General features: G+C 42.9%; 49 protein-coding genes and 2 riboswitches (1 of these 51 running past the window's edge). Of the genes, 18 read left to right on the top strand and 31 right to left on the bottom strand.

Going from position 1 to position 57,671, the window contains the following annotated elements; all coding sequences use genetic code 11:
• Window positions 1–949 carry the 5' portion of a serine protease gene (locus tag HCZ91_RS03795; RefSeq protein WP_179798294.1) on the bottom strand. The gene continues 278 nt to the left of window position 1, outside the view, so only the first 949 of its 1,227 coding nucleotides appear in the window; its start codon is at window positions 947–949; its stop codon lies beyond the left edge, outside the window.
• A 721-nt stretch (window positions 950–1,670) separates the two neighbouring features.
• On the opposite strand from HCZ91_RS03795, the gene HCZ91_RS03790 reads away from it, so the two are divergent.
• Window positions 1,671–2,378 (top strand): hypothetical protein, encoded by a 708-nt coding sequence (locus HCZ91_RS03790; protein WP_179798292.1) that lies wholly within the window; start codon window positions 1,671–1,673, stop codon window positions 2,376–2,378.
• A 122-nt stretch (window positions 2,379–2,500) separates the two neighbouring features.
• Window positions 2,501–3,241, top strand: coding sequence for an MHYT domain-containing protein (locus tag HCZ91_RS03785; protein ID WP_179798290.1), 741 nt, complete (start codon window positions 2,501–2,503; stop codon window positions 3,239–3,241).
• 127 nt (window positions 3,242–3,368) lie between these two features.
• Here HCZ91_RS03785 and HCZ91_RS03780 read toward each other — a convergent pair whose 3' ends face one another.
• The gene (locus HCZ91_RS03780; protein WP_179798288.1) at window positions 3,369–4,520 is read right to left on the bottom strand and encodes an ATP-grasp domain-containing protein; all 1,152 of its coding nucleotides are present in this window, start codon (window positions 4,518–4,520) and stop codon (window positions 3,369–3,371) included.
• A gap of 285 nt (window positions 4,521–4,805) precedes the next feature.
• On the opposite strand from HCZ91_RS03780, the gene HCZ91_RS03775 reads away from it, so the two are divergent.
• The gene (locus HCZ91_RS03775; protein WP_179798286.1) at window positions 4,806–6,080 is read left to right on the top strand and encodes a TerD family protein; all 1,275 of its coding nucleotides are present in this window, start codon (window positions 4,806–4,808) and stop codon (window positions 6,078–6,080) included.
• A gap of 121 nt (window positions 6,081–6,201) precedes the next feature.
• On the opposite strand, the gene HCZ91_RS03770 is transcribed toward HCZ91_RS03775, so the two are convergent.
• The 12 genes from HCZ91_RS03770 to queC form a co-directional block, all read right to left on the bottom strand.
• Complete coding sequence (locus HCZ91_RS03770; RefSeq protein ID WP_057760836.1) at window positions 6,202–6,810, bottom strand: TerD family protein; 609 nt, start codon at window positions 6,808–6,810, stop codon at window positions 6,202–6,204.
• Between the two features lie 76 nt (window positions 6,811–6,886).
• Window positions 6,887–7,639 carry a TIGR00266 family protein gene (locus tag HCZ91_RS03765; protein ID WP_179798284.1) on the bottom strand — a complete coding sequence of 251 codons (753 nt, stop codon included), beginning with the start codon at window positions 7,637–7,639 and terminating at the stop codon, window positions 6,887–6,889.
• Between the two features lie 203 nt (window positions 7,640–7,842).
• The gene (locus HCZ91_RS03760; RefSeq protein ID WP_057760832.1) at window positions 7,843–8,418 is read right to left on the bottom strand and encodes a TerD family protein; all 576 of its coding nucleotides are present in this window, start codon (window positions 8,416–8,418) and stop codon (window positions 7,843–7,845) included.
• A gap of 454 nt (window positions 8,419–8,872) precedes the next feature.
• On the bottom strand, window positions 8,873–9,793 hold the full coding sequence (locus tag HCZ91_RS03755; RefSeq protein ID WP_179798282.1) for a glutaminase: 921 nt from the start codon (window positions 9,791–9,793) through the stop codon (window positions 8,873–8,875).
• A 246-nt stretch (window positions 9,794–10,039) separates the two neighbouring features.
• Window positions 10,040–11,107 (bottom strand): DUF475 domain-containing protein, encoded by a 1,068-nt coding sequence (locus tag HCZ91_RS03750; protein WP_057760827.1) that lies wholly within the window; start codon window positions 11,105–11,107, stop codon window positions 10,040–10,042.
• 227 nt (window positions 11,108–11,334) lie between these two features.
• Window positions 11,335–11,910: a TerD family protein gene (locus HCZ91_RS03745; RefSeq protein WP_057760825.1), complete on the bottom strand. Its 576-nt coding sequence runs from the start codon at window positions 11,908–11,910 to the stop codon at window positions 11,335–11,337.
• Between the two features lie 288 nt (window positions 11,911–12,198).
• The gene (gene rlmKL, locus HCZ91_RS03740; protein ID WP_179798280.1) at window positions 12,199–14,505 is read right to left on the bottom strand and encodes a bifunctional 23S rRNA (guanine(2069)-N(7))-methyltransferase RlmK/23S rRNA (guanine(2445)-N(2))-methyltransferase RlmL; all 2,307 of its coding nucleotides are present in this window, start codon (window positions 14,503–14,505) and stop codon (window positions 12,199–12,201) included.
• 150 nt (window positions 14,506–14,655) lie between these two features.
• On the bottom strand, window positions 14,656–15,840 hold the full coding sequence (locus HCZ91_RS03735; RefSeq protein WP_257019960.1) for a mechanosensitive ion channel family protein: 1,185 nt from the start codon (window positions 15,838–15,840) through the stop codon (window positions 14,656–14,658).
• A gap of 160 nt (window positions 15,841–16,000) precedes the next feature.
• Window positions 16,001–17,491: a dihydrolipoyl dehydrogenase gene (locus HCZ91_RS03730; RefSeq protein WP_179798276.1), complete on the bottom strand. Its 1,491-nt coding sequence runs from the start codon at window positions 17,489–17,491 to the stop codon at window positions 16,001–16,003.
• 159 nt (window positions 17,492–17,650) lie between these two features.
• A complete protein-coding gene (locus HCZ91_RS03725) occupies window positions 17,651–18,148 on the bottom strand; it encodes a peroxiredoxin (protein ID WP_179798274.1) in 498 nt (165 codons plus the stop codon).
• A 175-nt stretch (window positions 18,149–18,323) separates the two neighbouring features.
• Window positions 18,324–18,653 (bottom strand): hypothetical protein, encoded by a 330-nt coding sequence (locus HCZ91_RS03720; protein ID WP_179798272.1) that lies wholly within the window; start codon window positions 18,651–18,653, stop codon window positions 18,324–18,326.
• 344 nt (window positions 18,654–18,997) lie between these two features.
• Window positions 18,998–19,774: a 7-cyano-7-deazaguanine synthase QueC gene (queC, locus tag HCZ91_RS03715; RefSeq protein WP_101205716.1), complete on the bottom strand. Its 777-nt coding sequence runs from the start codon at window positions 19,772–19,774 to the stop codon at window positions 18,998–19,000.
• Window positions 19,775–20,208: 434 nt separating this feature from the next.
• On the opposite strand from queC, the gene ttcA reads away from it, so the two are divergent.
• Window positions 20,209–21,231, top strand: coding sequence for a tRNA 2-thiocytidine(32) synthetase TtcA (gene ttcA / locus HCZ91_RS03710; RefSeq protein WP_257019970.1), 1,023 nt, complete (start codon window positions 20,209–20,211; stop codon window positions 21,229–21,231).
• A gap of 125 nt (window positions 21,232–21,356) precedes the next feature.
• Here ttcA and HCZ91_RS03705 read toward each other — a convergent pair whose 3' ends face one another.
• From HCZ91_RS03705 to ccoN, 6 genes are all read right to left on the bottom strand, one after another.
• Window positions 21,357–21,938: a FixH family protein gene (locus tag HCZ91_RS03705; protein ID WP_179798268.1), complete on the bottom strand. Its 582-nt coding sequence runs from the start codon at window positions 21,936–21,938 to the stop codon at window positions 21,357–21,359.
• Between the two features lie 218 nt (window positions 21,939–22,156).
• A complete protein-coding gene (gene ccoG / locus HCZ91_RS03700) occupies window positions 22,157–23,566 on the bottom strand; it encodes a cytochrome c oxidase accessory protein CcoG (protein ID WP_101205713.1) in 1,410 nt (469 codons plus the stop codon).
• Between the two features lie 517 nt (window positions 23,567–24,083).
• A complete protein-coding gene (locus HCZ91_RS03695) occupies window positions 24,084–25,232 on the bottom strand; it encodes a c-type cytochrome (RefSeq protein ID WP_179798266.1) in 1,149 nt (382 codons plus the stop codon).
• Complete coding sequence (locus HCZ91_RS03690; protein ID WP_057760804.1) at window positions 25,232–25,411, bottom strand: CcoQ/FixQ family Cbb3-type cytochrome c oxidase assembly chaperone; 180 nt, start codon at window positions 25,409–25,411, stop codon at window positions 25,232–25,234. Before HCZ91_RS03690 ends, HCZ91_RS03695 begins: the two co-directional genes overlap by 1 nt.
• Entirely contained in the window at window positions 25,411–26,049 is a 639-nt protein-coding gene (gene ccoO / locus HCZ91_RS03685; protein ID WP_179798264.1) for a cytochrome-c oxidase, cbb3-type subunit II, read from the bottom strand. The genes HCZ91_RS03690 and ccoO overlap by 1 nt, the downstream gene beginning before the upstream one ends.
• A 9-nt stretch (window positions 26,050–26,058) precedes the next feature.
• A complete protein-coding gene (gene ccoN, locus HCZ91_RS03680; protein ID WP_058024766.1) occupies window positions 26,059–27,540 on the bottom strand; it encodes a cytochrome-c oxidase, cbb3-type subunit I in 1,482 nt (493 codons plus the stop codon).
• 866 nt (window positions 27,541–28,406) lie between these two features.
• Between ccoN and HCZ91_RS03675 the strand changes: the two genes are divergently transcribed.
• A complete protein-coding gene (locus tag HCZ91_RS03675) occupies window positions 28,407–28,796 on the top strand; it encodes an SCP2 sterol-binding domain-containing protein (RefSeq protein WP_057760797.1) in 390 nt (129 codons plus the stop codon).
• A 146-nt stretch (window positions 28,797–28,942) separates the two neighbouring features.
• On the opposite strand, the gene HCZ91_RS03670 is transcribed toward HCZ91_RS03675, so the two are convergent.
• A complete protein-coding gene (locus HCZ91_RS03670; protein ID WP_101205710.1) occupies window positions 28,943–29,917 on the bottom strand; it encodes a hypothetical protein in 975 nt (324 codons plus the stop codon).
• Window positions 29,918–30,360: 443 nt separating this feature from the next.
• On the opposite strand from HCZ91_RS03670, the gene HCZ91_RS03665 reads away from it, so the two are divergent.
• The 3 genes from HCZ91_RS03665 to HCZ91_RS03655 all read left to right on the top strand — a co-directional run bounded on the left by HCZ91_RS03665 (window position 30,361) and on the right by HCZ91_RS03655 (window position 32,806).
• Entirely contained in the window at window positions 30,361–31,596 is a 1,236-nt protein-coding gene (locus HCZ91_RS03665; protein WP_102092330.1) for a lipoprotein-releasing ABC transporter permease subunit, read from the top strand.
• 45 nt (window positions 31,597–31,641) lie between these two features.
• The gene (gene lolD / locus HCZ91_RS03660; protein ID WP_057760792.1) at window positions 31,642–32,322 is read left to right on the top strand and encodes a lipoprotein-releasing ABC transporter ATP-binding protein LolD; all 681 of its coding nucleotides are present in this window, start codon (window positions 31,642–31,644) and stop codon (window positions 32,320–32,322) included.
• 178 nt (window positions 32,323–32,500) lie between these two features.
• Window positions 32,501–32,806, top strand: a complete 306-nt coding sequence (locus HCZ91_RS03655) for a hypothetical protein (protein WP_057760791.1) — start codon at window positions 32,501–32,503, stop codon at window positions 32,804–32,806.
• Window positions 32,807–32,864: 58 nt separating this feature from the next.
• On the opposite strand, the gene HCZ91_RS03650 is transcribed toward HCZ91_RS03655, so the two are convergent.
• Window positions 32,865–33,440 carry a DUF2062 domain-containing protein gene (locus HCZ91_RS03650; protein ID WP_346342178.1) on the bottom strand — a complete coding sequence of 192 codons (576 nt, stop codon included), beginning with the start codon at window positions 33,438–33,440 and terminating at the stop codon, window positions 32,865–32,867.
• Window positions 33,441–33,685: 245 nt separating this feature from the next.
• Here HCZ91_RS03650 and HCZ91_RS03645 point away from each other — a divergent pair, with 245 nt between their 5' ends.
• The 4 genes from HCZ91_RS03645 (at window position 33,686) to HCZ91_RS03630 (ending at window position 39,826) form a co-directional block, all read left to right on the top strand.
• A complete protein-coding gene (locus tag HCZ91_RS03645) occupies window positions 33,686–36,646 on the top strand; it encodes a ComEC/Rec2 family competence protein (RefSeq protein WP_346342177.1) in 2,961 nt (986 codons plus the stop codon).
• A gap of 253 nt (window positions 36,647–36,899) precedes the next feature.
• Window positions 36,900–37,892, top strand: a complete 993-nt coding sequence (sppA, locus tag HCZ91_RS03640) for a signal peptide peptidase SppA (RefSeq protein ID WP_218870044.1) — start codon at window positions 36,900–36,902, stop codon at window positions 37,890–37,892.
• Window positions 37,893–38,046: 154 nt separating this feature from the next.
• Window positions 38,047–38,937: an alpha/beta hydrolase gene (locus HCZ91_RS03635; RefSeq protein ID WP_179798257.1), complete on the top strand. Its 891-nt coding sequence runs from the start codon at window positions 38,047–38,049 to the stop codon at window positions 38,935–38,937.
• Between the two features lie 100 nt (window positions 38,938–39,037).
• Window positions 39,038–39,826 (top strand): type II CAAX endopeptidase family protein, encoded by a 789-nt coding sequence (locus tag HCZ91_RS03630; RefSeq protein ID WP_179798478.1) that lies wholly within the window; start codon window positions 39,038–39,040, stop codon window positions 39,824–39,826.
• Between the two features lie 85 nt (window positions 39,827–39,911).
• Here HCZ91_RS03630 and dusA read toward each other — a convergent pair whose 3' ends face one another.
• The 3 genes from dusA to HCZ91_RS03615 form a co-directional block, all read right to left on the bottom strand.
• A complete protein-coding gene (dusA, locus tag HCZ91_RS03625; protein ID WP_179798254.1) occupies window positions 39,912–40,895 on the bottom strand; it encodes a tRNA dihydrouridine(20/20a) synthase DusA in 984 nt (327 codons plus the stop codon).
• A 132-nt stretch (window positions 40,896–41,027) separates the two neighbouring features.
• Window positions 41,028–42,332: an MFS transporter gene (locus HCZ91_RS03620; RefSeq protein WP_179798252.1), complete on the bottom strand. Its 1,305-nt coding sequence runs from the start codon at window positions 42,330–42,332 to the stop codon at window positions 41,028–41,030.
• Window positions 42,333–42,554: 222 nt separating this feature from the next.
• A complete protein-coding gene (locus HCZ91_RS03615) occupies window positions 42,555–44,198 on the bottom strand; it encodes a phospholipase D family protein (RefSeq protein ID WP_075106542.1) in 1,644 nt (547 codons plus the stop codon).
• A 429-nt stretch (window positions 44,199–44,627) separates the two neighbouring features.
• Here HCZ91_RS03615 and HCZ91_RS03610 point away from each other — a divergent pair, with 429 nt between their 5' ends.
• The 4 genes from HCZ91_RS03610 (at window position 44,628) to HCZ91_RS03595 (ending at window position 48,569) form a co-directional block, all read left to right on the top strand.
• The gene (locus tag HCZ91_RS03610; protein WP_179798250.1) at window positions 44,628–45,920 is read left to right on the top strand and encodes an O-succinylhomoserine sulfhydrylase; all 1,293 of its coding nucleotides are present in this window, start codon (window positions 44,628–44,630) and stop codon (window positions 45,918–45,920) included.
• A 111-nt stretch (window positions 45,921–46,031) separates the two neighbouring features.
• Window positions 46,032–46,361 carry a YbaB/EbfC family nucleoid-associated protein gene (locus tag HCZ91_RS03605; RefSeq protein WP_179798248.1) on the top strand — a complete coding sequence of 110 codons (330 nt, stop codon included), beginning with the start codon at window positions 46,032–46,034 and terminating at the stop codon, window positions 46,359–46,361.
• 117 nt (window positions 46,362–46,478) lie between these two features.
• Entirely contained in the window at window positions 46,479–47,072 is a 594-nt protein-coding gene (gene recR, locus HCZ91_RS03600; RefSeq protein ID WP_057760773.1) for a recombination mediator RecR, read from the top strand.
• Between the two features lie 135 nt (window positions 47,073–47,207).
• Entirely contained in the window at window positions 47,208–48,569 is a 1,362-nt protein-coding gene (locus HCZ91_RS03595; protein WP_346342176.1) for an HRDC domain-containing protein, read from the top strand.
• Window positions 48,570–48,679: 110 nt separating this feature from the next.
• Here the strand turns inward: HCZ91_RS03595 and HCZ91_RS03590 are convergent, their stop codons facing one another.
• The 5 genes from HCZ91_RS03590 to gcvT all read right to left on the bottom strand — a co-directional run bounded on the left by HCZ91_RS03590 (window position 48,680) and on the right by gcvT (window position 55,330).
• Complete coding sequence (locus tag HCZ91_RS03590) at window positions 48,680–49,369, bottom strand: alpha/beta fold hydrolase (RefSeq protein WP_179798246.1); 690 nt, start codon at window positions 49,367–49,369, stop codon at window positions 48,680–48,682.
• Between the two features lie 207 nt (window positions 49,370–49,576).
• Window positions 49,577–52,474, bottom strand: a complete 2,898-nt coding sequence (gcvP, locus tag HCZ91_RS03585; RefSeq protein WP_179798244.1) for an aminomethyl-transferring glycine dehydrogenase — start codon at window positions 52,472–52,474, stop codon at window positions 49,577–49,579.
• A 64-nt stretch (window positions 52,475–52,538) separates the two neighbouring features.
• Window positions 52,539–53,297, bottom strand: coding sequence for a nitroreductase family protein (locus HCZ91_RS03580; protein ID WP_102092319.1), 759 nt, complete (start codon window positions 53,295–53,297; stop codon window positions 52,539–52,541).
• 350 nt (window positions 53,298–53,647) lie between these two features.
• Window positions 53,648–54,028 carry a glycine cleavage system protein GcvH gene (gene gcvH, locus HCZ91_RS03575; protein ID WP_057760766.1) on the bottom strand — a complete coding sequence of 127 codons (381 nt, stop codon included), beginning with the start codon at window positions 54,026–54,028 and terminating at the stop codon, window positions 53,648–53,650.
• A 117-nt stretch (window positions 54,029–54,145) separates the two neighbouring features.
• Window positions 54,146–55,330, bottom strand: coding sequence for a glycine cleavage system aminomethyltransferase GcvT (gene gcvT / locus HCZ91_RS03570; protein WP_179798242.1), 1,185 nt, complete (start codon window positions 55,328–55,330; stop codon window positions 54,146–54,148).
• Window positions 55,331–55,498: 168 nt separating this feature from the next.
• A riboswitch (glycine riboswitch) is annotated at window positions 55,499–55,657 on the bottom strand.
• A 69-nt stretch (window positions 55,658–55,726) separates the two neighbouring features.
• Window positions 55,727–55,866: riboswitch (glycine riboswitch) on the bottom strand.
• 249 nt (window positions 55,867–56,115) lie between these two features.
• On the opposite strand from gcvT, the gene HCZ91_RS03565 reads away from it, so the two are divergent.
• A complete protein-coding gene (locus HCZ91_RS03565) occupies window positions 56,116–56,436 on the top strand; it encodes a YcgL domain-containing protein (protein WP_057760762.1) in 321 nt (106 codons plus the stop codon).
• A 261-nt stretch (window positions 56,437–56,697) separates the two neighbouring features.
• Complete coding sequence (locus tag HCZ91_RS03560) at window positions 56,698–57,294, top strand: hypothetical protein (RefSeq protein ID WP_179798240.1); 597 nt, start codon at window positions 56,698–56,700, stop codon at window positions 57,292–57,294.
• A gap of 56 nt (window positions 57,295–57,350) precedes the next feature.
• Here the strand turns inward: HCZ91_RS03560 and HCZ91_RS03555 are convergent.
• A partial coding sequence (locus HCZ91_RS03555) for a transposase (protein WP_179798239.1) occupies window positions 57,351–57,671 on the bottom strand: 321 nt, incomplete at its 5' end.

Here is a 57,671-nt window from a genome sequence, read left to right as displayed (position 1 = left end):
GACGGATATCGTTATTTAAACCTGTCAGTCCTGATATACAGCCTTGAGTGACTTGCAGTTGGCTACTCAGTCCTGATAACGGAAACCCCAGTGTGGTAATAGTCTCACCCAATATATCAACACATTGCTGCGCCAGTGGGAGGTAGCTAGGCAAAGGATCGCTAACTCTAATAATAGCTGAGTCGCTTCCGATATCGCTGAGTACGACTTGTGCCTCGCGATCAGGCTGACCTTGCTGACGTACGCCAACCATCGCTGCTGACTCAATCACATGATAGCAGGTGAGCAAATGATAGGGATCAATAGCAAATGCTGTTCCTGTCCAAGTTTCGCCTGCTTGTACATGACGGGGAGGGCGAGCTTCGTTGTTTGGTTGAGTACGCTGCTGCTGTTGAGCTTCTTGAATAAGCGTATGTGTGCTAGGTGGACGAACATCCAGACTAACCTGTACATGATGTTCAAGGCTCGCTAAGCCATGCGTTGATGCCTCGCCAAGCGCTCGACATTTGAACTGTCCATTACGTTGATATATTTCTAATATAATCGCCGCTTTGATATGCCGCTCGTTTGTTGTGAAGTTATAGTGAATATCCCCGTTGTTGAGCGTGAGGCTTACGTCGTTTAACTCTACCGCTGGCAAGTTCAGGCTTGAATCATGATAAACATAAGCAATCAGTTGTAAGAAATTAACGCCAAGTGTATCAAATAACTGGGGTAAATCTAACTGCCATGTGCTTGGATTATCCTTGCTATCGAGCTGAGCCCAGTCTTTAGACTCATGTAAATAAGCAGGACTACAAACCGCTTTACGATGGGCATCTAATGGCAACCACAATAGTCCAAGCTGCTGTCCAAACTCTAATGGTTTAGTAGTAGAAAATGCGATCGAACATTTGGTGTTTTCGATAACAGTATTGGCTCCTAGCACTAATTCGACTTGCTTCGACATCACATTTCCTTAGTTTATTTGCGTGATTATAATTATTTTTATTGTTTAATGATTTTATCCTTGAGACTAAAGTCTGACCACATAAAGGGTTTTTATTTTGTTTTTAACCTATTATTCTACAAAGAGAAAACAGTAATAAGTGTTTTAATATACAATTAAGATTAATTGCATAATAGATATATCAAGATATATAGGTTTAAATAGTTTCGGAATTCCTTTTAATAATTAATTACTTTTAGAAAATAATAATGAGGTTTTATAGTCTAGCCATTTGTCGGTTAATGTAGCCACTTATCGGACAAAGCCATATAGTGTATTGCTACAAAACAAGATTCCGGTGATAATACAATCAAAATCTATTGCTATTTAGTAACTCTACTGTGACTAAGTGTTATCTGTAAATTCTAAATATAGTATTTGATTTAAACCTATTAATTCTAATCTTATTTTCAAGCTTATTACTGTTTCTCGATTAATGAATTTCTAGTAGTTAGAGCACTTGTATGCTTAATAACTACAAAAATCGAAATTTCATCTACTGAAGATATTTCATTTCTTATAATATAAAAGATATACAAAAACTATTGTGTGGTTGATGTCTGAATATTTTTTATATTGTGAGAAAGTCAGTTGGTGGACCTTTGAAACGTTATTCACATTAGTTTATCTAGATAGCTTGATATAAGAAAGCGTAGCAGTATTTTAAGAAAAGGAGTGCTCTGTGAAATTCTCTTGTGCATTAGAAACGTCTTCTGAACGTATTCGTCTGGTCAATGTTATTTCGCCGCTTATCAAAGCAGGTTATCAGCTAGTCTCCCAAAAGCAAGAACCTTCAGAGAATGGTGGTAATATCATTCATGTGATCGCAAGAAGCCTGGGCTCTAAAACGCAGGAAGATCTAATCGAGGATTTATCTTCAATTGAAGGTTGTACGCTTTTTAATCTAGAAATCGATGAAGAGGGTGGCTCGTCAGCTGCTCCTGCAAAAAAGACATTGGATGAGAAAAGCGTCTTATCAGCCATTGGTGCTTATTACCCTAAAATAGCAGATATTGTCAGTCAGTATGAAGATAGTTTACCTATTGAGCGACGTGTGACGGCATTGCAAGAGTTGGGTCGTAAGGTTGGCGGCGGTATTTACCAGCGTGATTATTCACTTGGCAGTCCACTGAAGATGCCTACTACGATCACTCGTGAGCTTGTGCCAGCACTGAAAGGTCTGTCTAAAGTTAAAGCAAAAAACAATGTGATCTATTTAATCAAATGTCCATTCTGTAAGTCGTCAGATCATACTCACTCAGGATGCCATTTTATTGTGGGCTATATAGAAGGCTTTTTGGCAAGCAACCCTGCTATAGATGTGGTTCAAGTTGAAGAGACTAACTGCGGCGCAGGCAGTACCAATATTTGTGAATTTACCATTGGGTAAGAAAAACTGCGTGTAGATAATTTCATGTCTATGCAAAAAAATCAACGAGCGAATGACGCACCATGTTGCAATAAAAGTAACGTTATTTGACTCAATTCTTATGATAGATAAAAGGCAAAAAAATGATGGAAGTTGAATATAACTTACTTTTGGTGTTGGTCTCATACGCCATTGCAGTATTTGGTTCTTATGTTGGCTTAAACCTTGCCATTCGAGTACCTTCTGCTAAGCCAGGAACGGATTTGTATTTTTGGGTAGCGCTATCATCGATTGCTATCGGTGGTGCGATTTGGTCTATGCATTATATCGGTATGATGGCTGTAGATATGAAGATGCCTGTGACTTATGACTTAGGGCTAACAATTGTCTCAATGCTACTCGCGATTTGTTTCGTTGCAGTTGGTATTGTTATCGTAGGTCGTGGTGAACCAAGCGTTGCTAAGTTAATTGGTGGCGGTGTGCTTACTGGGCTAGGTGTTGTAGCCATGCATTATACTGGTATGGCTTCTATGCAAATGGACGCTATCATGTCATACAATATACCGCTGCTTATCCTATCGATTGTGATTGCTATTGCAGCTGCTATCGCTGCGCTATGGTTGGCATTCAATCTACGTGGTACATTACAGCGTTTTGGTAGTGCCTTCATCATGGGTCTTGCAGTTTGTGGTATGCATTACACTGGTATAGCCGCGATGGAAATGACGATGACGGATCATTCGATGTCTATGGATTATACGCATGCAGGTGCTATTTCTTCATCAATTATGATCTTCATCGGTTCAGCAATTGTATTAAGCTTACTATGGGTCATCGCTTCTAAAAATGCACCTAAGCAAGCGACACTAGCATTTGGCGAGTAATTTTAAACGCTCATTTTTAATACCAATTGAAAGTGAAAATAAAAAAGGGTTTTTAGATATTAATCTAAAAACCTTTTTTATGCCTATTCAAATCATTTGCTAACCACGTGCATGCTTAGCAGACTATTTATTCATCACCCTTTTCAATTTTCACACTCATCATAATAGAGCGTACTTGGCATGGTTCAATATGCTGAATATTGGTCTCTAAGTTAGGTCTCTCTGATAACCCCAACCAATAAGAAAATCCGACTTGCGTCAAATCAATCCCACTATGAGATGTATAACCAATACCACCTGATGGACGACTATTGATCTCAAGAACACGGTGCTGACCGCTATCATCAGCTTTAGTTTGTACACTGACGATGCCATCACAGCCAAAAGCCCTAATTAGGGGGGTTACGACATCCATGACAGACTGCTCATAACCAACGTGTTGTATCTTCCCTGTTTTATGACGAGTGACAGCAGCTAGGACTTCACCATATTCACAAACTACATCGATAGAGTACTCTTGCCCTGACAGATAAGGCATAAGCAACATTGGAATAGGGCGATCGTGTACCATTTCGCTGTTAGCATAGGCATTTACAAATTGGGCTGTATTTATTTTTTTCTCTTCAGTGAAATATAAGTGCTCAAAGCTATCGTACTGCTCGTCATATTCTTTACCAGTGTCTAGTCGCCAAAACCCTTGGGCAAAAATACCGACAACAGGTTTGACGCATAGGGGTTGGTCGCCATGCTCGGCTAATAAAGCCTCAAGCTCCGCCGTATTGTCAAAACGCCATGCGTCTGCCACTGGAATATTATAAGTGTGACAATGCTGCATAAAAGCAAATTTATCATCGATTGATTCTAGTGCCGCTACGCTAGTTGCGCCTGTTAACAAACGAATACCCGCAGCGTCAAATTTTTCACGATGCGCTTCATAATCAATACCATTGCGCCCAGTCAGCAGTACTTTTACGTTATGCTTTTGAGCTTGTTCCAATACGAATTGCCAGCGTGGTATAGCAGTTTCATCAGTCATTTGGATATCAGTATCTACGATCGAGTCAGATGGCTCACGATAAATCATATCGGCGAATTCGAAAATCTCAGGTCTATCATGACGGTGTGAGGCAATAACTTGAAAAGGGTTTTTTGAAGGACTGATTGATTTGTTCTTTAGACTTTGTAAGCTCTCCAACATATCACGCTGGCTAGATTGACCTTCAGCTAACCATGCTGCTACTGGTATTGAAGGGTTACTATTATCAGCAAGGTTATTCATAATTATCTCAGCGTTATCATTAGGTGTAGGGGAGTAGGCAAGTCAATATTGCTACTGTAAATCTAGTAATAGTAGCAAAGGTATACGGTTTAATAGGACGTATTATATACAAATGATATGCGTTATAAACGCCTCTTATAAAATAGTCATAGGGATTTGTAAGGATAACTTTATCGCTTATATTGCGATTGTCTGGTTCAAAAAATTCATAATATCCATGCTACTATATGATGATAGTCAGCATGACAATGACAACAGCATAATAAATAATCTAAAGGACATATGATGAGTCAAAACCAACCTCAAAAACTAATTGCAGGTGCCAATGCGCCACTACCGACTGACAATATTAGCATTCGTATTTTAAGCCAAAATGCCATCGATTGTGCCGCTTATCGTCTGACTACTGACGGCAAAGTACGTGGTGATGGAGACATGATATTTTATGGTCAGACACGTAGCGATGATGGTAGTGTTAGCTTCCGTGGTCATGACAGTGATGGGTTTTTTGATGTCAATTTGTCTGCACAGCCTGCAACTATTGAGAAAATTGCCCTAGCGTTCTCTAGCGCGCAAACACTATCACAAGTTGGCGATGTGGACATTCAAGTCTTGCAGGGCAGTCAAGTGCTGATGACCTGTCAGCTGAGTAGCGCAGGCCGTAATGAAAAAGCCATTATATTGGCTGAATGCTATCGCAGACAAGGAAGCTGGAAATTTCGTTTTATTGCCCAAGGATTTGAGGGAGGGCTAAAGCCTTTATCTGAGCATTTTGGTGTGGAAATCGCTGATGAAGCGCCTGCCCAAAATCATAACCCTGCACAAAGCCAACCTCAACCTATCAACACGCAGCGACCAATCAATACGCAAAAAGCAGGCAACACGTCTCAAGCTAACAATCCGCCACCGATTCCTGCTAACCCTTCAATTAACTTAAGTAAAATAACCTTAACCAAAAATAAATCTAGCATTAATCTTAAAAAACGTGATGACTTTGGTAAAATTTCAGTCAATTTAGATTGGAACCAAGGCCCCCAAAGTGATAAATCAGCGCCTAAAAAAGGCATACTGGGAGATCTGTTTAAGCAGCATCAATCAAGCGGTATCGATTTAGATGTCGGCGCTATGATTCATCTAAAAAGTGGTGAAAAAACCCTTATTCAAGCGTTGGGAAATCGCTTTGGTAGCTTGCAATCAGCGCCTTACGTCTGCCTACGTGCGGATGATAGAACAGGGCAGGTAAGTGGCGGTGAATGGCTAGATATCAATGGTCAGCAATGGTCGCAGATTGAAGAAGTATTTATCTTTGCGTTTATTTACGAAGGCGCACCTAACTGGGAAAAAACCGATGGGGTTGTGACTATCCATGTGCCAGAGCAATCACCGATTGAGACACGTTTGACCGAAGGTGCTGGTAATCTACCAATGTGTGCCATTGCCCGTTTGGTCAATCAACAAGGCAGTATCAATGTTGAGCGTATCAACCAATACTTCAAAGGTCATCAAGAAATGGACAAAGCGTTTAACTGGGGCTTTAGTTGGAAACGTGGACGTAAATAGTATTCTTAATTATAAGTAATAAATATAAAAGAGCGGCCCAACTATTGATAGATGGGCCGCTCTTTTTTCAAATAAACTATTTAACTAGATTGGTAATAATCCAGTTAAAGTCTCAAGTCAATTATGCATGCGGTGTGATAGCAGGCATTAAGTCGTGGAAGGTGCGGCCAGAAGCTGTCTCGCCAATCGCATGCATTTTCCATTCATTATTGTGACGATAAACTTTTGCCATTACCATTGCTGTGTGTCCACCTTGGGCAGATAAGTTATAACGTGCTACTTCGCTATTGTTATTGGCATTAACGATACGGCAAAACGCATTTTCTACTGTCTCAAACGTTTGACCAGTAAAGCTATTGACCGTAAATACCAATGAAACCACATTAGCAGGTACTCTTGAGAGATCGACGTTGATGACTTCATCATCACCATCACCGTCGCCAGTACGGTTATCACCAGTATGCACGATACTGCCGTCTTTCGATTTTAGCTGACTAAACCAAATGGCATCGACCGCTTGCTTATTAGCATCAAACATAATGCATGAAGCATCTAAATCGATAGAATCGCCGCCAGAACCGCCGCCGAATAATTTTCCTAAGAAGCCACCTTTTTTATCTTGTGGCCCTTGCGCAACATCCCAGCCTAGACCTAGTTTAACTTGAGTCAGCTCGCCACCAGCCTCTTTGCTTAGGGAGATTTTTTGACCTTTTTGAAGACTAACTGCCATGTGAGTATCCTTATAATAATTGTGGGTAAAACCGTTGAAAAATAACGCTAAAAAGTATTATAAATTGCGAAAGGTGTTATAAGATATTGTCTAAAAAGCTACCACCGCCGCCACGTCCGCCTGAGCTACTACCTAGGACGCTTTGTATCCAACCTTGATAACTGTCACGATTGCGTGAACAAATAATGACTTTGCCACTTCCTGAGAAGTTTAGAACCATACCTTCGCCACTGGTAACGGAGTTGATGATATTGCTCATGATGCCTTTTTTCTTACTGGTCGAAACTGATAGTTTGTATTCAAGATTTGAATCCCAGCAGACTACATGACCGTTGTCAATAATGACGTCTTTGTCTGGTGTGACATCAATTTCAAACAACGAACCAAAACCAGATACCACGACTTGGCCTTGACCTTGGGTCTGCATCACCATAAAGCCGCCTGTATCACCAAACACTGCACCGCCTAAATTGCGCTGAATATTGGCTCTGATATCAACGCCAGTTTGGGCCGCGACAAACGCACCATCACTCAATGTATACTGCTGCTTGCCAACTTCTATGATTTGCATATCACCATCGAGCGTGGGCGCAAGCAAACAGTCGCCCTCACCATTAACCGCTTCAATCTGCTGTTGGAATAACGATTCATCGTTTGCAAAGCGGCGCATCAGTGACTGCATCAGGCCACCTTGTAGCTTACCTTTCAGCTCAAGATTGGACTCCATCATTACCATCGCATTGGCTTCACAATAAATTGAATCGCCTTTTTTGAGATTACAATGCAAAAAAGGTTCAATAGTACCGATTAAACTGAATGTTGCGGCCATGGCTTGCAAATCCTTATTCTAATATCTTTGTTAAATGCTCTTAATGTGTGCGTGTGCTTTTTTCTTTATAAATTTTAATGATAAGCCAATTAAACTTAAAGCCATCAAATGCGTTAGAGGGGCACACTTGATGGCTTATTAGATCATAACCAGACATCTGGTTATGATAATCGGCTTGCTAAACGTTTACGTTGGTTTTAACGTTACACATTTACGCCATAAGAGGCTGCTAATGGTCCAAGACCACCGCTGAAACCTTGACCGACAGCACGGAATTTCCAATCACCGCTGTGACGATATAATTCGCCAAAGATCATTGCTGTTTCAGTGCTGCCATCTTCTGATAAGTCGTAACGAGCGATTTCAGATTCGCCATTGTCGTTTACAACGCGGATGTAAGCATCACCAACTTGACCGAAGTTTTGGTTACGTGCTTGGCCTTCATAGATAATGGCACAGATAGCTACTTTGTTGACATCAGCTGGGATGCTCGCAAGGTTGATTTTGATTTTCTCATCATCGCCATCGCCTTCGCCAGTACGGTTATCACCAGTATGCTCAACAGCGCCGTTGTCTGATTTTAGGTTATTGAAAAAGATAAAATCTTGGTCGTTACGGACTTTGCCTGCTTCGTTAATCAAGAAACCGATTGCATCTAAATCAAACTCTTGGCCGTCAGTGGCACGTGGATCCCAGCCTAGACCGACTGTAATGTTAGTTAAACCTGGCGCTTCTTTTGATAAGTTTACGTTGCCGCCTTTTGTTAAGCTAATAGCCATACAAATATCCTTTGGATTAATAGTTAAGTGGATTGATTGATAAAAAATAAACTAAAAGTTGTGCAGTGACTGATACCTCAGAGCAAATAATAAAAACTTACCTGTACGCTATGCCCTGCATATCATTAGGTTTTACTATACTAAGCGTTTGCTCACTAAGCAAGGCGTATTTTGTGCGCTTACTATATGCTTACTAAGGGACATAATACTTCTGTATCTTTGATAATTTCTAATCAACTTAGCAATAGTCGTTAAGATATTGTTATGAAAAGTAATGTTTCATACAAAAGGGATTTAGCACAAAGGTAGCTTAGATAAAACAATCGCTTTAAAAAGCACCGACTGACTATATGGGCTTAGAACAAACTAATTCATGGCTTAGGTATGCTTCGCAGCTAGTATGAGAGCATGGCATTATATAAAAAACCTATTTAGATAAATATACATGTATCTCTTATTCTGCAAAAACCGACCAGCCAGTTTTTTGTACGAAGCGCTCTAGTGCTTTTAGTCCAAGCTTAGAGTTACCTACATGATCAAGCCCTGGTGACCAGACAGCGATAGAACCTTTACCAGGTGCTATCGTCAAAATACCGCCACCAACACCACTTTTGCCTGGTAAGCCCACACGGTAAGCAAATTCGCCAGAACCATCATAATGACCACACATCATCATCAATGAGTTAATACGGCGTGCTCGTTTTTCATTGATTACACTTACTCCTGAGTGCTTATCAACTCCGTTAGACACTAAATAAAGACCGGCACTGGCCAGCTGTTGACAGTTCATTGCAATTGAGCACTGATGAAAATACGTACCCAATACATTATCCACATCGTGTTTTAAACGACCAAAGGATTTCATAAAGTGCGCCAGAGAGGCATTTCGGTCCTTGTGCGCCATCTCAGAAGCCGCTACTTTATGATCAAAGCGAATTGACTCATCATCTGCAATGAGGTGAACAAACTGCAGGATTTCACCCAGTGTTTCTTTAGGTTTATGCCCCATCATAATAGCATCCACCACGGCAATGGCACCAGCATTGATAAATGGGTTGCGCGGTCGGCCAGACTCATGCTCGAGCATCACAATTGAATTAAAAGGATCGCCAGATGGTTCGCGTCCGACGTGTGTCCAAAGTGTATCGCCTAGTTTGCCAAGACCAATGGTTAAGGTAAATACCTTAGAGATACTTTGGATGGAAAACAGAGTGCTGGCATCACCTGCTGCATACATATGCCCATCAGGAGTCGCTACGGCTATACCGAACTGATTAGGATCAATATGAGCCAATTGCGGGATATAATCTGCGACTTTGCCGCGGTCAGTTTCTCTTGCCATCTCTGCGGCAATATCATCAAGAATTTTTTGCATATCGTTTATAGGGTCTTATTTCGACAAGTTATTTAAAGATGAGGATTTTAACTGAAGATAGGGTAATAGTAACAGGGCAAACGTAATTTTAACCATTGATTGTCTTAATTATGGGTTATTCCGATATTTTGGGGCTTCCACAAGACCTAACAGTATGGCGAAATAATGTGAAAAAAAACAGGCCATACCTGATGATATGACCTGCTTAGATGTATAACTAGATACAGACTACACTGAGAACACGCTTTAGTTTAGGCTTGCTTTTTCAGCTTTACGATGCTGAAGTGACGCTAGCAGCGCCCAACCAATAAAGGCAATACCAATCAGACCAGTGATAATCTCTGGCACATGGAACTTCACTGACAATAGCATAATCAGTGCCAATGCGCCGATTGCATAATGTGCGCCATGCTCAAGATAGATGAACTCGTCAAGCGTGCCTTTGTCTACCAAGAAGATAGTCATAGAACGTACGAACATCGCACCAATCGCAAGACCTAACATGATAACAATCACGTCATTAGTAATTGCAAATGCGCCAATCACACCATCGAAACTGAATGAGGCATCTAGGACTTCTAAGTATAAGAAACCAATGATACCACCTTTCATAATGGCACTGGTCGCCGCAGCGCCCGAACCATTTTCTTCGTTTTCTAGGTCTTCTTCCAGATCGCCCTCAAGCATACCTGATACAACCTGTACGCCCAGATAAACCAAGATACCCCAAACACCTGCGATTAGGACAGCGCTTGACTGCTCTGCATTAGCCCACGATACCGCAATCATCAAGACGATAAGCGCTACAAATACGCTCATGGCATCGACTTTACCTAGCTTGGCTAAACGGCTTTCAAGCCAGTCAAACCAATGTACTTCTTTGTCATCAAAAATAAAGTTCAAGAATACCAATAGCAAGAAGATACCACCAAATGCTGAGATTTCCGCATGGTGTGCCATCAGTCTTGCTGAATACTCTTCAGGGCTATATAAAGCCAAGTTGATGACTTCCATCATACCAAGGTCGGCAGTAACCGCGACGATGACAATAGGGAAGACCAATCGCATACCGAATACGGCGATTAGGATACCCACGGTTAAAAATATCTTTTTCCAAAATTCGTCCCAGCCCTTAAGGACTGAAGCATTGACCACCGCATTATCAAAAGATAATGAAATCTCCATGACGGCCAAAATAGCGGTAATAGAAAGAGTGGCTATCATGCCACCCATACCGCCATGTGAATATCCCCACCATGCTGCTATTGCCAAAGCAATTGCGGTGAAAATAAAGTCTAAATAAAAATGTCTCATGACACATCCTGTATGGTTGCGTAAAGCTAAGGTCTACCTAGTATAGGCATGAACCGCAAAAAAGCGGTTATTACTAACCACTTTTTATGCATAATTTTAAACGAAACGTAAAGCATTACTAGTCATTTGGCCATTAAAAATTGTGACTATTTGCAACGATGGCAGTTTACTGTTTTGGACGTGATGACGGTGACTAATAACAGACTAAATACCAGTAAATAATGGTTTTAGATATCAACACCGTATTGCTGACACATCGCTTGCAAGCCGCCTGAATAGCCTTGACCAACAGCACGGAATTTCCATTCGCCGTTGTGACGATATACTTCGCCAAACACCATCGCTGTCTCTACAGAGTAGTCTTCTGCTAGATCAAAACGTACGACTTCAGTACCTGTTTCTTCATTAACGACACGGATAAAGGCGTTTGCGACTTGACCAAAGTTCTGGCTACGCGCTGCAGCGTCATGAATAGTCACTGTCACGACTACTTTATCTACGTCTGCAGGTACTTGAGTGAGATTTACTTTGATAACTTCATCATCACCGTCGCCTTCGCCAGTACGATTGTCACCAGTATGCTCGACAGCTCCATTGTCAGACTTCAGCTGATTATAAAAGATAAAGTCATGATCGCCGCGTACTTTGCCTGCGCCATTTAGCAAAAACACGCTAGCATCAAGGTCGAACTCAGCACCAGAAGTGGCACGCTCATCCCAACCAAGACCAATAAGTAGTTTGGTTAAATTTGGGTCGGTTTTCGTTAGCGATAAATTACCGCCTTTATTAAGTGATAAAGCCATGGTGTTATCCTTTTTATTAGACGTTAGTGGTTTTATAAGGTCATCGAAAAAAGGCGATGCTTACGCAATAACTGCGCAAATCCATCGCCTAGTAACGCTCTATCATAGCAACAAAAAATGGCCCAATCAAAGCTGATTGGGCCATTGTTATATTTCATATACATTATATACATTCGGCAAAAAACAGAAGTTTTAGGTACTTATATTGCCCTTATAAATCTATAGTCTTATTTATCAAAATCCTGTTTACGGACTTTAGATTCTAAACTGTAAATTTAAAACTTCGAGTTATAGACTTTGACGATGACGAATCTCAAAGCTTTGATGAATCGGCTTTTTGATATTGAAATCAAAGCCAATGGTTTTTTGCGTGATATCAATGATCTCATAACGCTGAGTCAACTGCTCATCTAACTCAAAACGCGTAAAGTTGTTAGAAAAGTACAAGACACCATCAGAGGTGAGGCGGTTCATGGCACGATTAATTAATGCAGCATGGTCACGTTGCACATCAAAAGTACCTTGAAACTTCTTAGAGTTTGAAAAGGTCGGTGGATCAATAAAGATAACATCGAACTGTTCGGTATTGTCTTTTATCCACTCAAAGATATCGGCAGCAACGAACTGGTACTTATTGCGGCTAACGTCCAAACCGTTCAAGACAAAGTTTTGTTTGCCCCAATCTAGATAGTTCTGTGACAAATCAACGCTAGTGACCTTCTTCGCGCCAGCAAGCGCTGCATGTACACTTGCAGTACAAGTATACGCGAACAGGTTAAGTACTGCTTTACCGCGGCTATTGTCCTTGATACGAGCACGCATATTACGGTGATCGATAAACAGACCAGTATCTAAGTAATCTGTAAAATTGACGTAAAGGTAAGCACCATCTTCGCGTACAACATGAAACTTGCCACGTTTTTCTGTGGTGTTCTGCTTGCTGTACTGATCGTTACCAGACTGACGAGCACGCGTTTTGATAAAGATCTGTTCACGGTTAATATCAAAGACTTCACGGATACCCATCAATGCCAAGTTAAAACGTTTCTTCGCAGTCTCAGGTGGGATGGTCTTTGGCGGCGCATATTCTTGCACATGCGCGTAATCACCGTACAAGTCGATCGCGACTTTGAAATCAGGTAAATCAGCATCGTAAACACGAATGTTGCTTACATTGTCTTTTTTGGCCAGTTTCTTGAGCTTAGCAAGGTTTTTTTGCAGACGGTTAATGAAGTCTTGACCCTCTTCTACTTCAATCTCGCGTTTCTTAAAACGACTAACAAGATTGCCCGTTTGCCCAGCAATAAGTGTTCCGTAGCGGAAATAGACGGTGATAGCACCATTATGACAGCGTAACGTTTTTGGTTCTTTAATCGGTAGAATATCTACTTGTTCGACATGAGAGGCCAATATGCCAAGCATCGGGTCAATGCCACTACCGGCAAAGCTGTCTTGCAATATCAGCCCAATCGCTTGGTACAACGGCTTAATCATTTCTTCATCACCCAAACGCTCACCATACGGTGGGTTGGTAATGACCAAAGGATTGCTCAATCGACCATCATTGACCAATGGCTTAAGTACGTTGCTGAGTTGGTCAAGCGCGCGATGTTCAATATCGAGTAGCGGTAAAAGGTCCTGTAAACCTGCGGCAATTAAGTTTTTTTCTGTGGCAAGAATCGCACCACTATCAGCATCAAAGCCCAACATAAGTGGCAATGTATCAGGCTGCTCATTGGCAATCTCTAATGCTTCGCGGAAACGTGTTTGAGCATCATCGATCATTTCTTGCCATAGCGTCTCATCATGATGCTGCCACTGGTAAAAGCCAAATTGATTGGCAGCTTTGTCAATACCCACGGCATAGTCGCAATGCATCAATAGCGCTTCGATAAGGAACGTTCCAGAGCCACACATTGGGTCAATTAACGCATTATAGAAAGGTGCGTCGCCAGCTTCGTTTTTCTTGTGCCAACCAGCACTATAGAGTAGGGCAGCTGCCAAGTTTTCTTTTAATGGTGCTTCTGTCATGGCCACGCGATAACCACGGCGATGCAAACTGGTACCGGATAAATCTAAATACAACTCAGCTTGCTTGTCATTAATGGTGGCAAAAACAGAGAAGTCTGGGTTTTTGCTATCGACGTTAGGGCGGCTGTCGTAAACTTCGTTAAAGGTATCGGCAATAGCATCTTTGATACGTAGCATGGCAAACTGCTGACTGACAGCGACACGCTTATCGACAGACAGACGAATAGCAAAGGTTTGTTCTAGGCTAAACTGCTCAGTCCAATTGACCGATTTTGCCAAGCCATATAGCTGCTCTGCAACGTCGTATTCTGCATTGATGTTTTTACGTTTAATCAGCATCAATACCCGCGAGGCCACGCGTGACCATAGGCAGATGGTATATAGCTCACGCAAGCCACCAGTTACGGCTAGACGGCCGGTACTTTTGATTTCGCTGTCAATGCCAAAACTGGTTAGCTCAGTCTGCAGTGGTGCCTCAAGCCCATCGGCACAGGTAATAATAAGATCAAGCGACAACTCTGGTGAAGCTGCTGTTAGAGATGCGGGCGCGGTTTGTTCGGTCATACGGGTACCTGTGGGCTAAATTGACAAAAAAGCAAATAATAAGATAATCGGTGTAACCGGCAATTTTACCATAATTCACAGTAGGATGGTTCAAAGTAGCCGTGTTTAAGATTTTAAGATGTGATAGTTAAATACGTGACAATAAATTCTCTATTCACCCTTCGTCAGTGGTAACTCATCTGGGACGATTTGAGTGGTGGTCGCAAAGGGTTTGGTTGCAATAGGGTAGTCAACATCCTTTGGCATCAGCAATCGCATATGCGGATAGGGCGTAGAGATATTAGCCGCATCAAATGCAATTTTAATCTCTTCTTGCAGCACTTCTTTGATTTTGGGTATGCGGGCAACGGCTGCTGGTTTGACCCAAAAACGTACGATAAAAAATACCCCGTACTCGCCAATTTCTGCCACGGTCGCTGAGGTCTCAGGACGATTAAGCACCGCATCGGTATCGCTGAGTACTTGCAAGATTTCCTTGCGAGCTGTCTCAATATCATCTTCGAACGCGATACGTACACGAATATCAAAACGTATAAAGTTCTTGGAAGTCAGGTTAATGACTTCTGATGAGGCAACGTTAGAGTTTGGGATAATGACAGTGATGTTGTCTCGAGTGAGGATATGAGTGGTGCGCAACGCGATAAGTACTACGCGCCCTTCATTGTCATTGATATGTATCCAATCACCGACTTGAAAAGACTGCTCAAGCAGAATGGTGATACCAGCGATAAAATTGGCAAGCGTCGATTGAGCGGCGAAACCTACTGCCAAACCAACAATACCCAAACCCGCCACTAACGATACAATGTCGAAGCCAAATTGCGCCATGACGCTGGCAAGCCCGAGTACCAATAGTAGTACAGATAAAATATTTTTGAGGAGCTGCTCTATGGAAGCATTGAGACCATAGTGCTGTAGGACTCTGTGAATGATTTGTCCTGATGATGCCCAAAGTACATAATAGATACCGGCCCAAGTGCTTGCCTTTGCAGTGGCTTTGATGGTCTCTGGTTCAAAGTTTATCTGACTCATAATCGCTATCAGACTGGCGACAATCCAGACATAGCGTAAAACTGAACGGACAATCTTGGTGCGGCGCTCATTTAACCGAATTTTGGCACGGCTTTGTCTAAGGATATAATTGGCCAACCAATAAAAAAATCCCAATACCGCAAGCAGTATTAGGATTTTGATGCCAGTGCTCGCCAATTCTACTGCTTGAGAGGACCAATTAAGTGACTCTTCATCGATAGAGCCGCCAAGAGCAAGATATAGGCTAGTATGTAAGTCGCGAACGATCTCTTCAAAAAAGTCGGTAACACTAGCGATTGGCATTTTTTCGTCCATGCAGGATGTGTTTGTACAAAAAGTTGTAAACAAATATCTATTTATAAAGTACCTCAAGTCGTCGAAGCAATCAAATAAAGTAATGGTTAAGACTAGTTACTATTAATTTAAAGGCATTGCTGATTTGAGGAGTTAGCTAAATGGTCGATTAAGAATTATCCTTTTGGGTGTCTAAAGATTGGAAAGGTATCTCCATTTTGTACTGCACATCACGTAACGCTGTACGTAGCCCCTCTAGTATCGTTGGATGATAAAAAGGGGTGTCGAGCATGTCTTTGATGCTCAAATCATTGGTAATCGCTGTAGCAAGTATATGACCGATATATTCAGCATCAGGACCGACCATACTAGCACCTAAAATCCTGTCTGTTTTTTTGCAACCATAGATATGTAGCAATCCGCAATTGACGCCCATCACACGGCTGCGTCCTTGATTATCAAAGCTCACGCTACCGATAACAAATTCGAGTTCTGAATCTTTTTGAATCTCTGGTAGCGACATACCAACATTGACGATTTGCGGTGAGCAAAATACGATAGAAAACGGCGTCGCAGGTGGGCGAATATAGGCCGCTTCTGTGTTTTCGCAGACCATACTGCCCGCACTATAGCCTTCATCGCTAGCCACATGCAGTAACGGAATATTAGCATTGGCATCCCCAACGATATAAACGTTTAAGTCACCAATCTGGCCTGTTTTTTTACTTAAATCTTTTGGACGGTTTTTATCGTCTAGCTCGACACCTAAGTTTTCGACACCTAGCTGCTTAATATTGTTGCGACGACCAGTAGCAACTAAGACGTACTCGCCTTGCCATTGCTGAGACTCACCAGCGCTGTCTTCATATTTGATAAACGCACTTTTGTTACCTTCACCTGCTTTTGTGCCTACATCGGTAATTTCGCTGCCTAGATGCATAGTTAATTCATGACCTAAGCAATCGATCGCTTTATTATTGATATCATCATCTTTTAGACCAGCCACTTGTTTGACGCGATTCAATAGCGTGACTTCGACACCTAAGCGTGTGAACGCTTGCGCAAGTTCTAGACCTATGGCACCAGCACCGACGACAGCCATCGTTTTTGGCAAGTCTTCAAGCTCAAAGACAATGTCAGACGTGAGCATGGTATCGCCAAGCTTGTCCGCCCATCCATCAGGAATAAACGGCGAGCTACCTGTAGCGACAATGATTTGCTCAGCGGCAATCAGCTCATTATTGACCTCGATTAGTCCTTGCTCATTAATACGAGCACGACCGTCAATTTTTTTATGGTCAGGCCAGCTGTCTACTTGTTTTTTAATGTAGCTTGCAAAATGACTGCGTTCGTCACGTACACGCTCCATGACTCGTTTGCCATCTATTTGCGTGGTTGTATGAATACCAAATTCAGCAGAATGGTTGGCATCATGTGCGCGATCAGCAGCTGCAATTAGCAGCTTACTAGGCATACAACCAACTGCTATACAGGTCGTGGTCCAAAATCCTTCATTAATAATGATTACGTCATCTTTGATTTTACTCGCTTGGCGAAAAGCATTTTGACCTGCGGTACCCGCGCCAATAATAGCGACAGATACTTTGCGCGTGACTTCTTTCGGCGTATCGTCAGTGGTCGTGCCAGATTGTTTATTCATATTATTCTCTAATAGGGGCAAGGTTGTATTCAGTAATAGACTGAATGCTTGGCTTATATTTTTTATTCGGTTTTTATCGTTTTTATGATGAATATTGATTTAACTATAACGTCAATAATACTGACTTAATTACAGAACCAATAATTATGGCACCAATAATTACGGCGCCAATATAGTCAGTAAACGACTGGTATAGTCTTTGGCACGTAGGTTACGCTGTGCATGAGTCAGCTCACTGTTTTTATCGAATACAAATGCCGAACGTACAAGGCCTAGCGTAATTTTGCCGTACATATTTTTTTCTTTGATAACATCAAAATACTGGCATAGCTTTTCATCAGCGTCACTGATAAGTGGAATCTGTAAGTCATACTTATCGATAAATTTTTCATGAGATTCAACGCTATCACGAGAGACGCCAATAATGTCGTAGCCCAATTCATCGAAGTCATGAAGGTGCGAGGTAAACTCTGTTGCCTGTGTAGTGCAGCCTGGCGTATTGTCTTTGGGATAAAAATAGAGAATAAGGCCTTTATCGGTATTGGCGACCATTTCTTTTAAATTGATTTCATCATGAATAAAGTTACCAGCAAGTTTGCGTACTATGGTTACTGGAAAATCAGGTAGGTGAATGGTTTCTGTCGTTGGTTTGGCCATTGTAAAATCCTTATTAGTTTTAGTTATATGTATTGGCTTAATGATGGTTCTATTTATAGTGTTCTTATCATAGGCAGATTAGTAGAAATAAATAATCAGTTTTACACTTTGCCCATTCATTGGCAACAAAAAAGACTGGCAATAGCCAGTCTTTTGTATATCAAACGATTAGAAGTTAAGCAGGTTTTTGCGGCTTCTTCAAATCCAAACCAACGGTGCACTGCTGCAAATCTTTTTGCATCGCTTTCACATATGGCAGGTTAGAAGGGTCTTTCTTATCTTGTGCGTAGCTTTCGATTTCCCACATTTGACCGATAGTCATGTTGCTGCGCACACCAATAGTACAGTTACATAGTTTGGTTGCGTTGCTTTTGTCAGCGACTTTATATTTGACTGCGCCATTGACACATGAATTGATATTATCTTGCTTAATGTCAGCAGCGTTAGCTTGTGGCAAGGCAAACAGGGCCGCTAAGGCTAGGGGTAGTACTGGCAAAAACTTCATAAATTTCCTCTTACGGGTAGCGTCAATTTTTTATCTTTTTCTCAATGCAAAGTCAACTCATCAATATATGAGTGACCGATATCGTCATGTACATCTTTCGATAAATATAATCGTTCATACGATAGCAAGTATGTCGATTAGAATACAAGAACGACGTGCTGTGTTAATGCAAGCGAATGTTGCGCGAATGTTGATGGGTATCGTCATTCCACGCAGCGTTTATCGTTAATACATAGTCGGCTTTATATGGTTTGGGTACAAGATAGGCGAGTAGACGTAATACAAGTAGTAGACTAAGCGCGCCTGATACCGTACCCAACTTATATAGGACTGACTAAAATTAATTAAGACTGATAATGAGTAGGGTCGGTTACGCCAGCTTGGGCAAAGCCTTGACGACGCAATGCGCAGCTATCACAAACACCGCAAGCAAGACCATTGGCATCTGCACGATAACAAGAAATCGTCTGGCCGTAATCGACACCTAATGACAGACCAAGCTCAATAGTTTGGGCTTTTGATAATTGCTGCAATGGCGTTTGAATCGATAAGCGATGTCCAGTAACGCCTGCTTTTGTCGCAAGGTTGGCCATATGTTCAAAGGCAGCTATATACTCTGGGCGACAGTCAGGGTAGCCAGAATAGTCAACTGAGCTGACACCAATGACGATATGATTGGCATCAGCGACTTCGGCGACTGCTAACGCGTATGATAAGAAGATAGTGTTGCGCGCAGGCACATAGGTATTTGGGATAGCGTCGTTATCGATTTCGTCGCGCTTTTTGCTAGGGAATTTGTCCGAATCACCGTCTGGCACGATCATGCTGTGATCTGTTAGCGATGAACCACCCAGTTGTGCGATATCAATATCGATGATTCTATGATTGACGCCTGCTGTCTCAGCGATGGTCTTTGCGGCCACAAGTTCACTATTATGACGCTGACCATAGTTAAAGCTGACTGCTGTCACTGATGCATAGCGTGCTTTTGCCCAATATAAGCAAGTCACCGAATCGAGACCGCCAGATAAAAGGACAACCGCATTTTGGCTTTTGGTAAGAGCAGCTAAATCAGCATCTGATACTTGATTGGGGGTGTTTTGCAAAGTAACGTTAGTCATAGTGATATCTATTATTGGTTTACGAAAACGGCTATTTTAGCAAAAATACGTCTACTACAGAACCACGAAGCGACCAATCACCCGTCACTAAGCTGCCAAAGCAAATTTAAACAGCATCGTAATAAAATAAAGTCGGTATTACTGTCATCTTTTCAATCTGTTAGCAATATTTGTTATAATCGCAGCTTTTAAAGTATCAGTCACCTGACATTGGTGATAATGCTTTAAAAGCCTTATCGCAAATCGCTTTATAGTAAAATCACCCTTATAAAGATATTGAGTAACTTATGACCGCAGCAACCTTATTTACGCCAAATATTCCTTCTCAAGCTGATGATGTATCGGATGCAATGAGCTTTGATAGTCAGGCTTTAGACACCGATACTGATAGTAGAGAGTACGATGACGTCTCTGAAGATGGCAGTGATGAGGACATGATTGACGAGCAGTTTGCCGATGCGCAAGCACCTACCGAATCAGCGTACTTTCGTAAACTACAAAAGAAGCTGCGTCGCCAAGTTTCTTGGGCAATCCGCGATTTTAATATGATTGAAGATGGCGATGTGGTGATGGTCTGTGTTTCGGGTGGTAAAGACAGCTATACCTTACTTGATATTTTATTACTGCTAAAACGCATTGCACCGATTCATTTTGATATCGTTGCGGTCAATCTAGACCAGAAGCAGCCAGGCTATCCAGAAGACATTTTACCTGCGTATCTAAACGAGCAGGGCATCGCTCACTATATTTTAGAAAAAGACACCTATAGCATCGTCAAAAGCGTGGTGCCAGAAGGCAAGACTTATTGCTCTGCATGCTCACGTCTACGCCGCGGCTCACTATATGGCTTTGCCAAACAAATTGGTGCGACTAAAATTGCCCTTGGCCATCATCGTGATGATATGCTGGCGACCTTCTTTTTGAACTTATTCCATGGTGGTGCGCTCAAATCCATGCCGCCCAAGCTACTGAGTGATGACAAGCAAAATATGCTGATTCGCCCATTGGCCTATGTCGAAGAAAAAGACATTATTGAGTACGCCAAATTAAAGGAATTCCCAATCATTCCTTGTAATCTGTGTGGCAGCCAGACTAATCTACAGCGTGCTATTATCAACGATATGCTGCGTGAATGGGATGACGCTCATCCGCAGCGTTTGGCTTCTATCTTTAAGGCCATGCAAAACGTTGCGCCATCGCAATTAGCTGATCGTGAGCTTTTTGATTTTGAAACACTCAGTCTTGATCGTGATAATGATGAGCGTTTATTTGAAGGCGACAATATTCAAGCCGGGCAGACAGAGAGTTTGGCTGAGATTGGTTTGCCTGTATCACCAAGGACGCAAACGTTCAATCCTAAGTTCGCTAGTGATAAGCCTTATTCAACAGAGACGGATAAAGCCGTACAAAACGAGCGTAAAGCACAGAAAATCCCAACGATTAACCCAGTGATTTAGTAGTTTATAAATTAGTACGAGATTAAATAGTACCTATTAATTAGTAGAATACTAAATAGCTCAAAAAAACCAGCCGATCTCTGACGAGTGGCTGGTTTTTTTATGTCTGGATGCTAATAACAGCATTAACTTTTAGCAAAAACGGGTAGTGGGTCAAAGCTGATCTTTGAGCGAGGCAATTTTGCAACATCTTGCATACGCCAATCATCTTTACCGTCATTGCTAACCTGTAGGTAATACTTGGCTTTTACCGAATCAATATCGACTTGTGCGCTGTATTTATTGCCCTCAACATGCTTAAGGACAACATCGCGGTCTTTTTTGATATCCGTTGCATGAGAAATAGAAAGCTCTAACGTATTAGGATAGGTAAGTGGCGTACCATTTAACAGCTTGCCTGATTGAACGCTTTTTTCAGGGTAATTGAGATAAAACACAATATCGCCATTTTCTGCAAACTGCATTTGTCCATGCAAGTCTAAATCATACGTGAGCTTGTCACGAGAGACATCGTGATAGAGCGTTTTGCCATCCATATACCAGTCGTCACGTACCACGCTATCACGGATCTGGTAAGAGTAATAAACAAACCAAATACAAGCGATCACGACCGCAGCAGGCATGCCAATCACAAAGATAACGACCATGTAATTTTTATACCATGGCTGCTTATCTTGATGTTTAAAGTTCGGTGCTGGAGTAGACATAAAATACCTATGCATCAGATACACATTTAATAGATAGCTGCTCATTAGATATCTATAAATGGTATCAACGGATAATTTGGCGGCTAAGCGCTACCAGTTTAATGATAAAACATTTATCCGATAGTCTTTAGCTAGAACAATTGGCTATTTACCTTGTTGCACTAGCTAAAGACGACCGAATGATATATATGAAATTAAACAATAGGTCTGCTAATGATTTACTGACCTTGGGTCGTAAAGATATTTTGTTTGCTTACCTTATACTTGCCATTTTCGCTGCTCACATTTAGCGTGACAGGCGTTTGGCCAAACTCTATCACATCAGGATCACCATAAATACTGACAGGCATATCGAAGCTTTCGCCAGCTTCTAAAGGTACATCATTAAAGCGCAGCTCTAAACTCAACCCTTTTTGCGGTGCTAGTGTTATCGTGTAGGTATGAGCATCCTGCGTCTTATTGGTTAGCTTGACGATATAGCTGTTTTCGATCATGCCTTGATTATTGATAGACGACAACTGATTACGGTCACGGCGGATATCAATCTCTAAGGGCACGCGATCGGTTAACGCATATATAACACCGCCACATAGCACAGCTAATAACGTCAAATAAGCAAATAATCGTGGGCGCAGTACGCGGCTTGGCTCTTTTTCTGCTAGCTGACGTTCAGTTGTATAGCGAATCAGACCACGCGGATAACCGACCTTATCCATCACTTCATTACAAGCATCAATACAAGCCGCACACTGAATACAGCCAACTTGCAAACCATCACGAATATCGATACCAGTAGGGCAGACCTGCACACACATGGTACATTCAATGCAGTCGCCCAGGTGCTCTGGATTTGTGCCTTTTTTACGGGCACCGCGTGGCTCACCGCGTTCATAATCATAAGATACGATCAATGTGTCTTTATCAAACATCACACTCTGAAAGCGGCCATAAGGACAAATCTGTACACACATCTGCTCACGCATGTAGCCTGCATTGGCATAAGTAGCAAAGGTGAAAATAAACATTGAGACCCATACCCATGTTGGCCAATCAGGGAATGGAATCACTCCTATTGACTGCCAGCTATGATATAGAGAATCTGTACCTGCCACATAACTAACAAAGGTCGCTGCTGTAATCACAGAAAGCAAAAACCAAATTGAATAGACAACTGTGCGCTTGAACACTTTGCTCGCACTTAACGGTGCTTTATCAAACTTGATGCGTTTATTACGATCGCCAATCACCCATTTTTCAACATATTGGTATAGATGCGTCCATATCGTTTGAGGACAGGCGTAACCACACCAAACGCGTCCTGCATATACCGTCACCATAAACAGCGTAAACGCGGCAATAATGGCAAATGCAGCAATAAAATAAAAATCTTGCGTCAAAAATGTCATGCCAAAAATATAGTAATGCTGTGATGGCACATCAAACCATATCGCTTGTCTATCATTATAGCGCAGCCATGGCAAAAGTAAAAAAGCCGCCAAAAGAGCATACATCGTGATGACACGAATATTTTGATAAAAACCTGTGACAAACCTTGGGTGTACACGATGTTTGGTTGCATCAAGATCGACTTGTTGTACAGGAATTTTATTGGGTTGTTGTGCTGACATAAACGTGCCTCTTTAAAAAAAGAATCAGTCTGCTGGCATGATGAACAAACACCTCTAGCGTCGAGGTATATGAGTGTATGATGTTATCAATGTCAGTAAATAGCGGATAAAAAATTCGATAAAAAACTTTCTAATCTGCTTACCAAATGATCGATTGTAAATATAGTCGGTTCAACATAATCTTGATACAAGCAAAGGTACTACAAATAGTAGACTAAACAAGCCTGTATCTAATTTATATGAAGTTGACTATCGTGTTATATGATTGAGTCAGAGCGATATAAAGCCATGACCAATAGACTATTTAAAAAAATAGCTATTCTAACATTCTCCCTACTAATAATGGGGTGATAATCGTAAAAAGCAACGAATATATGAGAACGTTTTCTAGTGTTTATAGCCGCTCATCATTGTCATTTCTAAATGAAAATCAATACCACTATACGCAAAAGGGAGAACTGCAATAACAGTTCTCCCTTCATTAAATCTCGTCCATATTCAGTACAGTAACAACGTCTTAGTTAGCAGTTGCTTCTTCAGCTGCTACAGGCTGAGTAGCTGCAGCATTAACCGGTGCTGCTTCAGGTGATTTGCCTGTTTTATCTGATAGTGAGTAGATATAAGCAGCAAGTAGCATGATACGCTCGTTACCTAGCTTAGTTTCCCACTGAGGCATAACGCCAGCACGGCCATAACGTAATGTATTACGTACAGTCTCACGCTCACCGCCATATAACCAGATATTGTCAGTCAAGTTCGGTGCACCTGCTGAAATCATACCTTTACCGCTTTCAGAGTGACAAAGTGCACACTGCTGCTTAAAGATAGCTTCGCCTTGATTAACCAAAGTTTGATCAAGTTCACCGTTACTCTTACTACCGTTGTTTGGAGATAGTGACAATACATATTCAGAAGCTGCACGTACACCGTCTTCGCCGATCTGATCACGCCAAGCAGGCATACCGCCGATACGACCATTGTGTAGCGTGGTCAGAATGTTGCTAGCTTCGCCGCCATATAACCAATCATTGTCTGTTAGGTTAGGGTAGCCTGTCGCACCTTTAGCGTTAGAGCCATGACATACAGAACAGTTTTGTAAGAACAAGCGGCTACCAACTTTTAAAGCATTCGGGTTTTCAGACAGTTTTTCGACATAAGGAGCAAGTTCTGCAACCTTTTCGTCAATTTTAGTCTGTAGATCTGCTGGTGGGTTTTCGCTACGACGCATGGTCGCTTGTAACTCGTTTAGCGTACCAAGTGTCGCAGTCGCACCTGCAGCATCTGCTTTTACCAGAATGCTTTTTTCAAAGTTGTCGGTAAATACTTTGTTGTTGCTTTCAAGCTCACTGAACAACTCGTTTTTAGAGGTCCACGGTACAGTTTCACCGTCAACTTCTACGGTGGCTATACCGTTCCAATGTGCTGGGAACATAGCTGGAAAGAATACCCAGTATGCGACACCCCAAACGATTGAACCAAAAAATATCACCAACCACCATTTAGGAAGTGGTTTGTCGTATTCTCGGATACCATCGTATTCATGACCAGTAGTACCGTCTTCCTCAACGTCTGGTTTGTATTTTAGTACAAACAGCAGAACGCCAAGAATAAAAAGCCAGCAACCGAAACTGATTAGCGTGATCCAAGAACTCCAAAAAAATGTCATCATTTATCCTTATTGCGCTGCTCTTCAGACAGAGATTTTATATCCTCGTCATCAAGCGCAAGTTGTGCATCTTCTTCGAAGCGTTTTTTGTTTTTTGGCGAATACGCCCACCATGCAACGCCTACAAAGGCAATAAAGGCAGAAACGGTCGCAATTGTTTGTAATTCACCAATACCCATTAGCGCTGTCCTTCCATTGCGGTACCTAACTGCTGTAGATAGGCGACCAAAGCGTCAAGCTCAGTAGCGCCAAGCACTGCATCTGGAGCGCCTTCAATGTCTTCTTCAGTATAAGGAACACCGAAGCGATCGCGGAATAGACGCATTTTAGCTTGAATGTTTTCGCCATCTACTTCGTTAGTCGCCAACCAAGGGAAACCTGGCATAACTGATTCAGGCACTAGCGAACGTGGATTGATCAAATGTTGCTTTTGCCAATCTTCAGAATAACGGCCACCAACACGTGCTAAATCTGGTCCAGTACGTTTCGATCCCCATAAGAATGGATGATCCCACGTCGACTCGGCGGCACGTGAATATGGTCCATAACGTTCAACTTCTGCACGTAATGGGCGAACCATTTGAGTATGACAAACGTGACATCCTTCACGGATATAAATATCACGACCTTCAAATTCAAGCGCTGTCCAAGGCTCCATGGCAGGAAGGGGAGCGTTCACCCCACCTTCTTCAGGACCCTTGTTGTCATAGATCAATGGCACGATTTCAACTAGCGTTGCAAAACTAATAGCAATCACGATACCAATGACTAACAAGCCTGTATTTTTTTCAATAATTTCATGCGGTATACCAGCCATGATCGCTCCTTATACGTTAGCTGTCGAAGGTTTTTCGACACTAGGTTCATGATCCGTTGGATCAGCGACATCTACAGGCTTACCTTCTGGCATTTTGAGTGTTTTATAGCAGTTATAAGCCATTACAAACATACCCGATACATATAAGAAGCCACCAAATGCACGGCCAATATATGGGAAATGCGAGAATTCAACAGTATCAACGAAGCTATATACCAAAGTACCGTCTGGGTTAGTAGCAAGCCACATCATGCCTTGGCCAATACCTGAGATCCACATAGACACGATATAGAAGATCGTTCCTGCAGTCGCTAGCCAAAAATGCGTGGTGATTAAGCTGATAGAGTACATCTTCGGTTTGTTATAAATACGTGGTAACAGTACGTATAGCGAACCAATGGTAATCATACCAACCCAGCCAAGTGCGCCTGAGTGTACGTGACCAACTGTCCAGTCAGTGTTATGCGATAGCGCATTCACTGTTTTGATAGACATCATTGGGCCTTCAAACGTCGACATCGCGTAGAACGACAATGCAACAATCATAAAGCGAATGATCGGATCGGTACGCAGCTTATCCCAACTACCTGATAGCGTTAGTACACCGTTAATCATACCACCCCAAGATGGTGCGAATAGGATGATTGAGAAGACCATAGCAAGAGACTGCGTCCAATCAGGAAGCGCTGAATAATGCAAATGGTGACCACCAGCCCACATATATGAAGCAATCAATGCCCAAAAGTGAACGATAGACAAACGATAAGAATAGATAGGACGACCAATCTGTACAGGAACGAAATAATACATCATTCCAAGGAAGGCTGCCGTTAAGTAAAAACCTACCGCATTATGCCCGTACCACCACTGCACCATCGCATCAGTTGCACCGCCAAATAGCGAATAAGATTTGAACGCGCTAACTGGAATCGCCATGCTGTTTACGATGTGTAGTAGTGCAATCGTAATGATGAAAGCGGCAAAGAACCAGTTAGCCACATAGATATGTGAGGTTTTACGTTTGATGAGCGTACCAAAAAATACAATGGCATAAGAGATCCATACCAAGGCAATTAGAATATCGATCGGCCACTCAAGCTCAGCGTATTCTTTAGTTGAGGTCAAACCTAGAGGAAGGGTAATAACAGCGGATACGATAACCGCTTGCCAACCCCAAAAGGTAAACCAAGCCAAATATGGCGCAAATAAACGCGTCTTACAGGTACGCTGAACGATGTAGTAAGACGTTGCGAACAGGGCAGAGCCACCGAACGCAAAAATCACCGCATTGGTATGCAGTGGTCTTAAACGACTAAAGGTCAGCCATGGAATGTCAAAGTTGAGTGCTGGCCATGCTAACTGTGAAGCAATGAACACACCAAGACTCATGCCGACGATGCCCCAAACGACAGCCATGATCGTAAAAAATCTTACGACAGTAATTTCATACTCACGGTCAACTGGGGCGACTGCTGTGTTTTGTAAACTCATTGGATGATTCCTTTACAGCCCGAATTATCAACAGAATTAACCAACAATCTATGTTGTCTGCACTATAAATACTCTCAAATTTGTATTTATACTAGCGCCAACACATGTTGTTTTTTGGCTTATTTAGCGCAATGACGTCATTAACTATCGATTTAGGCCCTTACTGTCTATTAGTTAATACTAATAAATAGAAATAGGCATTTCGTACACCTTACTTAAGGTCAATCGATAGTAGGATTGTTAATAGATCATCAAGGTAAATAAGAAGACGCGCCGTTTTGAGCATCAAACATCTCATAAGGCTAAATATGTATCTTAATTATTACGAAAAAATCTGTACTAATGAAGATAGATACCCATATCTATAGGGCTATTAAAACGCATTGACCATAGATGTATGCTAGCGGCGGCTGACAAAAAACACGATTATGTAATGTTTGGTTAAAACTCCCGACTCTGTTTAAGGGTATTGTAACGCAATCCTAATTAAATATCATCAGAACTATGCGCCAAAATACAAACTCTTTGGTATAAATGTTAGCGAGCAACTTATTATTGCTGTGCTACTCCTCTATTTTATACACAATTTTGTCACTATTCTAGATGCTCGTTTTAATTGACTAGGGGAAGCGCTCGCTAGACATAAGCGTAGGCCTGCAAAGAATTTTTGTAACAATAACATTGCTGAGCCGATAAATAGGTTTTACTTCTTATCAAGTCGCCCTTTATAATGAGGCTGAACGTCATTAATGGCTATGTATTGCATAGGTCTATTGATAGCAATCATTTTAATAATTCTAATAGTTAGGCCAAGAGTGCCTCAAGGGATATTGGTCTGACAGAATATCAATTAAGGATAATATAATATGGCAGTTTTTTTGACAGATGAATGGTTTGAGCAAGTAGAAAAAATGGGCAACGAAGCAGGTGAGTTAAATTTACCACCAGTACTTGCCAATATGGTCGTCAACTTAAAAGTGGCTGAAGCTGATAAAACTATCGAAGCCAATTTTGCAAATGGTTTGCTGCATCGCGGCTTAAACGATAATGCAACGACGACGCTGCTACTAGATCGCGATATCCTACAGTCTATCATCACTGATTTTGATACCAATCAAATCATGGGTGCGTTTATGAGTGGCAAAATCCGTGTCGAAGGTGATATGTCACAGTTGATGGCCGTACAGACTGCACGTCCAAGCGCAGAGCAAAAAGAGTTGTATACTCGTATCAAATCAATGACGACGATGGCTTAATCGTCTATTTATACGAATCTTACGTTACGTTTTTGCGTTGTAAGTCAGTAAGACACGAAAAAGCCCCTAATTCATATTAGGGGCTTTTTTATTGGGTACTTACATAAGTAATAGCATAAAAAGCTGTAAAAAGTCTTTCAAAAAGACTAGCTAGCTTTTGATTGCTGCGTCGCATTTGATTGGTTTTCTTTGTATATTGCTGCTTGCAGCCATACGTTTGCTTGGACGTAGTCATGTACTTTGATGCTATTGGTTTCAGCAGTGTTGAGCGCACCGATACGCACTACAAAAGGATCTGCGTCTTGCTCACGTAGCGTCACTACGTCAAACAATATGATAGATTTACCATTGAAGACGGTTTCTTGCTTGCCAAGGACTTGACCTTGACACCAAGCCTCGTCTTCTTGTCCTAGCGTATCACCAAACAAGTAAGCGCACATATGGCCTAAGTTAATCTCGACAGGTGCCATTTGTTCTTTGGTTTCAGGTTTCCATTCGCTGATTTGCTCTTGTAGGTCATCAGGGATTTTTCCGTCATTTGCCGCCACGATGTCGTTAAAGGCACGGTGATAACGGATAGACTCTTGGTCTTCGACCATGATGACTTCGTTTTGCTCGCTTAGCTTAATTTCGTGCGCCCAAGCACTAAAGTTCACATAGTAAGAGGTGTCGCGTTGATAGAGATGGCGGTTGGTCGTATAGAGTTGATCAAACGCATAAATGATACTGCCATCAGCAGTACGTAAGCGCAACACGGCATCATGTGAGTTGTCATTGGCGATGACACGCTCAATTTTGCAGGTCAATCCGTAAGGACTATCGACACAAGGATAGGCATTGATAAAGCATTCTGGCTTACCATCCTTCATCGCGAGCACTTGATTAATATGGCAAGGCTGATCTTCTGATAGAAGTAGGCAGCTGTCTTTTGCACTGACGTTGTTATTCAGGCCTTTAGGCATAGCAGCGACTTCGATCATTTTTTGTAGCCACTCAGGCACATCATGACTCATATCATCGGTCAGAATACGCCAGTGATCGGCGTGACCTGCAGACTGCTCATCGGTCAACGTGATCTTGGTAGGAGATTGAATGTTTTTGTATTGATAATTTATGGTCATGAAAATACTCAAAATTAAGTCAGCGTGAGGTTTGTATCTAATACTGTGTTTGCTTGTGTACCATCCAACATTTTAAATGATTGGTTTATGATGGTCAGCAGCCTAGCCAGTAAAAGATCAGAAACCTCAATGAGGGGTTAATGACAATTGTCTTTAGCATATAATATATAGGTATTGGTACAGCTAATAGCAAGCCCCCTATAAAAAATAATAACAAAACCCAGTTTTTTGGTAAAAAATACTCTCAGTTGTTGCTAATGACTGGCACATATCAGCTAGTTTGTGTCAAACTAGCTCCCTTTTGACAGCTGTTATTGGCTCGTCTGACACCCTGTTTTTGTGTTTGATTTATATGTGAGTAGTAGCAACTGTATGATGCATTTACTACTGCTCGTTATGCAACCTATATAAAGTCGCACGTAGATAAGATAAAGAGTTTGAATATGTTTCGTCCTTTAGCGTTATTTATCGGCTTACGATATACCCGAGCAGAACGTAGTAATGGCTTTATCTCCTTTATATCACTCATCTCGATGATTGGTCTGACGCTTGGGGTTGCCGTATTGATTACGGTGCTATCAGTGATGAACGGCTTTGACCGTGAACTGAAAACCCGTATTTTGGGAATGGTACCGCAGGCTACTGTGGTCTCATCAGAAATTATTGGCGACTGGGAACAGCTCGCTGATCAGATCAAAGAAGACCCAGAAGTGGCAGCTGTGGCGCCATTCATTCAACTGCAAGGGATGCTGACATCAAATGGTCAGGTCGCAGGGATCATGGTGACAGGCGTCGAGCCTGAATACGAAAAAAACGTCTCTATCATCAATGAGCATATGATTGAAGGTAGTATTGACACCTTGAAAAGTGGTGACTTTAGTATCGTGTTGGGTGAGGAGATGGTGCAGTCCTTGGGTTTGCAAATAGGGGATAAAGTGACGCTGGTATTGCCAGAAGCGTCACCATCACCAGCAGGTGTGATACCGCGATTTAAGCGTTTTACTCTGACAGGTATCTTTACGATCAGCCCAGAAGTAGACAGTCTCATGGCATTTATCCCGATGGGAGATGCGGCAAAGTTACTGCGTCTGCCAGAAGGTGCGCAGGGCGTACGCATGAAGCTGAACGATATCTTTACTGCGCCGATAGCTGCGGAAAAAGCGGCTGCTATCGCACCTGAAAAGCTATATCCAAATGACTGGACACAAACCCATGGCAATCTATTTGGAGCAATTCAAATGGAAAAAGCCATGGTCGGCCTATTACTATTTTTGATCATCTTAGTTGCCGCTTTTAACATTGTCTCAAGTCTGGTCATGCTAGTGACCGATAAAAAAGCAGATATCGCAATCTTAAAAACCTTTGGTGCGTCTCCTCGTTTGATTACGCAAGTCTTTATGGTACAAGGTGTGGTTATCGGTGTTATCGGTACTATCGCTGGTACGATACTGGGTGTGATATTTGCACTTACGGTCAGCGATATTTTAGGCTTTATTAACCAAGCCTTTGGTCTAAACCTATTTGATGCGTATTTTGTCAATTATTTGCCATCGCAGTTGCGTTTGTTAGATGTGGTATTAATCACAGGTGCATCGTTTGTATTGAGCTTTTTGGCAACGATTTATCCAGCGCGCCGAGCGGCTAAGATTCAGCCTGCTCAAACGCTACGCTATGAGTAATTCCAAACGCCTAAATATCGAAATAAATAAAATAAAGGAAGCGCTATGTCTGCCATTTTAGAGGCGACCAATATCAATAAGATATATGATGAAGGCGCGGTCAGTACACAAGTATTGACTGGTCTTGATCTGACTGTTCATGCGGGTGAGCGCATCGCTATCGTTGGAACCAGCGGTTCAGGTAAAAGTACGTTGCTACATTTGCTTGGTGGTCTAGATACGCCAACCAGTGGTGAGGTTTGGTTGCATGGTCAGTTATTAAATAGCATGAATGAAACTGAGCGCGGAGCTATGCGTAACAAGCATTTGGGCTTTATTTACCAGTTTCACCATCTGCTAGCAGAATTTACAGCAATCGAAAACGTAGCCATGCCATTGCTGATGCGTCCAGAAGTATCAACGACTGATGCTCGTAAGCAAGCGGTTGAGATTCTAGAAAATGTCGGTCTGGAGCATCGTTTGATGCATAGACCAGGTGAGCTATCAGGTGGCGAGCGTCAACGTGTAGCGATTGCACGCGCGCTAGTGACTAAGCCATCGCTTATCTTGGCAGATGAGCCAACAGGTAACTTGGACTACGACAATGCACAAAGCGTCTTTGGCTTGTTGTCAGAGCTACAAAGTACCATGCAAACGGCGCTACTTATGGTGACGCATGATCGTAATTTAGCGGCTCTTGCTGATCGTCAGTTGTTGCTACGCAATGGGCATTGGGAACAGTATTAATAATTTTTTATGTTATGTTGAAAAACTGACCGAAACGCCATCTATTGGCGTCTGTCATGGATGTGATGGCTATCATATTGAAAAGTTATTGTTGTAGTACTAAAAAAATATATCATAGAAACTAGCGATTAAGCGGTTGTGAGCCAGCCGCCTTATCTATTTTATAAGGATGCGTAAAATGCGTGAAGATGATAATCCAATTGCAGCTTTTGGCAGTGCGGAAGAGGGTGATGAGCCGTTAAAGCCTTACATCGATCCAACTTTGTTTGAAACGCTCGATAGGCAGGCACAAACTGAGCTACTGACCCCTGTGTTTGATGCCATCACTTTGGCTGGGGTTGATTACGACCTAAAAGTTCAAGACAGCGCGACAGGTAAGCGTTATACGCTCTGTAAGAATGATGAAGTCATTGAGATCGTACCGATGGATAGTAATTTCACTGACAAAGTTTTGAATGCTATAGAGAACAGTAAAGAAGAATAAGCTGTGTTAGTTTAGCTAGGGCGTAAGCGTTACAGCCGTGTAATAAAGATAGATTGCCTTATAATTTGTCAGATTCATCAGAAGGTTTTTGCTGACGTTTCTGCCAGCTCGCCACGGTCTTATAACGCCAAATGGCCTTAAACGCCAAACCACAAATAAGACTGGTGACTACGGCTAAAATCGTTAGCCCGATACAAAATGCAGCAAGCGATACTGTACCGCGATAAGTAATGAATGGATTGGCACCGTTTGATAATGCCCATAAGCTAAAATCAGCAATCATTCTACCGATGAATCGTAAGCTAATCATAGGTGCATCAATAATCTTTGCACCGATATAATATCCAGCATAGAAGATGGGTAAGCTAGTGACTGGGTTAGTAATCCACGTCAAACCAAGCGCCATAGGAACATTGGCACGAAAAATAAGCGAGCCAATAAGTGCCAGTAACATCTGTCCTGGCAGCGGGAAAAATGCACTCAATACACCGATATAGACGGCCTTATTTAGGCTGTGTCGATTGAAATGCCATAACCTTGGATCAGCCAAGTGCGGTGCAAACAGCTTTAAAGTGCGACTTTCTAAGATTTTCTCTGGTGTAGGAAGTAGGTCTTTTAGACGTTTTTGGGGCACAGGATCGCCTTTAATCATTAACTACAGTCTACTCAATGGTATTGAGAAGCTGGTATAAAGTAATATATGGTGATTAGGATAAAGGTTAGAACACACAGAATGGTGGTGTCAGATAGTTACCACCTAATACGTTGCCTCAGTATAGGGTAATATAAATATAAATGCTATTGCATCGCGTGTCATTTGCTATAGTAAGTAACCATATTTGGCCGAATAATATTTAAGTCATCAAGCAAGGAGTGCTGGTGTACTGGTTGATTGGTAGTCTCATAATTATAGTTATGATGGGCGTATTGGCAGTCGCAGATAATGTGATAATGCCAACCGACTTATCTTTGCTAGATATGATTGATCCATCCAATCTGTCTTTGGCGCTTATTATATTTGCCACAATTCTGTTGGCGTCTGCTCAATTTAACATACCCTCGATAGACAGCCACAACGCTGATAGCAATACCTCTAACAACACATCTCGCCATACTAAACTTCCTTTCCGAATTATTAGACACTTAGTCTTAGCTTTGTTAGCGGCTGCGTTAGTGATAGGCAGCGCACTGCAAGCTTTGGTTACTCACCAACGAGCAGAAACCAATGAAATAACTGCTCCGATACGAGTACAAGCACTCGTGCGTATCGAAGGGTTGAGCGACAGTGTTTATGATGCCACTACAGATAGCGGTTATAGACAAGTAGCAGTGATAACGAATATCGCTCCGTTAGGCGCTGAGCTAACGTCCCAAGAGTTAGCAACTAAAACATCCGACTACTTACATGCGAATAAAAATAGCCTAAGAATCAATCACGATGTTAATCTCAATGAAGTTATTCTCAAGGTTAGCGAACACAGAATCTTACTTAACGCCTATCCAAAAAAGTCTGCAAATGATAGCCAGTTTGCATCCTTAAACGATTTGCAGCCTGGAGATGAGGTATTCATGAGCCTAGCACTGGCACCGTTGACTACTTCCGAGCAAGCAGTCAATAACCCTACTGGTTTTGACAGTTATCGCTGGTTGCGAGGTCGGCATATTGATGGCGTTGCAAATATTTTGGCCGTTAGTCCTATATTGGTAAACAGTAACGAAATCAGCAATGAAATCAGCGATAAAAAATATTCGAAGCAGTCGCTAGACTCTGATTCATATCTTCAGCGCTTTCGTACTCGTATTGATCAAGGGCGTTGGCGATTACGACAGCATTTCTATCAAGACTGGTCAGCACAAACGACAGCAGAGCAACAAGCAAAAGCCGTGACATTAAGTCTGCTCACGGGTGATCGTAGCTTGATTAATCGTGATACTAAGGACTTATATCAACTGGCGGGTATCTCACATCTGCTCGCTATTTCAGGCACGCACGTACTGTTTTTAGCTATTGTGCTAGCAGGTATAGTTGTACTGCTGTTTGATCGTAATTATTCAACGATTTATCGTCGTATTCCGCGTTGGCAAGTGCGCTGGTGGGTAATGATTGGTGCCGCTTTTATTTATGCGCTATTTACTGGTTTTGACGTGCCTGCTGCCCGTACGGCTTGGATGTTATTGGCGATTGGATTTATCAGACTAACATTGCTTCCTATTAGTACGACGCGCGTGCTATTGGCACTGGCTGTGTTGATGGCCTGGCATGACCCTTACGTATTGTGGCAGGCAGGTTACTGGCTATCTTTTATTGCAGTGGCGTTATTACTCAAGTATGACGATACGTCGTATCAGCATCAGACTACTGCTGCAACGACTGTACACGATAGTAAGCCACGTACTCATATCAATAACGCGCTATCTAACCGTGTTTGGCAAACGATCAAGCGTGTGTTTAAATTACAGTTTTGGCTGTTTCTTACTTTATTACCCGTTACGTTGCTTCTATTTGGTAAGGCATCGTTATGGGGCCTTTTCATCAATTTATTTGCTATCGGGCTATTTGGTTGGGTGATTGTACCGCTCAATTTATTAGCCGGGTTGTGTTATCTTTTGGTGCCAAGTATCGCTGATATTCTTTGGGTAATTATTAGTACGATAGTTGGTCATCTACACGATTTGATGAGTTGGCTGACGTCATTGCCAGCGCTATCGGATGCATGGCTCTATACACCAGTTAATATCGCGATACTATCGATGGCTTTGCTAAGCGCATTGCCTTGGCTGTTACCACGAGGTTTACTCAGTCGTTGGTTGATGTTGCCACCATTAACGTTGCTGATGATGACAGTGTATGCCAATCAGCAGTCATTTGTCACGATGCCGACCCTATATATTTTGCCAACGGGTGATTCGTATATAACGGCGGCATTGCTGCAATATCCTACTGCTAATGAAGACAGTACCAATTGGTTGTTCTTAGCTGATCATAGACCAGCCTCTACACGAACGATGCCAAGCAGCCTGACAGCAGACAAGTTATTTGAAAATTTAAAGCAGCAATTGGGCAGTTTATCTGTGGATAAGTTAGAGAGTATTGTCGTACAGAGCAGCAGTATTGGCCTGACTGATACGTTAATTCCTGACAATAAGAATATTGCTAATACCGAAAATTCTGAATTACTACCGATGACTGTTGCTCAATTAAATGACCGTTTAGCCATTAGCCAATATTGGCAAGCAGGGCGCTCTGATCGTTGGTCTGCATTTCAGCAAGCCTATAAAACAGTTAGGCAATCTGAAGATACGCCCACTATCAGTGCTCAACGTTGTGAGCAAGGAAAAATATGGCAGTCGACTAACGATGAATTGTCAGTGCAGGTCATCACTGGTTGGACCAAGATAGGTGATACTAGCGTTTGGGACTGTACGATTGCTCTTGATACTAATTTGCTTATACGCGTTCTAAGATACAATGCGGCAGACCCACTTAATTCGTTACCTGTCAATTCACCTGACAATCCTCAAGCGCAAATAACCATCAATCAGTTAACTAGCAAACAGTCAGCGTCTTCTCAGTCGCGTTTGATTCTAGATACTGATACTCATCAACGCGTTTGGCAAATGTGGTCATTACTATGTTCAGCTGAATCGAATAATGAGAACATGCTATTCAAAAATACACGTTGGCTTGGTCACAGTGCCTCGCAGATTACAGGCGATATCATAAGTCGTCAGAGAGTTGATGAAGTTATAACCTATGATAACAAACCGTTAGACGCGGCATTATCGCTAAATAACATTGATAGCTTTTCCAATGCCGAAACTACTAACCCTCAAAAATAAGGCTGATATTATCAGCGTTACAATATAGTGATATTTCACAGTTATACTATTGAACCATTATCGAAATACCACCATACTTAGTAGCCTATTAATACCGATGATTGACACGGCGAGGAGATATTTATTTTTAGCCGTATCTACCAATATCATCTTTTTATTGTTTTAGATTGTTTCTGACTTAGGAAGTTATATGCCCAACTGGCCACCAGACCCTAACAAACGTCCTGATAATTCGGCAAATCAGCCAACGCCAATGCAGCAACCAAACGCGCCGAGCGGACAAGAGTGGAAAGTACTGGAAAACACCTTATTAGCGAGTGTGGTTGAGCAGCGCCGTGCTCGTCGCTGGAGTATTTTCTTTAAACTGTTGACCTTTGGTTATATATTATTGATATTTTTGACCGTAGGTCGCGGATGTAGTGGTTCGCCAACAGGTATGGATGCCGTTGATACTAGCTCGCCGCATTTGGCAGTGGTTGAGCTGCAAGGTGTGATCAGTAATGATGACGTGGCCAACGCTTACGACGTCAATGAGGCATTGAGAGACGCTTTTGCAAATAGTAACTCTAAAGCGGTGGCGTTAGACATTAACTCACCTGGCGGTTCACCGGTACAGTCTGATGAGATTTGGCAGACCATGATGGACTTACGCCAAGAGTACCCAGACAAAAAGCTTTATGCGGTGATTGGTGATATCGGTGCGTCAGGTGCTTATTATATTGCGTCTGCCGCAGATGAGATTTATGTCAATCCGTCAAGTTTGGTCGGCTCTATCGGTGTCATTATGCCAAGCTACAACGTCAAAGGCTTGATGGACAAAGTTGGTGTAGAAGATCGTACGATTACGGCTGGTGAGTATAAAGATATCTTAAGCTTATCTCGTCCATTGACTGACTACGAAGAAAAACATGTCGAAGGTGTGCTTGCTAATACGCACAAGCATTTCATCAATGCCGTCAAAGAAGGCCGCGGTGATCGCTTGAAAAATCCTGAACAAAACAAACTGTTTTCAGGACTATTTTGGACCGGTGAGCAATCTATCGAGTTAGGTTTGGCAGACAAAACGGGCAGTATCACAAGCCTCAGTAAACAATTGGATCTTGATACGATCATCAGCTATAGCCCTACCGATCCGTTCCAAATGTTTATGGATCGCTTTGCGGTACAATTGGGTGCAGGCATTGGCTCTAGCATGAGTCTTGATGGGTTTTTGCCCCAAGAAGAAGGTAATGCAAAAATGCGTTAAGCGTTTAATATTTTAGATATACTGTGTATGATTGTTGGGGCTGAGCATATAATTATGCTCAGCCTTAATTGTATATAGTGCTAAAAACTACCTTAATATGAAATACAGTTGAATTATTAAAAATAATATATAAACCATCCCACGAGAGCCTATTATGAGTGATGAAATCAATTTGCAGACCTTTGCTGCGCTACCTGTCTCCAAGATAACAAAAAAGCCTGTATTACATTTTGCCCATGCCAATGGCATGCCAAGTGCTGTCTATGAGCCGTTTTTTGCAGGATTGTCCGCATTTTTTACGATTGAATATATTGCCATGTTGGGTGATACGCCCGATTATCCCGTAGACGATCATTGGCGTAGCCTAACGCAGCAGATCATTGATAGTGTAAAAGATGCCTGTGACAAGCATGGCGTCGCACAGGTGGTAGGCGTGGGGCATTCGCTAGGAGCCATGTGTACCTTGCAGGCAACGTACCGTCGGCCAGAACTATTTGCTCAAGCCGTACTGATGGATCCGCCTTGGATTTATGGCAAAGTCAGCTTGTTGTGGCATTTGGCAAAAACAGCAGATAGATTGCCACTTATGAATAACCGCTTGATGGACAAACTATCACCAGCAGGCGTGTCAAAACATCGCCGCGATGTATGGGATAGTCGAGATGAGGCCTATGAAAAAATGCGACACAAAGGATTTTTTAAAAACTTTGATGAACGCAGTTTTCAAGGATACATCGATCATGGCTTGCATGAGCGCGCGGATGGTAAGGTTACATTGGCCATTCCTAAAGCCAGTGAAGTAGAGGTGTTTCGCACCAATCCTTCTTGGTATTGGTTAGCACCGAATCGTGGTCCGAAAGTGCCTGTTACCTTAATTATAGGTCAAGATAGTATCTTTTTAAAACGTCGCTTTCCGCAGCAGATACAGTCGCGCTTAGGTATTCCTTATGAGACTCATAAAGGGGGGCATATGTTCCCGCTAGAGCATCCAGAGTCTGTCTCAATGCAGGTGCTCGCCTTGATCGAGCAGCAACTGCCAAAATAAAAGTAAGGTATCGTCAATTCGTCAGGCTCTTAGATGTGAGCTGACTATATATTTGCTAAGTGATATTTCCATGTCCAAACACTCTGTGTCCAACAACTCTATGCCAAACAACCTAGCTGAACCGTCTGACGGGGAGGGCTTGCTTCATTGTGCACCATTGTTTTCGCGCTTAGGGGCGTTTGTACTAACAGTAGGCATGGTATTGGCATTTTTTATCAGTCAATTGGTAGGCGTGTATATCGCTGGTAAACTGGTATTACCGGCTACACAAAATGGATCGATGGCGGACATATTCTTTTTTGGTAGTAATGATGGAACGGTCGTGAGTATCTCGATAGTCATAGGCTGCATACTGTTGGTAGTGACCAGTATTGTCATTATTCGTCTACGAGGTGGTAAGGTGCGTCAGTACCTAGCATTGAAGCCGTTTTCATTTGCGGTAGGTATGGGTATGCTGGGTGTGCTATTGATATTTATGATCGCCAGTCAAGCGCTGACCTATATGCTAGATATGACGCCGTTGGTTTTTGTTGATCCACTATATGAATCGGTAAGCTCGATATGGCTGTTGGTCTTTGCGATGGTCGTCGTTGCCCCAATCTACGAAGAGGTTGTTTTTCGGGGCATCTTATGGTCAGCGATCGCAGAGCAGTTCACCGCACCGTCATATTCTGTGCATCACGGCGCGATAGTAGCAAGTATCGTGACAAGTTTGATATTTGCTATTATCCATGTACAGTACGGTATTTATGAGATCAGCACCATCGTGGTATTGGCACTGATATTTTGTTATGCCCGTATTAAGTCAGGATCACTATTACTGCCCATCGCACTACATATCATTAATAATGGGGCAGCGATGTGGCAGTATCTCTCACAAGTATCGTAGCTAAAATTGACATGATAGTAGGGGCAGTGCGGCAGTAGTGGCTAAAATCTGAAGTCTGTTAAACCTTGATGCATACCAATCTGTGCTATGCATCAGGGTTTAACAACAATACTTCATCCGCCGCTCTTTTAACATCATCAAGCGTTAGCTGAGGTTTACCGCTTAATGCTTGTCGCCATCTGCGTGCGCCCATCAACCCTTGAAACAACCCTAAATAATGCCGCGTCATTGTTGGGAGTGCTTCGCCTTTTTCAATTTGTTCTTCTAAATATGGATATAGCCGTGCCAAGATTTCTGAACGCTTAGGGATAGTCTCAGATGTTGTATAACTCCACAAGCTATTGGCCTCTGCTAATAGATACGGGTTATGATAAAACGCTCGTCCTATCATCACGCCATCGATATGCTGCAAATGCATCTTGATGTCTTCAATCGTATCGATACCACCATTGATCTCGATATCTAGCTCAGGAAAGTCTTGCTTCAAGCGGTAGACATCATCGTAACGTAGCGGTGGTATCTCGCGATTTTGCTTAGGGCTAAGTCCTTGTAGCCATGCCGTACGCGCATGTACGATAAAGCGGGTACAACCTGCCGCTGCGACTGTCTGCACAAAGTCCACCATAAACTCATAACTATCAAAGTCATCGATGCCAATACGATGCTTGACCGTCACTGGAATATCGACTGCAGCTTGCATATGCTTGACCAAGTCAGCGACGGTCTGAGGTTCTGCCATCAGACAGGCACCTATCTTATTGTGCTGTACGCGATCTGAGGGGCAGCCAACATTGATATTGACCTCGTCATAGCCATATTGCTGAGCAAACTCTGCGCATTGTGTCATTTCACCGATGTCTGCACCGCCGAGCTGCAATACAAGAGGATGCTCAAGCGTATCAAAGCGCAAATGCCGTGCTCGATTGCCATGTATCAATGCGCCAGTACTGATCATCTCGGTATATAGATAGGTATGTGGATTAAATAGTCGTGCAAAATAACGATAATCTGTCGTAGTCCAGTCGATCATTGGCGCAACTGAGAGGCGTTTGTTGGTCATATCAACCATGGTGATTAAGCCTTAATATTTGTGTCTTAAATAAATGGAGAAGGTGCAATGGATGAGACAACCCATTGCACCTTATTTTCAAGATTTTCTAGAGCTTCAAGCGTTATGCGAAGCGGCGATTGACTATCTTACTTATACAATAACGTGGTCAATCTTTTTTAACTCGGGCAAATTATAGAAATAAAGCCCCATAATAATACCGATAGAGCCCACAAAGGCAATATATAGCGCTGGCGAGAAACTGATGAGTGTCGTGGCGTAACCAAGACCAAAGGGTATCAGCACACCCACGATACCGTAGGTAATATTATAACAAAAAGAAATGCCGGTGAGACGTACATTGGTCGGAAATAGCTGCACTAAAATGGCAGGGATCATGCCCACGATACCGGCACAGAACCCTAGCAATGCATACATGATTAAGATATAGTCGCCACCCGCCTGCAGATGATAAAAGAACGCCAGTGTTTGAGCGATAAGTAAAACAGAACCAATGACCAAAATTTTACCAAAGTTCTCATGGGTCGAGATCATGCCATAAAAGACACAGCCAAGAACCATAAATACGATGCCCAAGCTATGAGAAAAGCTAAACAAATCACTGTCTAAAGTAAAGTTGATTTCTATTAGTTCTGGCAGTAGTAGGACAATGACAGAGGTGATACTAGATATCACTATAGTCAGTACCATACTGACAAAGATAGAGTGTTTGCAGCGCTTGAATAATACCGTAAATGGTCTACCTAGATTCTTACCAGTTTTTGGCTTATCTAACGCCAAGAAAAACGGCGTCTCTTTAACCAATCGCCATACCAACAATGGCAGACAGGTTAGTAAGGCGCCAACAAAAAACGGCAAACGCCAGCCATAATCAGTCAGCTGTACGGTGGTCATAAAGTCAGTCAGCCACAGAAAAAACGCATTAGAGAACAGTACACCTACCAAAAAGCTAGCCGTAACGTAGCTACAAGCCACTGACAAATACTGCCGAGGGACATGCTCCGCCACAAATACCCAAGATAGCGGTGCGTAAAGACCAAATGCCATACCTTGTATGATTCTCAGCAATATGAATAACGCAGGTGCAAGCGCACCCCACTGCGCATAAGTAGGCAGACACGCCATTGCGAGCAAGCTACCTGCCGTAACGATTATGCTCAGGAAAAAGGTCGGCTTTCGACCTTTGAGATCACCATAACGCCCGAACAGAATACCACCAAATGGCCGAGCCAAGTAACCAATGACAAACAGCCCCATTCCTTGCAGCTTAGCAACCGTAGGATCGTTATTAGCGGGGAAAATAGCAGCTGAGACAATGTCTGCAATGTACAAATAAATCAAGAAATCAAAAAAGATTACAGCGCTGATAAAGCTTACGAATATGACTGTATTTTTGTCTTTTTTAGACATCAGGGCGTATTGAGAACGAGTCGGCATAATAGATCACGCATCCACGGAGTAAAGTGGTCATTAAGACGATCATCGTTTAGATAATCGGCCATGATAAAAACCGGCAAATCAAAGTATATAAACAATGATTCGCCGGAACAGTAATTTTGTGTATTGTAATAAGAACTTTGATTACAGGATTTGGCTTTTAACAAAAGCAAAACTGCACATCCTGCAATTTTAGGGACTATTTAGAAAAGAGTTTACATATTACAGTAGCCAGTCAATGGGTAACCAAGACATAATAGTAAGCCAGATATGATCACTCATATCGACCCGTGGCTCTGACTCGTAAACGACTTCTTTGCCATCTTCCATGGTGTGCCACTCCAAGCTACCGTTGTCTAGCAGCTTAACTTCATAAGCTTGATTTAGTAAATCGTCACTCAGCGCCCCGTGCAGCTGTCTTGCCAACTCATCATCATTGATGATTACACCCATTTCAGTATTGATATTGGCAGAGCGAGGGTCAACGTTGTAGGAACCGATAAACACTTGATAGTCGTCTACCGCAAACGTTTTTGCATGTAGGCTGGTTGATGACTGACTGCGTGCACGCCAGAGTTTATTGTCACGTTTTTCTTCAGCTGCCGTTGATTTTAGCTCGTATATTTTTACGCCTGACCGCAGTAGGCTAGGGCGCCATTGACTATAACCAGAATGAACAGCGGTCACGTCGGTCGCATCAAATGAGTTGGTTAATATTTTGATATCAACGCCAGATTCGGCGAGCTTCACCAAAGTATCGACCCCATCTTTGGTCGGGACAAAATAAGACGAGATGATGGTCAGTTTTTTGGTTGGGCTACCGAGTAACGTACGCAGTTGATGCACCAAGTTGGTCTCAGATGAGACGCTTTTGGACAGCTTGCCAACATCGTCACTCAAAAACTGCATGTCTGTCCAACGAAACGGCACGCGTTTGTTGATCAGATCAGTGTCTATCGTCGAGTCTTTGATGGCGGCTTTATAAACCGTCAAGCTACTGCCTTCGTTATTTTCCTCATCTATACCCAGCTTGTCTAATGCCTTCAAAAAATCAGGCGTGACGTCATCGTCGAACTTGGCTAAAGTTTCGATGTCAAACGACAGCGGCGATGACCAGTAACTGGCAAAGCTATTATCAATGTCTGCGACGACTTTACCAATCAGTAAAACATCCAAATCCGCAAACTGGCTGCTTTGATCGTTACTCAGGTACTCATTACCGATATTACGTCCACCGATAATGGTAATCTGTTTATCAAACGTCATGCTTTTATTGTGCATACGGCGATTGATACGCGGCAAACCTGTGACGTAGTTCAATGTTGAAAATTTACGATGCATTAATGGGTTGATGATACGCACCGCGATATTAGGGTGGCTTGCAAAACGTAATAGGTGCTGATCAAACTTTGCACTGTTATTAAAATCATCCAACAACAAACGCACGATCACACCGCGCTCAGCCGCTTCCCACAAGTCTTTTAATAGCAGTTGGCCAGCCTGATCATTATGCCAAATATAATACTGCGCATCGATATTGCGCGTGGCCATACCTGTTAACATACTACGGGCGGCAAACGCATTTGCCCCAGTGACGATCGGATGATAGCCTGACAAATCAGGATGAATTTCATTCTGCGCACTAACAGCGGCCACTAGATCAGTATTGTTGGTTGTAGTCGCTGTATTTTGCTCAATCTTTGGGCTGTCTTCTTGTTGGTATAAAGCATTGACTCGCGCTGATAGCGCTTGGCTCTCAGGTAGATGTGGCTGTTTGGGTAGGCTCTGGCAAGCGCTCAGACCTAAAGTCAGCCCAAGTGTCAGACTCAACGATAAGCTGCTTGGTTCTATACTGAACATCGACATAACGAATTTACCTTGATGAGCCTAAATATACTGATAAATAAAATGCATGGATAAGTAATTTGCTGAAATTGTTCATCTATTTTTAAGGATGATAGCATTGATTGGACGGTCTATAAAAATATCACCAACGCCAAAATTCAAATCGTCGCTAAGCTTAGCAGCTGTCAGCATATCTGCCTATTATAAATACGTTATTTTTGTTAGGTTTGACGATTGATTTTATCGTGATTTATTGTCGGTTAAATCTGCATAATGGCTGTCATATTGAACATACAGTTATTTTAATAGGCAAAATTAATAATTAGAAGTTATCTGAAACCAGATGTGTGGAATAAGTCGGCATGTTATGATAACGCTGATGAATTTGCTTAATAATCAAAAAAATAAGCAGTCCTTTTATACCAACCAAAACAAAGCAACGGAACGTCTATGAGTCAGTCGCAAACGAAAGATGAGAATAATTTGAACCAAAAAAACTCAAACGATGGGTTAGATCCAAACTGGCGTAACGATGCCTTAGATTTAGGATTAGATTACGGTATGCAGACGATTGCTGTGCGGGCAGGTCAACACCGTACCGACGAGGGCGAGCATTCAGAGCCGATTTTTACGACCAGCTCTTATGTTTATCAATCAGCCGCTGATGCTGCGGCACATTTTGACGGTACAAAGACAGGAAACGTTTACTCTCGTCATACCAACCCAAGCGTCCGTACTTTTGAGCGTCGTCTCGCCGCGCTAGAAAACGGTGAACGTGCGGTTGCAACGGCCTCTGGTATGGGTGCAATCCTAACCATGTGCTTGGCATACCTAAAAGCGGGTGACCATCTGCTCGCTGCCAATCAGTTATTTGGCTCGTCTATTGGGCTGTTCAATAACTATATGGCCAAGTTTGGCGTTGAAGTCAGCTACGTTGATTGCTTCGACAATGAGGCATGGGCCAATGCGGTTCAACCAAATACCAAAGTGATTTATTGCGAAAGCCCAAGTAATCCATTGGCGCAGATTTGCGATATTGGTTATCTCAGTCAGCTATGCAAAGCCAATGACATATTACTCGTCGTCGATAATTGCTTTGCAACGCCAGCATTGCAGCGCCCGCTAGACTTGGGTGCGGATGTGGTCATTCACTCTGCGACCAAATATTTGGATGGTCAGGGTCGCGTATTAGGTGGTGCATTGGTCGGCAGTGATGAGCTGATGCAAGAAGCATTTACCGTGGTGCGCTCAGGCGGTATCAGCATGAGTCCGTTCAATGCTTGGGTATTTACTAAGGGGCTTGAAACGCTTAAATTGCGTATGCAAGCGCATTGCCAAAATGCCAATCAAGTGGCAGAATTTTTGGTCAATCACCCTAACGTTAGTACGGTGCATTTCTCTGGCCTAAGTGACCATCCTGCACACGAGCTTGCCACCCATCAGCATCATATGAAAGACGGTTACGGTGCTATCATGGGTTTTGAAGTCAAAGCATCTGACAGCCGCGATACCAAAGAAGCGGCGTGGCATGTGATTGATTCAACACAAATGGTCTCTATCACCAATAACTTGGGCGATGCCAAAACCACGATTACTCATCCTGCAACCACCACGCATTTCCGTCTAACTGCTGAGGCTCGTGCCGAAGCTGGTGTCAAAGACGGTCTGATTCGTCTATCGGTAGGTTTGGAAGATGTGGAAGATATTATCAAAGACTTGGCACGTGGTTTAGACAGTTTGTAAAGATAACGGTATAATCTGCACTAACGCATTGCATTAACTTTACGTTATTAATTATTCATTATTATACGCACTAGCATAAAATACAAACCATAAATAACAAAAGAGGCAACTATGAACATTCAAGCATTGATGCAACAAGCACAAACGATGCAAAAGAAAGTAGAAGCGAACGTTGAAAACGCTAAGAAAGAACTTTCTAACAAAGAAGTGCAAGCAGAAGCGGGCAGTGGCCTAGTTAAAGTAACGATGACTGGTCGTCATGTGGTTAAGCGTTTGACTATTGATCCAAGTCTGCTAGAAGATGAGCCAGATATGATTGAAGATCTTATCGCTGCTGCTATCAATGATGCGGTTCGTCAAGCAGATGCACTCTACGAAGAAACGATGGCTGGCGCGACTTCAGGCATGGGTCTACCACCAGGTATGCAAGGCATGTTTTAAGCATTAAATACTTCATACTAAAGACAAAAATGGGGTTGTTATCGACACGATACGACCCCATTTTTATAGCTACGATTTATAAATTCAGTTAGATAAAGTCAACTAAAGGAAGCTACTTTGCTTACAGCCAAATTTGATCAGCTGGTCAAACAGCTGCGTATATTGCCAGGCGTCGGTCAAAAAAGTGCCCAACGAATGGCGCTACATCTGCTCAGTAAAAAACGCCCACAAGGTATGGCACTCGCCCAAGCACTAGATGAAGCCATGCGTGATATTGTTGAATGTCAGCGTTGCCATAGCTTTAGTGATGAGGCTGTATGTCCGCTATGCCAAGACGTTAGACGTGATGACAGTCTGCTATGCGTGGTCGAGACAGCAGCAGATGTGATGGCGATTGAGCAGACAGCTGGTTACCGTGGTCGTTATTTCGTGTTGGGCGGGCATCTATCGCCAATTGATGGTGTCAGCGCCGATGACTTAAATATTGATCAGCTCGTATGGCGAGTGAAGCAAGAGCCTGTCGAAGAGCTAATACTTGCAACAGGTACGACTGTCGAAGGTCAGACTACGGCGCACTTTATCAGTGAGGCAGTCAGTCGTCATGTCAATAAAGTGACGCGCTTAGCTCAAGGTGTACCGATGGGCGGCGAGCTTGAGTATCTGGATAGTATGACGCTTGGTCAAGCCATGCAAAATCGTTCTTTTTTATAATGTTTTGATTGCTTCAAAGTCTTACCCAATTCATTTCTTGGAATTGTTATAATTACTTTATTATTGTTTATCTTTTAATTTTATTAAGGCGCGGTTTAGCGTTTTATTTTCTCCTATTAATGCAGGTATCTGCCCGTGTCCAATAACGTTTCAAACGCCTCAGCTCAATCAAATGCTTCTGATACCAATGATGGCTTATTACAAGAAGCCGCTAATACTGAGCCAATGTCAGCAGCCACTTCATCTGAGTCAGCTGCTAATAATCCAGATGTTGAAGTACCTGATATTGAGGTGCTAGATCTAGATATTGATGCACTGTTGGATATTGCCGATGACGTTGCTATTACTTGGGTACGTAAACAAAGCGATTTAGATGAAGTTATTGATGCCTTAGCGACTTGCGGACGCGTAGCCTTAGATACTGAGTTTATCAAGCGTGATACTTATTATCCGCGCTTGGCACTGGTGCAGTTGAATACTGGCGATCATGTTTATTTGCTGGATGCACCCCAGTTACAACTGGCTGAACTGTGGGAAGCGCTACGCAAAGTAGATGTGGCTATCTGGCATGCTTGCGGCGAAGATTTGGGCATTTTTTATCTGTTGTCTGGCTGCCCACCGTTGACCAATATCTTCGATACGCAAATTGCGTTGTCTTATCTAACGGGCCAATTGCAAATGGGCTATCAGCAAGCACTGGCTGATCAGCTAGATATGCATATCGATAAAGAACATAGTCAGTCTGATTGGCTCCAGCGTCCGTTGACAGATGAGCAAGAGCAATATGCCATCGATGATGTACGTTATTTGCCAGCGCTGTATCTCAGTATCGAGTATGCGCTTAAGGCTCAAGGCTTATACGATTATGTTTGGGCTGACTGTCAGCTTTATGCCAGTGATTTGTATGACACGCAGCACGTCGAAGATGAAGCGATGTATCTCACGATGGCAGATTACCGCTATAACTCGCAGCAAATGGCGATACTCAAAGGAGTGGCTACGTGGAGAGAAGAGCTGGCACGTGCGACCAATCAACCGCGTACCTTTGTGATAAAGAAACAAGCAGTACGTGAAATTGTCACTGAAAAGCCAAACAGCATGCGCGAGCTGGCACACAAAACAACCATGCACCGTAGTATGCTGCGACTATATGGCGAAGAGCTGCTGAAAGTAATCAGAGATGCCAAGAGTCTACCGCCTACAGAGCATCCAGATTGTCTAGTGCCGCCATATCGCTCAAAAAATAAAGTATTATCGAAAGCAGTTCAGCAAGCGATTGATGAGCATGCGCGCGAAATCGGTATACCTGCCAGTGTATTGATGCGTAAAAAATGGCTAGGACAATTATATGAAGTGGTTGCTCTTGATGAAGATGTGAGCGAACTGCCACAAGGGCTAAAAGGTTGGCGTAACGACTGGGTCATTAAAACCTTAATTCCAGTCATCAAAAAGCATAAAACCGAACTGCAGCAGGGCATGGGTATTCGTGTCCAATAAGGAATCGTTCGATAATATGGCGTTTAATAATGCGCCGTTCAATAAGGAAGCGTTCGATAAGACTGCAAACTGACACTCAAGTATTCATAGAGCTCTTATTCATACAGTCCTTAGCGTTTAAATCGTCCATGCTCTAAAAAGTATCGAGTCTGCTCGGCGACCTCTGGGTTCACTAGCATGCCAGTGTGTGAGACTGGCATGATGATATGATCAGTTGCAGCCTCTATCTTCGTCTCTTCTATATATACTGTCCCGTCATGTGCAAGTTGCTCGTTAAGGGGTGGCTTGTCAGATTTGCGCAGTTTGCGATTATGATATTGCAAAAACATATGACCTAGACCGTAAGGACGGTTGCCAGCGATGACGCCTAACGTCACGTGTTTGGGTAAGGGCGCGACTGTGCCGTCGAGGGCGTCGACATATGAGCGACCTACGACAGCAGGAGTCAATCGCCAGATATAATCTGCACAAACACTGCCTATATGCGGTGTTCCTAGAGTCACGCAACGTCCAATTTTCCATTTTGGATACTGAGCGACAAAGTCACGAATGATCAAACCACCTAAACTATGCCCGACCAAATCTATAGGATGACCTGGGTGATGGTTTGTTTCTAGCCAGCTATTTAGGCGCGCGCTATTGGTTTTGATACCATCACGCATACTACGGTAGCCATACTGATGGGTATCAAATCCTGCTGCTTGCAGGCGCTTGGCTAATGGCCGCATGATCCATGGAGTTTGGTGTAGCCCATGAATTAGAATGACGCGAGTTTTTTGTTTAGGCGCTTTATGTTGCATAGCATTGTCCAAATGATTGCTTCAGAAATTTAAGATAAATAGCTTATTATCAATATAAGCTTTTATTGCATTGAGTTCTTATCGTTTATTTTATTGATAATATTACCTGCTAACGTAATAGATAAAAAGTCAGACAAATAAAAACCTCCAAGTCAGCTGCTGACTTGGAGGTTTTTTACTACAGAGAATAACTATCGAAAATGATAATTACATATAGTTTTCGATACTTGGGCAAGAGCACATTAGGTTCTTATCACCATAAGCATCATCGACACGCGCGACACTTGGCCAGAACTTGTTTGCACGAATGTACGGCAGTGGGAATGCAGCAGTCTCACGGCTGTAAGGATGCGTCCACTCTTCACTAGTAATCATAGCAGCCGTATGCGGTGCATTGACTAACGGGTTATCTTCTAGCGTCCAGTTATCTTCACCAGCTTTGGCTTTCATGGCTTCAACTTTGATAGATTTTAGCGCACTGATAAAGCGATCCAACTCTTCTTTTGATTCAGACTCTGTTGGCTCAATCATAAGCGTGCCAGCGACTGGGAAGCTCATCGTTGGTGAATGGAAACCATAATCCATCAGGCGCTTAGCGATATCGCTTTCCGTGATGCCAGTTTCTTCTTTTAACGGACGAATATCGATGATACATTCGTGAGCTACGCGGCCATTTTTGCCTGTATACAAGACAGGGTAGTGACCTTTTAGCTCGGCTGCCACGTAGTTGGCGTTAAGTAATGCCAGCTCCGTTGCTTTTAGTAAGCCATCACGGCCCATCATAGCAATATACATCCATGAGATCGGTAAGATGCTTGCTGAACCGTAAGGTGCTGCTGATACTGCTGAGCAGTCTTTTTGTGCATTATGTACAGGGCTTAAGGTATGGTTGGCCATAAACGTTGCCAAATGCGCTTTCATACCGATAGGACCCATGCCTGGACCACCGCCGCCATGTGGGATACAGAAGGTTTTGTGCAGGTTCATGTGCAATACATCAGCACCAACGTCTGCAGGCTGCATCATGCCTACCTGAGCATTCATGTTGGCGCCATCCATATAGACCTGACCACCATGCTTGTGAGTCAAATCACAGATATGACGGATGCCTTCTTCAAACACGCCATGAGTCGATGGGTACGTGATCATTAAAGCGCCCAAACGCTCGCTATGCTCTTCACACTTGGCGGTTAAATCATCGATATCAACGTTGCCGTTTTCATCGGTTTTGACCACGACGACTTTCATACCCATCATCATGGCGGTAGCAGGGTTGGTACCGTGCGCTGACTGAGGAATCAAGCACACATCACGATTGGTCTCGCCCAATGACTCATGATAACGGCGAATCGCGAGCAGACCAGCATATTCACCAGAGGCACCAGAGTTTGGCTGCATAGAGACATCATCAAAACCAGTAATGGCTTTTAATTGATCTTGCAAGCTATCGATCATCGCGATATAGCCAGTAACTTGATCACGTGGTGCAAAAGGATGCACGTTGGCAAACTCAGGCCAAGTAATCGGTAGCATTTCACTGGTGGCGTTTAGCTTCATGGTACAGCTACCCAGTGAAATCATGCTGCGGTTCATCGCTAGATCTTTGTCTTCAAGCGACTTTAGGTAGCGTAGCATTTCATGCTCGGTATGATGCGAGTTGAATACTGGATGAGTCAAGATATCATCCGTACGCAGGTGTGCGCTATCTAGAGAGACGCGAGCGGTTTCAGGTAAATCGTGTGACTTATTGACGAATAGCTGAGTCAACGTGTTGAAGTCTTGCTGATCGCTGGTTTCACTAAATGCAACGCTTAATTTGGTGTCGCTTAGACGCCATAAGTTATAGCCAACGTTGTCTGCATTTTTAAAGATTTGAGTAGCAAGCTTCTCTGAACCACAATCAACGACGACTGTATCGAAGAATTGATCATGTACCACGCTCAAGCTGCTATCGTTAGATTCTGTGATAGCATCAGCAAACGCAGTGGCAAACGCATGAATACGAGTGGCAATACGTTTTACGCCGCCTGGACCATGGTATACCGCGTACATACCAGCGAGGTTAGCTAGTAATACTTGCGACGTACAGATGTTTGAGTTGGCTTTTTCGCGGCGGATATGCTGCTCACGCGTTTGTAGAGCCATACGCAGAGCTGTATTGCCTTGTGCGTCTTTTGATACGCCAATGATACGACCAGGTGCTGAACGCTTGGCTTTGTCAGAGAACGCAAAATAAGCGGCATGTGGACCGCCAAAGCCCATAGGAATACCGAAACGCTGAGTACTACCTAGCGCTACGTCGGCACCCATGTCAGCTGGTGATTTTAATAACACCAAGCTCATGATGTCACTTACTACACTGACGTAAGTTTTGTTTTCTTTTACTGCACTGATGACGTCTGTTAAGTCTTTAACGTCACCTTCAGCACCGACATACTGGAATAGCGCACCAAAATAATCGCCTGATTTAGCCGTTTCAAAATCACCAACGACCACTTCCCAACCAAAGTATTTAGCACGAGTATTGATAACATCTAGCGTTTGCGGATAGACACGCTCGTCGACGAAATACTGCGTTGATTTGCTTTTGCTCACACGCTTTGACATCGCCATCGCTTCTGCCGCTGCTGTTGCTTCATCAAGCAATGACGCACCAGCCAGCTCAAGACCAGTCAAATCGATACATACTTGTTGGAAGTTCAGCAATGCTTCTAGACGACCTTGAGCGATTTCAGCTTGATAAGGGGTATAGGCGGTGTACCAGCCTGGATTTTCAAGGACGTTGCGCTGAATGACGGCAGGCATACGAACCGGAGAGTAGCCTTGACCGATATAGCTTTTGTTAACAGTGATGTCATCTGCCATCGTGCGTAGTTTGGCAAGTGCCGCATGCTCACTCATCGCCACTGGCAAATCCAGCTCTTTGTGCAGACGTACTGGCTCAGGCACAGTGTCATTGATAAAGCTTTGCATATCTTTATAACCAACAGCGCTGAGTAGGTCGGCTTGCTTGGTTTCGTTCGAACCTAAGTGGCGATAGACAAATTCAGCTTCGTTGAACAATCCTTGAAAGGTATCAAACGATGGGTTTTGAGAGATAGTCATGACAATCCTTGGTTAAGGGAGTAATAAACAAAATAGCAATTAAGGGAATAATGTGAGCGGTACGTTATACGTAATGCACAAACTGTTTTTGATCAAAGCGGAACTGGGTGTTGTAAACGCCACTGTCAGCGCGCTCGCCTGCGCCCAGCATCATAACGATATGATGGTCGTCGCTAAGATTGAGCAACGCTTTCATGGCAGGCTCATCAAAGCCGCCCATAGGACAGCTATCAAAACCATGAGCGCGTAATGCTAGCATCAGGTTTTCGGCGGCAAGCGCGGTGTTATTGGTTGCCCAGTTTTTGGTGTCTTCAAAGGTATAGTAAGGCGATTTGATTGGGCCTTTTACGCGTCTGACCACTTGCGTTGCGCCCCATTTTGCAGCCGAAACCACGTTGGCTGGGCCGCGCAAAAAGTCCATTGTGACGACTTTGTTGTAGTAGTCTTTCACTTTCTTTGGCACTGGCTGATCAGGATATTCGCGCAATACTTGCTTAGCGTGATCGTGCCAAACATCAGTACGAGCAACGATGGCAATCAAACGGGCTGATGTTTTTGCGGCGTTTTGATTCATACAGTTTTTGACGGCGCGTTTGCGATTGTCAGCATCATCGATAACATAAAATTCCCACGGCTGTAGGTTGCTAGAGTTTGGTGCTAGCATGGCCAAACGCAGACAGTCTGCCAATACGTCGTCAGGGATAGGTGTGTCAGTAAAACGGCGCACGGAACGGCGTGACTCTACGATATCGCGAAACGCTTGTAGCTGCGGCGTATGGTTTGGTGTGGCAATGGGGTCTTTATTATCGGTGTTGGCATTCATATTAGGATCCATGCTGAGAATTGGGTTATCAGTTTGCGTCGTTATTGATAGCACGTATTCATTGGGATTCGAATAGGTGATTAATACGAGTCAATGAGATAACGCTTGGTAGCAATAACATCGGACGATAATGATTGTTGGAGATCTACATATAAAGCTGCTTTCAAATAATAAGCATGGTCAATGAGCCAATACTTCTAATGAGAAAGGTTGTTCAAACAGTTTAAATAGAGAGTATAGATACCAGCTGTTGCCAGTATCTATGTTTAGTCGGGGCTAGTGCTTTGTACGAGCTAAAGTCTTACAAGTGCTAATGTCTTGTGAGAGCATGCTTAGCTTGCGTGCTTAGCTTATAAGTCGCTTTCGTACTCGTCAGCAGTCATTAGTGCTTCGTAGTCAGCGATGTTGTCAGGCTTCATTCTGAAGAACCAACCTTCGCCGTATGGGTCAGAGTTGATGATTTCAGGATCATCTTCTAGTGCTTCATTGATAGCGATCACTTCACCTGAAATAGGCGCATAAACGTCAGAAGCCGCTTTTACTGATTCAACAACTGAGATTTCGTCATCAACAGCGATGATATCGCCCACATCTGGTAGCTCAACGAATACCACATCACCCAATAGATCTTGAGCATGGTCAGTGATACCAACAGTGATCGTACCGTCGTCTTCTAGGCGTAGCCACTCGTGACTAGCAATATATTTTAGCTCTGCTGGGATGTTGCTCATGGTCTCTCTCCTAAGTGATAGAGGTTAATTAACAAAAATAATGGAGGCTAGGCGTGTCGTCATTTTTATAATCGTGTGCAAAATGACAACGCGCTCTAATGATAGAATTTATAAGACCTAAGAGTCAAACTGTTGCTTGCCGTTACGGACAAAAGGTAGCTTTAGTACGCGTACATCGACGAACTTACCTTTGCCACGTAGATCGACTTGTACGCTGTCATCTTCTGATAAGCTGGCAGGTACACGAGCAATCGCGATTGAATTTTTTAGGCTAGGGGAGAATGTACCACTGGTGATAATGCCAGTTTGCTCATTATCAGTGCCTTGATTGATAGTCACTGTCATGCCTTCACGCAATACGCCGCGCGTGGTCAATAGCAGACCCACTTGCTTCATAGCAGTGTTGTCTTCTTTTGACTGCTTACGTTTGCTGACCAATGCTTCACGGCCGACAAAGGCGCGGTCGTCTTTGAGCGCTAGCGTCCAGCCCATGTTGCACTCGTAAGGGCTAACATTCTCGTCCATATCGTGGCCATAAAGATTCATGCCCGCTTCCATACGTAAGGTATCACGTGCGCCAAGACCAGCAGGTTTGATGCCATTTGCTTTTAGCTGCTCAAAGAAAGCAGGGGCATCATCAGCATGCATAATGACTTCGACGCCATCTTCACCAGTATAGCCAGTACGAGCCACAAACCAATCAGTGCCTTCGATATCGGTCAAATCAGCACCAACGAAAGGTTTTAGTGCTGCTAAGGTATCTGTCCAACTTGGTTTGGCTTGAGCCAGTTTTGTAATAGCATTTGGACCTTGCACGGCAAGCATAGCAAGCTCAGGACGCTCGGTAATCTCAATATTGAAACCTTCGGCGACTTTATTAAACTGTGTTAAGTCTTTATCACGAGTGGCCGCGTTAGAGACGATACGGTACTCAGTTTCTTCTGCATTCATCAGATAGACGATCAAATCATCGATGACGCCGCCTTGCTCATTGAGCATACCAGAGTACAGCGCTTTACCAGCGGTAGTGAGTTTGTTGACATCGTTTGCGAGTAGTTTTTGTAGCCAAGCCTTAGTATCAGCGCCTTGGATATCTGTCACAACCATATGTGAGACATCAAACATACCTGCATCTGTACGTACCGCTTCGTGCTCTTCGATTTGTGAACCGTAATGAATGGGTAATTCCCAACCAGAAAAATCGACCAGTTTGCCCTCACTATCAATATGAGACTGGTAAAAAGGGGTGCGCTGAGGGGCTTGGTTTTGAGAAGTGATGTCTTGAGAATAGGTATCAGTCATAACAAATCCTTATGTGTACATCAGTCGTACTCGATAGAGTAATGAGCGATGTGCAGTATCATAGTAGCGAGAAGCAACATTGCAGGGTGCAAGTATTGCAACCAAGGGTAGCACAGAAAAAAAAGATAAAGCAGTAAGCCAAACCAACACTGTACGTCAGTTTGAGCTAAAGCCCTATCTGTCCTGTGACCTGAGATTTTCAACACGAATTATCATTATTAATCTTTGAAAGATTACGCTATAAAAGCAAGGATTGATAATGTCGTATTTTCTCCCCTTCGGTGGGTAAGACGTCGTCCGTTCTTACCACTCTCCAGATTTGTTATGCCTTATGCTTGATAAAAAAGTAGTGCGCTATGAGCGTCATGCTACTAAACACTATCAAACAGCAGTGACATGCGTTTTTCAGTCCTTTTACCTGAGCGATTGGCAGGGTGGATGCGCCTTCGGTGGTTATCTAGCAATTGCGATAGTTGTATAACCAATAGGGTTCAATACAAAAACGATGCTGATAAACTCTCTCCTGAAAAACGCTTTTATTATGAAAGGTTCAAAGCGCTTTTACAAGTCATCAAAGCCATTAAAATAAATAAATTTGGCAAAAATAATGTTTTGATAGGGAAGTCTGTCAAATAGGTTATGTTTTACAATGATATTTTTATCGCTCATATCAGCGTTTTGTCTGTGTGTTTTGACAAAAATTACCATAGCAAAACGCAAAGCGACTACTGGTATTTGCCTGAAATATGCTAACCTACGCCCATAGTTTCTGATAGGTGGTTTTTATGCATTGCGATATTTATAAATTTCCCAAACACGACGACATGTATATCTACATTGCGCGTCCTGATTATCCTGATGATACTGATGAAATCAAAGACTGGCTTGGTGTATTACCAAAAGATTTCCGTGCAGGTTTAGGCCGTAGTAAGTTCGTCATGCATCTGGACTTATCAACTAAAGATAAGCTCGCTCGTGTCGACAAAGAAGAAGTACTGGCAAAACTACAGTCTCAAGGTTACTTTGTGCAGTTGCCGCCGCAAGACGTGATGCGCCGTCAAGCAGAGCTGCGTGCTCGTGAATCGCAGGACAGCATCTATAATTAATAGATTTGTCAGCAAGTAAGTGTGGTAGGACATATCTGGACGCTACCTTGAAAATAGCATCGATAAAAACCTACAACACACTTGCTCACATGCATTTGAGTAGAGAGTCGTGATAAACTGACACCCTACGCAATGCAGATATAAGCCTACATAATGCATAAGTTCATTATGTAGTTGGCCTCATTCTGATTCTACAGAACGCACATATACCGCTAGACACAGATTGTGTCACCGGCGATAAACGCAGGTAAATAAACACGCATGGACTGGTTAAAAAATATCTTACATAGCTTACCGCTAGAGTCTATCAGTGACATTCTCGGTGAGATTGCCATTTGGTGGGGCCAAATGGTAAAGGATGTCCCGCCCGCTGATTTGCCGATGTATGCTTATCTGGGCGGTGCTGTTTTGGTACTAGTGCTATGGATACTCGTTGCTCGTGTACTCCCAAAGCCATTGGGCGGTATGAGCTGGATGGTTCTGTTTGCAGTATTATTAGCACCAGGTACTGCACTTGGCGATCCGAGCGAGCTTGCACCAGCCAGTATCAGCGTCGTCTATGCTGTGATGATGAAAGATTACGCAGGCGCGGTTGCCAATATGTTGCCAATATTGGTGATACTGGTCGCAGGGTTGTTTGTTGGTTTTGTATGGCAGTTGATACGCAGCGCATTTGCATCTAGCTTGGACAAAGCCCGTAGCCGCAGCGCAGAAGATACGCAGGCCACGTTGCAAATGACCACAGGCAGTTATTTGCCAGAAAGCGCTACCGTAACTGAACAGCCTGATACTAACGTAAGCTTAAAAAAAGACAGTACGTTGGCTAAGAAAACGAATAGCGATACATCTGACAAGTAATAAAAATAGGCTAGGCATTAAGATAGAGCCCATCCCAGATTCTGTGTAACTGCCATTTAGATTAAATGCTTACTGATACGGTCATCAAACATAATCATAAAACGATTCAGAGCAGACGTCCAGTTACGGATTGGCATCGACCACTTTTTGGATGCCTGCTGAGTTGCCAGATAGACTACCTTGAATGCAGCTTGATCAGAGGGGAATACTTTACGCTTATTCACCGCCGTTCGAATCACGCTATTTAATGACTCAATAGCGTTGGTGGTATAAATCGCTTTTCTGATGTCTTTAGGATAACCAAAGAACACCGTTAAGCCCTCCCAGTTATTGCGCCAAGACTTAACCACGTGCGGGTACTTATCACCCCAAGTCTC

It is taken from the genome of Psychrobacter sp. BI730, assembly GCF_013414195.1.
Classification (GTDB): domain Bacteria; phylum Pseudomonadota; class Gammaproteobacteria; order Pseudomonadales; family Moraxellaceae; genus Psychrobacter.
The sequence above is the reverse complement of the archived record's forward strand: the minus strand, read 5'-3'. Positions and strand labels throughout refer to the sequence as shown.

Coding starts and splice junctions, on each gene's coding strand:
- HCZ91_RS03785 (WP_179798290.1), top strand. CDS start 2,501: ATGATGGAAGTTGAATATAACTTACTTTTGGTGTTGGTCTCATACGCC.
- HCZ91_RS03780 (WP_179798288.1), bottom strand. CDS start 4,520: ATGAATAACCTTGCTGATAATAGTAACCCTTCAATACCAGTAGCAGCA.
- HCZ91_RS03775 (WP_179798286.1), top strand. CDS start 4,806: ATGAGTCAAAACCAACCTCAAAAACTAATTGCAGGTGCCAATGCGCCA.
- HCZ91_RS03770 (WP_057760836.1), bottom strand. CDS start 6,810: ATGGCAGTTAGTCTTCAAAAAGGTCAAAAAATCTCCCTAAGCAAAGAG.
- HCZ91_RS03765 (WP_179798284.1), bottom strand. CDS start 7,639: ATGGCCGCAACATTCAGTTTAATCGGTACTATTGAACCTTTTTTGCAT.
- HCZ91_RS03760 (WP_057760832.1), bottom strand. CDS start 8,418: ATGGCTATTAGCTTAACAAAAGGCGGCAACGTAAACTTATCAAAAGAA.
- HCZ91_RS03755 (WP_179798282.1), bottom strand. CDS start 9,793: ATGCAAAAAATTCTTGATGATATTGCCGCAGAGATGGCAAGAGAAACT.
- HCZ91_RS03750 (WP_057760827.1), bottom strand. CDS start 11,107: ATGAGACATTTTTATTTAGACTTTATTTTCACCGCAATTGCTTTGGCA.
- HCZ91_RS03745 (WP_057760825.1), bottom strand. CDS start 11,910: ATGGCTTTATCACTTAATAAAGGCGGTAATTTATCGCTAACGAAAACC.
- rlmKL (WP_179798280.1), bottom strand. CDS start 14,505: ATGACCGAACAAACCGCGCCCGCATCTCTAACAGCAGCTTCACCAGAG.
- HCZ91_RS03735 (WP_257019960.1), bottom strand. CDS start 15,840: ATGCCAATCGCTAGTGTTACCGACTTTTTTGAAGAGATCGTTCGCGAC.
- HCZ91_RS03730 (WP_179798276.1), bottom strand. CDS start 17,491: ATGAATAAACAATCTGGCACGACCACTGACGATACGCCGAAAGAAGTC.
- HCZ91_RS03725 (WP_179798274.1), bottom strand. CDS start 18,148: ATGGCCAAACCAACGACAGAAACCATTCACCTACCTGATTTTCCAGTA.
- HCZ91_RS03720 (WP_179798272.1), bottom strand. CDS start 18,653: ATGAAGTTTTTGCCAGTACTACCCCTAGCCTTAGCGGCCCTGTTTGCC.
- queC (WP_101205716.1), bottom strand. CDS start 19,774: ATGACTAACGTTACTTTGCAAAACACCCCCAATCAAGTATCAGATGCT.
- ttcA (WP_257019970.1), top strand. CDS start 20,209: ATGATTGACGAGCAGTTTGCCGATGCGCAAGCACCTACCGAATCAGCG.
- HCZ91_RS03705 (WP_179798268.1), bottom strand. CDS start 21,938: ATGTCTACTCCAGCACCGAACTTTAAACATCAAGATAAGCAGCCATGG.
- ccoG (WP_101205713.1), bottom strand. CDS start 23,566: ATGTCAGCACAACAACCCAATAAAATTCCTGTACAACAAGTCGATCTT.
- HCZ91_RS03695 (WP_179798266.1), bottom strand. CDS start 25,232: ATGACATTTTTTTGGAGTTCTTGGATCACGCTAATCAGTTTCGGTTGC.
- HCZ91_RS03690 (WP_057760804.1), bottom strand. CDS start 25,411: ATGGGTATTGGTGAATTACAAACAATTGCGACCGTTTCTGCCTTTATT.
- ccoO (WP_179798264.1), bottom strand. CDS start 26,049: ATGGCTGGTATACCGCATGAAATTATTGAAAAAAATACAGGCTTGTTA.
- ccoN (WP_058024766.1), bottom strand. CDS start 27,540: ATGAGTTTACAAAACACAGCAGTCGCCCCAGTTGACCGTGAGTATGAA.
- HCZ91_RS03675 (WP_057760797.1), top strand. CDS start 28,407: ATGGCAGTTTTTTTGACAGATGAATGGTTTGAGCAAGTAGAAAAAATG.
- HCZ91_RS03670 (WP_101205710.1), bottom strand. CDS start 29,917: ATGACCATAAATTATCAATACAAAAACATTCAATCTCCTACCAAGATC.
- HCZ91_RS03665 (WP_102092330.1), top strand. CDS start 30,361: ATGTTTCGTCCTTTAGCGTTATTTATCGGCTTACGATATACCCGAGCA.
- lolD (WP_057760792.1), top strand. CDS start 31,642: ATGTCTGCCATTTTAGAGGCGACCAATATCAATAAGATATATGATGAA.
- HCZ91_RS03655 (WP_057760791.1), top strand. CDS start 32,501: ATGCGTGAAGATGATAATCCAATTGCAGCTTTTGGCAGTGCGGAAGAG.
- sppA (WP_218870044.1), top strand. CDS start 36,900: ATGCAGCAACCAAACGCGCCGAGCGGACAAGAGTGGAAAGTACTGGAA.
- HCZ91_RS03635 (WP_179798257.1), top strand. CDS start 38,047: ATGAGTGATGAAATCAATTTGCAGACCTTTGCTGCGCTACCTGTCTCC.
- HCZ91_RS03630 (WP_179798478.1), top strand. CDS start 39,038: ATGCCAAACAACCTAGCTGAACCGTCTGACGGGGAGGGCTTGCTTCAT.
- dusA (WP_179798254.1), bottom strand. CDS start 40,895: ATGGTTGATATGACCAACAAACGCCTCTCAGTTGCGCCAATGATCGAC.
- HCZ91_RS03620 (WP_179798252.1), bottom strand. CDS start 42,332: ATGCCGACTCGTTCTCAATACGCCCTGATGTCTAAAAAAGACAAAAAT.
- HCZ91_RS03615 (WP_075106542.1), bottom strand. CDS start 44,198: ATGTCGATGTTCAGTATAGAACCAAGCAGCTTATCGTTGAGTCTGACA.
- HCZ91_RS03610 (WP_179798250.1), top strand. CDS start 44,628: ATGAGTCAGTCGCAAACGAAAGATGAGAATAATTTGAACCAAAAAAAC.
- HCZ91_RS03605 (WP_179798248.1), top strand. CDS start 46,032: ATGAACATTCAAGCATTGATGCAACAAGCACAAACGATGCAAAAGAAA.
- HCZ91_RS03590 (WP_179798246.1), bottom strand. CDS start 49,369: ATGCAACATAAAGCGCCTAAACAAAAAACTCGCGTCATTCTAATTCAT.
- gcvP (WP_179798244.1), bottom strand. CDS start 52,474: ATGACTATCTCTCAAAACCCATCGTTTGATACCTTTCAAGGATTGTTC.
- HCZ91_RS03580 (WP_102092319.1), bottom strand. CDS start 53,297: ATGAATGCCAACACCGATAATAAAGACCCCATTGCCACACCAAACCAT.
- gcvH (WP_057760766.1), bottom strand. CDS start 54,028: ATGAGCAACATCCCAGCAGAGCTAAAATATATTGCTAGTCACGAGTGG.
- gcvT (WP_179798242.1), bottom strand. CDS start 55,330: ATGACTGATACCTATTCTCAAGACATCACTTCTCAAAACCAAGCCCCT.
- HCZ91_RS03565 (WP_057760762.1), top strand. CDS start 56,116: ATGCATTGCGATATTTATAAATTTCCCAAACACGACGACATGTATATC.
- HCZ91_RS03560 (WP_179798240.1), top strand. CDS start 56,698: ATGGACTGGTTAAAAAATATCTTACATAGCTTACCGCTAGAGTCTATC.